This is a genomic window from Microcoleus harperi Pol14_C6 (genome assembly GCF_036701295.1).
In the GTDB taxonomy this organism is placed as follows: Bacteria; Cyanobacteriota; Cyanobacteriia; order Cyanobacteriales; family Microcoleaceae; genus Microcoleus.
This window is the reverse complement of the sequence record NZ_JAUBQN010000026.1, coordinates 1-57,671: the sequence shown is the minus strand read 5'-3', so window position 1 is coordinate 57,671 and position 57,671 is coordinate 1. Positions and strand designations below refer to the sequence as shown.

At 45.2% G+C, this 57,671-nt stretch carries 49 protein-coding genes (1 of these 49 running past the window's edge); 26 read left to right on the top strand and 23 right to left on the bottom strand.

Translation table 11 applies throughout. The annotated features are described in order from the left end of the window. The 4 genes from QUA27_RS17905 to QUA27_RS17890 all read right to left on the bottom strand — a co-directional run. Positions 1–118 carry the 5' portion of a hypothetical protein gene (locus QUA27_RS17905; RefSeq protein ID WP_333069440.1) on the bottom strand. It extends 59 nt beyond the left edge of the window, so 118 of the gene's 177 nt are visible here — the first part of the coding sequence; its start codon is at positions 116–118; its stop codon lies beyond the left edge, outside the window. A gap of 4 nt (positions 119–122) precedes the next feature. After that, positions 123–467, bottom strand: coding sequence for an endoribonuclease MazF (mazF, locus tag QUA27_RS17900; RefSeq protein ID WP_333069438.1), 345 nt, complete (start codon positions 465–467; stop codon positions 123–125). Beyond that, on the bottom strand, positions 464–706 hold the full coding sequence (locus tag QUA27_RS17895) for an AbrB/MazE/SpoVT family DNA-binding domain-containing protein (RefSeq protein ID WP_333069437.1): 243 nt from the start codon (positions 704–706) through the stop codon (positions 464–466). Before QUA27_RS17895 ends, mazF begins: the two co-directional genes overlap by 4 nt. Before the next feature lie 184 nt (positions 707–890). Further along, a complete protein-coding gene (locus QUA27_RS17890) occupies positions 891–2,135 on the bottom strand; it encodes a ferrochelatase (protein ID WP_333069436.1) in 1,245 nt (414 codons plus the stop codon). A 579-nt stretch (positions 2,136–2,714) separates the two neighbouring features. Here QUA27_RS17890 and QUA27_RS17885 point away from each other — a divergent pair. The 4 genes from QUA27_RS17885 (at position 2,715) to QUA27_RS17870 (ending at position 6,298) form a co-directional block, all read left to right on the top strand. Further along, on the top strand, positions 2,715–3,299 hold the full coding sequence (locus QUA27_RS17885; protein ID WP_333069435.1) for a hypothetical protein: 585 nt from the start codon (positions 2,715–2,717) through the stop codon (positions 3,297–3,299). Further along, positions 3,292–4,017, top strand: a complete 726-nt coding sequence (locus tag QUA27_RS17880; protein ID WP_190662774.1) for a DUF3120 domain-containing protein — start codon at positions 3,292–3,294, stop codon at positions 4,015–4,017. Before QUA27_RS17885 ends, QUA27_RS17880 begins: the two co-directional genes overlap by 8 nt. Before the next feature lie 196 nt (positions 4,018–4,213). Continuing rightward, on the top strand, positions 4,214–5,062 hold the full coding sequence (locus QUA27_RS17875; RefSeq protein WP_333069434.1) for an alpha/beta fold hydrolase: 849 nt from the start codon (positions 4,214–4,216) through the stop codon (positions 5,060–5,062). 108 nt (positions 5,063–5,170) lie between these two features. Continuing rightward, entirely contained in the window at positions 5,171–6,298 is a 1,128-nt protein-coding gene (locus tag QUA27_RS17870; protein ID WP_333069433.1) for a pentapeptide repeat-containing protein, read from the top strand. 533 nt (positions 6,299–6,831) lie between these two features. Here QUA27_RS17870 and QUA27_RS17865 read toward each other — a convergent pair. Next, the gene (locus QUA27_RS17865) at positions 6,832–7,713 is read right to left on the bottom strand and encodes a choice-of-anchor L family PEP-CTERM protein (protein WP_333069432.1); all 882 of its coding nucleotides are present in this window, start codon (positions 7,711–7,713) and stop codon (positions 6,832–6,834) included. A gap of 491 nt (positions 7,714–8,204) precedes the next feature. Then, a complete protein-coding gene (gene ggt, locus QUA27_RS17860; RefSeq protein ID WP_333069431.1) occupies positions 8,205–9,935 on the bottom strand; it encodes a gamma-glutamyltransferase in 1,731 nt (576 codons plus the stop codon). A gap of 1,086 nt (positions 9,936–11,021) precedes the next feature. Here ggt and QUA27_RS17855 point away from each other — a divergent pair. Beyond that, positions 11,022–12,113 (top strand): glycosyltransferase family 2 protein, encoded by a 1,092-nt coding sequence (locus QUA27_RS17855; protein ID WP_333069430.1) that lies wholly within the window; start codon positions 11,022–11,024, stop codon positions 12,111–12,113. 470 nt (positions 12,114–12,583) lie between these two features. Then, on the top strand, positions 12,584–13,351 hold the full coding sequence (locus tag QUA27_RS17850; RefSeq protein WP_333069429.1) for a DUF1350 family protein: 768 nt from the start codon (positions 12,584–12,586) through the stop codon (positions 13,349–13,351). A gap of 15 nt (positions 13,352–13,366) precedes the next feature. Here QUA27_RS17850 and QUA27_RS17845 read toward each other — a convergent pair whose 3' ends face one another. Beyond that, positions 13,367–13,885 carry an ATP-binding protein gene (locus tag QUA27_RS17845; RefSeq protein WP_333069428.1) on the bottom strand — a complete coding sequence of 173 codons (519 nt, stop codon included), beginning with the start codon at positions 13,883–13,885 and terminating at the stop codon, positions 13,367–13,369. Positions 13,886–14,316: 431 nt separating this feature from the next. Between QUA27_RS17845 and QUA27_RS17840 the strand changes: the two genes are divergently transcribed. Beyond that, positions 14,317–15,453: a PP2C family protein-serine/threonine phosphatase gene (locus tag QUA27_RS17840; protein ID WP_006632014.1), complete on the top strand. Its 1,137-nt coding sequence runs from the start codon at positions 14,317–14,319 to the stop codon at positions 15,451–15,453. A 56-nt stretch (positions 15,454–15,509) separates the two neighbouring features. On the opposite strand, the gene QUA27_RS17835 is transcribed toward QUA27_RS17840, so the two are convergent. From QUA27_RS17835 to QUA27_RS17820, 4 genes are all read right to left on the bottom strand, one after another. Beyond that, a complete protein-coding gene (locus tag QUA27_RS17835; RefSeq protein WP_041623653.1) occupies positions 15,510–15,836 on the bottom strand; it encodes an STAS domain-containing protein in 327 nt (108 codons plus the stop codon). A gap of 236 nt (positions 15,837–16,072) precedes the next feature. After that, complete coding sequence (locus QUA27_RS17830; RefSeq protein ID WP_333069427.1) at positions 16,073–16,777, bottom strand: helix-turn-helix domain-containing protein; 705 nt, start codon at positions 16,775–16,777, stop codon at positions 16,073–16,075. A 43-nt stretch (positions 16,778–16,820) separates the two neighbouring features. Next, on the bottom strand, positions 16,821–17,369 hold the full coding sequence (gene dps / locus QUA27_RS17825; protein WP_333069426.1) for a DNA starvation/stationary phase protection protein Dps: 549 nt from the start codon (positions 17,367–17,369) through the stop codon (positions 16,821–16,823). Positions 17,370–17,464: 95 nt separating this feature from the next. Further along, complete coding sequence (locus QUA27_RS17820; RefSeq protein ID WP_332985662.1) at positions 17,465–17,725, bottom strand: ParB N-terminal domain-containing protein; 261 nt, start codon at positions 17,723–17,725, stop codon at positions 17,465–17,467. Between the two features lie 146 nt (positions 17,726–17,871). On the opposite strand from QUA27_RS17820, the gene QUA27_RS17815 reads away from it, so the two are divergent. Continuing rightward, positions 17,872–18,105, top strand: coding sequence for a DUF433 domain-containing protein (locus QUA27_RS17815; protein WP_006632006.1), 234 nt, complete (start codon positions 17,872–17,874; stop codon positions 18,103–18,105). Beyond that, the gene (locus QUA27_RS17810; RefSeq protein WP_333069425.1) at positions 18,102–18,299 is read left to right on the top strand and encodes a DUF5615 family PIN-like protein; all 198 of its coding nucleotides are present in this window, start codon (positions 18,102–18,104) and stop codon (positions 18,297–18,299) included. Before QUA27_RS17815 ends, QUA27_RS17810 begins: the two co-directional genes overlap by 4 nt. Positions 18,300–18,612: 313 nt before the next feature. On the opposite strand, the gene QUA27_RS17805 is transcribed toward QUA27_RS17810, so the two are convergent. Both QUA27_RS17805 and QUA27_RS17800 read right to left on the bottom strand, forming a co-directional pair. After that, positions 18,613–20,961, bottom strand: coding sequence for a hypothetical protein (locus tag QUA27_RS17805; RefSeq protein WP_333069424.1), 2,349 nt, complete (start codon positions 20,959–20,961; stop codon positions 18,613–18,615). 162 nt (positions 20,962–21,123) lie between these two features. Next, on the bottom strand, positions 21,124–21,807 hold the full coding sequence (locus tag QUA27_RS17800; protein ID WP_333069423.1) for a DUF1345 domain-containing protein: 684 nt from the start codon (positions 21,805–21,807) through the stop codon (positions 21,124–21,126). A gap of 187 nt (positions 21,808–21,994) precedes the next feature. Between QUA27_RS17800 and QUA27_RS17795 the strand changes: the two genes are divergently transcribed. Continuing rightward, positions 21,995–22,249: a hypothetical protein gene (locus QUA27_RS17795; protein ID WP_333069422.1), complete on the top strand. Its 255-nt coding sequence runs from the start codon at positions 21,995–21,997 to the stop codon at positions 22,247–22,249. An 82-nt stretch (positions 22,250–22,331) separates the two neighbouring features. After that, complete coding sequence (locus QUA27_RS17790) at positions 22,332–23,390, top strand: Hpt domain-containing protein (protein ID WP_333069421.1); 1,059 nt, start codon at positions 22,332–22,334, stop codon at positions 23,388–23,390. Here the strand turns inward: QUA27_RS17790 and QUA27_RS17785 are convergent. Continuing rightward, a complete protein-coding gene (locus tag QUA27_RS17785) occupies positions 23,374–23,499 on the bottom strand; it encodes a hypothetical protein (RefSeq protein ID WP_333069419.1) in 126 nt (41 codons plus the stop codon). The genes QUA27_RS17790 and QUA27_RS17785 overlap by 17 nt on opposite strands. A gap of 120 nt (positions 23,500–23,619) precedes the next feature. Here QUA27_RS17785 and QUA27_RS17780 point away from each other — a divergent pair, with 120 nt between their 5' ends. From QUA27_RS17780 to QUA27_RS17750, 7 genes are all read left to right on the top strand, one after another. Next, entirely contained in the window at positions 23,620–24,084 is a 465-nt protein-coding gene (locus tag QUA27_RS17780) for a Fur family transcriptional regulator (protein WP_333069417.1), read from the top strand. 153 nt (positions 24,085–24,237) lie between these two features. Then, a complete protein-coding gene (locus tag QUA27_RS17775; RefSeq protein WP_333069416.1) occupies positions 24,238–24,363 on the top strand; it encodes a hypothetical protein in 126 nt (41 codons plus the stop codon). Positions 24,364–24,820: 457 nt separating this feature from the next. Next, complete coding sequence (locus QUA27_RS17770; RefSeq protein ID WP_333069415.1) at positions 24,821–27,037, top strand: hypothetical protein; 2,217 nt, start codon at positions 24,821–24,823, stop codon at positions 27,035–27,037. 47 nt (positions 27,038–27,084) lie between these two features. After that, a complete protein-coding gene (locus QUA27_RS17765) occupies positions 27,085–29,013 on the top strand; it encodes a DUF3685 domain-containing protein (protein WP_333069414.1) in 1,929 nt (642 codons plus the stop codon). 212 nt (positions 29,014–29,225) lie between these two features. Beyond that, positions 29,226–29,711, top strand: coding sequence for a CRR6 family NdhI maturation factor (locus QUA27_RS17760; protein WP_333069413.1), 486 nt, complete (start codon positions 29,226–29,228; stop codon positions 29,709–29,711). A gap of 304 nt (positions 29,712–30,015) precedes the next feature. Then, positions 30,016–31,548 carry a phytoene desaturase family protein gene (locus tag QUA27_RS17755; RefSeq protein WP_333069412.1) on the top strand — a complete coding sequence of 511 codons (1,533 nt, stop codon included), beginning with the start codon at positions 30,016–30,018 and terminating at the stop codon, positions 31,546–31,548. A 301-nt stretch (positions 31,549–31,849) separates the two neighbouring features. Next, on the top strand, positions 31,850–33,064 hold the full coding sequence (locus QUA27_RS17750) for an FAD-dependent oxidoreductase (RefSeq protein WP_333069410.1): 1,215 nt from the start codon (positions 31,850–31,852) through the stop codon (positions 33,062–33,064). A 146-nt stretch (positions 33,065–33,210) separates the two neighbouring features. Here the strand turns inward: QUA27_RS17750 and QUA27_RS17745 are convergent, their stop codons facing one another. Together QUA27_RS17745 and QUA27_RS17740 are read right to left on the bottom strand one after the other, a co-directional pair. Then, positions 33,211–34,083, bottom strand: a complete 873-nt coding sequence (locus QUA27_RS17745) for a pentapeptide repeat-containing protein (RefSeq protein WP_333069409.1) — start codon at positions 34,081–34,083, stop codon at positions 33,211–33,213. 341 nt (positions 34,084–34,424) lie between these two features. Beyond that, positions 34,425–34,622 carry a hypothetical protein gene (locus tag QUA27_RS17740; RefSeq protein ID WP_333069408.1) on the bottom strand — a complete coding sequence of 66 codons (198 nt, stop codon included), beginning with the start codon at positions 34,620–34,622 and terminating at the stop codon, positions 34,425–34,427. Positions 34,623–35,097: 475 nt separating this feature from the next. Here QUA27_RS17740 and QUA27_RS17735 point away from each other — a divergent pair, with 475 nt between their 5' ends. Both QUA27_RS17735 and QUA27_RS17730 read left to right on the top strand, forming a co-directional pair. Beyond that, a complete protein-coding gene (locus QUA27_RS17735) occupies positions 35,098–35,361 on the top strand; it encodes a helix-turn-helix domain-containing protein (RefSeq protein WP_333069407.1) in 264 nt (87 codons plus the stop codon). A gap of 182 nt (positions 35,362–35,543) precedes the next feature. Then, positions 35,544–35,942 (top strand): hypothetical protein, encoded by a 399-nt coding sequence (locus tag QUA27_RS17730; protein ID WP_333069406.1) that lies wholly within the window; start codon positions 35,544–35,546, stop codon positions 35,940–35,942. 325 nt (positions 35,943–36,267) lie between these two features. Here the strand turns inward: QUA27_RS17730 and QUA27_RS17725 are convergent, their stop codons facing one another. Continuing rightward, positions 36,268–37,332 (bottom strand): DNA methyltransferase, encoded by a 1,065-nt coding sequence (locus QUA27_RS17725; protein WP_333069405.1) that lies wholly within the window; start codon positions 37,330–37,332, stop codon positions 36,268–36,270. A gap of 430 nt (positions 37,333–37,762) precedes the next feature. Between QUA27_RS17725 and QUA27_RS17720 the strand changes: the two genes are divergently transcribed. Both QUA27_RS17720 and QUA27_RS17715 read left to right on the top strand, forming a co-directional pair. Beyond that, complete coding sequence (locus QUA27_RS17720; RefSeq protein ID WP_333069404.1) at positions 37,763–38,332, top strand: heme NO-binding domain-containing protein; 570 nt, start codon at positions 37,763–37,765, stop codon at positions 38,330–38,332. After that, positions 38,329–39,720 (top strand): ATP-binding protein, encoded by a 1,392-nt coding sequence (locus QUA27_RS17715; protein ID WP_333069403.1) that lies wholly within the window; start codon positions 38,329–38,331, stop codon positions 39,718–39,720. Before QUA27_RS17720 ends, QUA27_RS17715 begins: the two co-directional genes overlap by 4 nt. A gap of 152 nt (positions 39,721–39,872) precedes the next feature. Here QUA27_RS17715 and surE read toward each other — a convergent pair whose 3' ends face one another. Then, a complete protein-coding gene (surE, locus tag QUA27_RS17710; RefSeq protein WP_333069483.1) occupies positions 39,873–40,550 on the bottom strand; it encodes a 5'/3'-nucleotidase SurE in 678 nt (225 codons plus the stop codon). Between the two features lie 578 nt (positions 40,551–41,128). On the opposite strand from surE, the gene QUA27_RS17705 reads away from it, so the two are divergent. The 3 genes from QUA27_RS17705 (at position 41,129) to QUA27_RS17695 (ending at position 50,339) form a co-directional block, all read left to right on the top strand. Then, the gene (locus QUA27_RS17705; RefSeq protein ID WP_333069402.1) at positions 41,129–43,198 is read left to right on the top strand and encodes a carotenoid oxygenase family protein; all 2,070 of its coding nucleotides are present in this window, start codon (positions 41,129–41,131) and stop codon (positions 43,196–43,198) included. 102 nt (positions 43,199–43,300) lie between these two features. After that, positions 43,301–48,607 (top strand): AAA family ATPase, encoded by a 5,307-nt coding sequence (locus tag QUA27_RS17700; protein ID WP_333069401.1) that lies wholly within the window; start codon positions 43,301–43,303, stop codon positions 48,605–48,607. Positions 48,608–48,908: 301 nt separating this feature from the next. After that, positions 48,909–50,339, top strand: a complete 1,431-nt coding sequence (locus tag QUA27_RS17695; RefSeq protein WP_445251521.1) for a DUF3370 domain-containing protein — start codon at positions 48,909–48,911, stop codon at positions 50,337–50,339. Positions 50,340–50,630: 291 nt separating this feature from the next. Here QUA27_RS17695 and QUA27_RS17690 read toward each other — a convergent pair whose 3' ends face one another. The 4 genes from QUA27_RS17690 to QUA27_RS17675 all read right to left on the bottom strand — a co-directional run bounded on the left by QUA27_RS17690 (position 50,631) and on the right by QUA27_RS17675 (position 54,853). Next, positions 50,631–50,786 carry a hypothetical protein gene (locus QUA27_RS17690; protein ID WP_333069399.1) on the bottom strand — a complete coding sequence of 52 codons (156 nt, stop codon included), beginning with the start codon at positions 50,784–50,786 and terminating at the stop codon, positions 50,631–50,633. A gap of 56 nt (positions 50,787–50,842) precedes the next feature. Then, positions 50,843–52,138: a dihydrolipoamide acetyltransferase family protein gene (locus tag QUA27_RS17685; RefSeq protein ID WP_333069398.1), complete on the bottom strand. Its 1,296-nt coding sequence runs from the start codon at positions 52,136–52,138 to the stop codon at positions 50,843–50,845. Positions 52,139–52,311: 173 nt separating this feature from the next. Next, positions 52,312–52,752, bottom strand: coding sequence for a YlqD family protein (locus QUA27_RS17680; protein WP_015179467.1), 441 nt, complete (start codon positions 52,750–52,752; stop codon positions 52,312–52,314). A gap of 151 nt (positions 52,753–52,903) precedes the next feature. Further along, entirely contained in the window at positions 52,904–54,853 is a 1,950-nt protein-coding gene (locus QUA27_RS17675) for a long-chain fatty acid--CoA ligase (RefSeq protein WP_333069397.1), read from the bottom strand. A 134-nt stretch (positions 54,854–54,987) separates the two neighbouring features. Here QUA27_RS17675 and QUA27_RS17670 point away from each other — a divergent pair, with 134 nt between their 5' ends. Next, complete coding sequence (locus tag QUA27_RS17670) at positions 54,988–56,007, top strand: leucine-rich repeat domain-containing protein (protein ID WP_333069396.1); 1,020 nt, start codon at positions 54,988–54,990, stop codon at positions 56,005–56,007. Positions 56,008–56,219: 212 nt separating this feature from the next. On the opposite strand, the gene QUA27_RS17665 is transcribed toward QUA27_RS17670, so the two are convergent. Then, a complete protein-coding gene (locus QUA27_RS17665) occupies positions 56,220–57,182 on the bottom strand; it encodes a hypothetical protein (protein WP_333069395.1) in 963 nt (320 codons plus the stop codon). Positions 57,183–57,671 lie beyond the last annotated feature (489 nt).

Below are 57,671 nucleotides of genomic sequence, written 5' to 3'. Positions count from 1 at the left end.
TTTGCACGCGCAACCGAGTGCCGCGCAAAACGGGTACGAGTTCGCCGCTAGCGCCCCGCACATCGGTAATTTCAGGAAAAGCGCGATCGTCTGATTTATGCAGCCCCGTGAACTTCATGCTTTTACAATAACAACGGCTCTATTTTAGCTTGTATTTCTTCAATTACATCTTGAGATACCGACTCAACCAATCGAATACCGCGAGCTTTCCAGTCTAAACACTTAATTTGATCGGCAAGAATTACTCCCTGAACTTTTAATCCAGTGGGTAGGATAACTTCAAAAGGATACCCTTTTTGTTGTTTTGTAATCGGCATAAATAGGGCTAAGGAGCTTTTCTCGTTGTAGGAACGAGGCGACAGCACAAAAGCAGGTCTAAGTCCTTTTTGCTCGTGTCCTTTTGTTGGGTCAAAGTCTAAATAAACGAGATCGCCTCGACTCGGAACGTAGGGATTTGATTGTGTCACCAAACTTCGTTCCCTACAGCAACTCCAGTATCAATTTCAGTATGAACATTGTCTGGCGTCATTGCCTCGATCAGCTCCTCAAGCGAATACCGCCGACGAACGATAGGCTCGATCGTCAGTTTGCCATCTATCAAGACAAGCTTCACTTCGGAACCCTCAGCCAAGTTAATCTCTTTAGCTAAATTCTGTGGAATCCGAATAGCTAGACTGTTTCCCCATTTTGCGATCGTCGCAACCATAGCTTGAACCTCTAGTTAGTAATATCACTCTGAGGAATTTATCCTTTCTAAGAAAATGTATATACAGAGTATCTACAGTGTAGCGACTAAGCGGATGTTTGACAAGCACAGAAAATTTGATAAAAAGGCAAATCGCCCTTTCTCTAAAACAAGCAAAGGGCGATCAACTTTTTAACTCAACTAATTAATGACTGTGCCCATGCCCGTGAGAATGGCCGTGCCCGCCATGAGAATGACCGTGTTCACCATGAGAATGCCCGTGTCCGTGAGAATGCCCGTGATCTCCATGAGAATGGCCGTGTTCCCCATGAGAATGGCTGTGTTCGCGGTGCGCCGAAGCCAAACTCGGATTAACAGCAACCGCAGTTTCACTCAACAACGCTTCAATCTGCGGATTTGCCCACTCAGCCGCCATTTTCAGAAACTCTGGATGGTCGTTAACGCAAGGCAATTTGCGGTAAGTTACTCCTTGACGCTGTTTCTGCAAAGACTCAATAATGTGGTCAACATCTAACAATGTTTCGTGATTTTCTGTCGCAAATCCGATCGGCATAAACACGATCGCAGTTGCACCCAAATCAATCAAATTCTTCGCAGCCAACGTCGCATCCGGCTGTGTCCACTCAATCAGCGGCGTGTCGTGGTTCAGCCAGCCCACCGAAATCAAAGGATAGCGATACATCAAACGTTCCCGCACGCGATCGTACAAAGCTTGACTTTCCACAATTCCCGAAGTAAAGCCCTTCGCCTTGTGCGGACAACCGTGATTCATCAGCACAATCCCAATCTGAGAAGGCAAATGCGCTACAGCTAAATCGTTCTTAATTTCCTCTTCAACCAAATCCGCCATTAGCTGGATGTAAGCAGGTTCATCGTAAAAAGAAGGAATGTAGCGCTGTCCTTTTACCCAATGTTCCTTACCATCAAAGGTTTGTGCTAAAGCTTTATTCACCTGTTCGACTGCAATGCCGCTGGTGAAAACAGAATCAACAACCAACAGCGGATAAATCAGAATTTTGTCAAATCCTTCTGCTTGAATTTGCGGAATTACTTGTTCCGGCAAAAACGGCGCGCAAAAGTTAAAAGCTTTGAACACTTTTACTTTATCGCCCCATTTCTCCTGTAAATTCTTTTCAATCCCAGCGCGCTGCTGTTCAAAAATTGCATTGTGCGGCGAAACGAATTGACCGTGTTGGTGACTCCACTCGTGCAAGTCAAAGATTGCTAAAATCTTCGCCAGCGGCGGATAAATCCAAAGCGGTACTGGCGCAAACTTTGCCGTAAGCAAATTTAAAGCTTGTTCGTTGTAGTTGGCAAAATCGTCGTAGCTTTCGACTTCGCCGTAACCCATCAGCAATACAGCAACGCGATCGTTACTTGCGGGTGCTGCAGATGTTTTGAAATCGATTTTTTCTGGAGAAGCAACCACTTTGTATTCCTCAATTTTATTTATTCTAAGAGATCCAGGCAGGATGAAGGGTGAATCTGAGATTTTTCATTTTTTGCGATCGCACGACTGACGTGCGCGGGGCTGATTCCCGGTTTCTGCGCCCATACTTCCTGGTCAAACCTCTTATTTATCCTAGAAACCGGATTGATGAGCATCAGTCCTAAGTCGGTTTTTTGACCCTGACCCGAAATTCGTACGCCAGCTAAGCTGGCAGGCCTCTAATTTTCACAATCCTGTTTCTTTAAGCTTTTGTGGGGTCGGCTTCGACGCCGCCAGAAAAGTTAAATCTAAATACAGAACTGCTTAAAACTAGAATCAGGCTTTGCTAAGCTTGACAGGGAATGGGGCTGGGGGGGATAAGTTTTATGTTTTCTTAAGACTCCCTGACCTTCCCTCAGATTAATGCGGTTTGGAGCGTTCCCAGCTTTTTACTTGGGGGGATACTCTTCAAACTTGACTCTATTATAAGTTTAACACCCTATCCCCAGGGGTAGTATATGATATAGTAGGCATATGATAAAGTTATGTTGCGAACTATATTAACTTTCTTGACGAACTATGAGACTGGTAATTTGCCCCGGAGTCCACGAACCAAAGCTAACCGACTGTTTCCTGGCGGGACTTTCGGGGCTTTGGGGACTGGCAGCCGATCGCCAAAACCAGCAAATAGTCGATCGTGTCAAGATTTTTCCCGCTCATAAACATCCCCCTTTTTCAGCTCTTGACATATTGGACTTTTTGTGCAGCGAAGAGTTAGCAGGAGAAAGTCTAGTATTTGTCAGCTTTTCGGCAGGAGTAGCCGGGGCGATCGGGGCGGCTTGGATGTGGCAGCAACTCGGCGGCAAAGTCGGGGCTTTTTTTGCCTTAGACGGTTGGGGAGTACCCCTGGGGGGCAATTTTCCCATCCACCGCATCAGCCACGATCGCTTTACGCACTGGAGTTCGGCAATTCTCGGTGGCGGTGGAGAAAGCTTTTATGCAGATCCCGCGATCGAACATTTGGATTTATGGCGAACTCCCCAAACGGCAAAAGGCTGGCACGTCAGCCAAACCGCCGCCGGCATTGAGACTGTCGCACCCACAACCGCAGCAAAATTTTTAGTCCACCTATTGAAACAATACGGAGTCCAATCAGTTGTTTAATCTTAATTTAGTATCATCCGCGATCGCACCTATTGCCACCATCGCCCGCCTCGACAATTCTGTCACTTCAGGCACAACAAACACCATCAAACAGTGGTTAATATTTAGCGCCTCAGCCTTTTTAGTATCAATTCCAGTCTTCGTGCAAGCACCCTTAGTGCGCTTATATCCAACTATCAGTTTGCTGTCAACTATTCCCTGGTTCGTTCTGAGTTTAATTCTAATTTTCCGCCCCAAAACCCAACTTTGGGGAGATTTATTATTAGGATTTGCCGGATGTTGGCTGGCAGGTTCTATCTATTGGGGCTGGTTTAGATGGGAACCAATTTTACATCTACCTATAGAATCAATTGGCTTGCCTTTTGCTATTTGGTGCTTGGGCAAATCTTGGGGAAAAGTGGGCGGCTATTTTTATTTAGGTTCGCTCTTGGGCACTGCCATTACTGATTTATATTTTTATTTAACTGGGTTGATGCCCTACTGGCGGCAAGTGATGCACGCGGAACCGGAATTAGCAATGCCGATTTTTCAAAGTGCGATCGGTCAAATTGAAACTCCTTGGGGCATAGGTTGCGCTCTAGTTTTAATCGCTGTGCTGCTAACAGTCGGTTTGCTGAGTTTGCGCGATCGAGAACTGCACTGGCGCGCTTTCAGCGGCGCTGTGTTAAGCACGCTTTTGGTAGATGGTTTATTTTGGCTGGCTGCTTCTGCGGCTTAATATCTATGATTAGTTTTTATGTGGGTGATTTTTGACCGCAAATGTGGGCAGATTGACGCAGGTTAACGCAGAGTTTTTGGATGGATATAGTCTTGAGATTCCTGACTTTTTTTAAGAAGTCGGGAATTTGGGCATTTACTGAACAATTATGAGTTAAAATCTAAAATCTAAAATCTAAGAATCCCAAATCAATATCATGTCTTTCATTTCAATTCGCGGTGTAGAACATTATTACGAGTGGATAACGGCAGATAACACGGCCCAACCTAGCGGGAAACCAGTGATGGTATTTCTCCACGGCTGGGCGGGATCGGCGCGCTACTGGGAAAGCACGGCCCGGGCTATTGCTGATGATTTTGATTGTTTGCTCTACGATATGAGAGGTTTTGGTCGATCGCCTTTGCCAAAAGAGCCTCCTGAGTCCAGCTACGAACTCGAAACCTACGCCCGCGACTTAGCGGAATTATTAGAATCTCTGAATTTAAGCCGCGTCTTTCTCAATGCTCACTCCACAGGTGCCTCAATTGCTACTTTATTTCTCAACCTTTACCCCGAAAAAGTAGAAAAAGCAATTCTCACTTGCAGCGGGATTTTTGAATACGATGAGAAATCTTTTACAACTTTTCACAAATTCGGTGGCTATGTGGTAAAATTTAGACCCTCTTGGTTGGCATCGATCCCCTTTGCCGATCGGCTATTTATGGCCCGGTTTTTGCGCCGCTCCCTGCCCAGAGAGGTCAGTCTGGCGTTTCTCAAGGATTTTTTAATGGCAGACGAGCAAGCTGCTATGGGTACAATGGTGACGGCCGTCAGCAAAAGAGCCGCCGAGGAAATGCCCCAAGAATTTGCGCGGCTGAGTGTTCCCACACTGCTTGTTGCCGGAGAATTCGACCAAATTATCCCCGCCGTCATGGGAGAGCAAGCAGCCTCCCTCAGCAAAAAAGTAGAATTTGTTATAATTCCCAATACGGCTCACTTTCCGATGCTGGAGGATGCCGCAACATACTTGCAGCGAATTCGAGAATTTTTGCCAGCAGCGGCTTAGCTGAGTTATTGTTCATCTAATGTACGATCGGACAAGCAAGCTTTGAGAACGGCTTTTGCTCCGATCTTAATTTTTAATTTCTAATTTCTTAAAGCGAAAGGTGGTACAATGAACGACCTCGACCAATACTATAGAGTGCTGGGACTGTTGCCGGGAGCTTCCAGAGAAGAAATTAGCCAAGCCTACAAGGATTTAGCGTTCATTTGGCACCCCGATCGCATCCCCAAAGACAATCCCAGACTACTACAAAAAGCTGAAGAAAAGATTAAGGAAATTAATCAAGCTCGCGAACAATTGCGATCGATTCAACCAAGAGGTCAGAATCAGAACGTTCAGCAAAAACATACTCAGCACAGAAACACCCAGCAACAAAACGCTCAGTACAGAAATACTCAGCAACAAAACGCTCAGTACAGAAATACTCAGCAACAAACTACCCAGCAACAAAACGCTCAGTACAGAAACACTCAGCAACAAAACGCTCAGCAACAAAATACTCAGTACAGAAACACTCAGCAACAAAATACCCAGCAACAAACTACCCAGCAACAAAATACTCAGTACAGAAACACTCAGCAACAAAATACCCAGCAACAAACTACCCAGCAACCCAATACTCAGCAACCCAATACTCAGCAACCCAATACTCAGTACAGAAATACTCAGTATCCAAACACCCAGCACCAAAACACCCAGCCACCACCGGTCAACCCTAAAGAACCCCGCTACTCTTCTGAACCCTCTTCAGGAAAATATCCTGGAAATTATCCGGGAAACTATGGGGGAAACCCTGCAGGGCCGTATTCAGAGGCGTCCCGCTACCAATCGCAGCCGCCGCCATCTCAGTCTTACCGCCAAGCTGGGCCGCAAGCTCCCGATTTAAGCGGTTCCAACTTCAAAGGAGCTTCCTTAAAAGAAAAGGATTTTTCAGGAAGAAACTTGAGTAATGCAAACCTGAGTGAAGCCGACTTAAGTGATGCTTTTTTACACAACGTCAATCTCACAGGCGCGAATTTGCACCAAGCAAACTTGTTCAGGGCCAATTTGTTAGGAGCTTGTTTGATCAATGCCAACTTGAGAGAAAGCAACTTAATCGGAGCCGATTTGAGCGGTGCTGACTTGAGCGGTGCTGACTTAACAGGAGCGAAAATCGGTTACGGCGATCGAGTTATGGTCAAACTCACCCGGACTACATTAACAGGTACAATCTTACCCGACGGTACTGTTCATAGCTAAATTATTTAGTTTTTAGTCAGTTGTTGTAGAGGCGGTTTTTACCCGTAATATTTGCTGCAACTCCAAATACAAAAAAATCCGCCCTTTGCGAATTTGGGATAAAAACTTATATTCCGTCCGCTAGAACAACCGCAATAAAATTGGTTCGTAGTGAGGGCATTCGTCGTCATAGTTTTATGAGGACTTGCATTCCTCGCTGCGTACCCATAATGGTTAAATTACTTGACATGATATTACGCGATCGCGATCGCACAAACCGAGTTTTTTACCCGGTTCAATAACTGCAACGAGGTCTTTTCGTTCATCAAACCCCGTTTCTGTCTCCAACACGGCTAATCGAGATTCATATTACAGCAACCGCCAAAATGGTTCCTGTTCTGTTTTTTCCTTCTTCCTTCTTCCGATTTCCATCGGGCTGACATCCGTTACATCCCGTACATTGCTCGTTGCCGAACTTTCTTCTTACTTCTTCCTTTTATCCTTTACATCCGTTATATCCCGTACATTGCTCGTTGGCGAACTTCCTTCCGTTATTAATTACTTCCGCCACGGGAATTGCGTAACTTTCGTCCAGCAGCCAGCATAGCGCCTCCCGCCATCAAACCTCCCACAGTCATCGGTTCGGGAACCGGCTCAGGTTCAACCGTCCCCACAGAACCGCCTTTAATAAATACAGCAGAATCTAAATTGCCATCGCCCACATCTTTAATGCGGATACTGAGAACATTCGTCTGATTTTGCTTGAGCAAACCCTCAAAACCTAAAACTTTAGTAAAACCGTCGAGCTTAACGATGTTAGCAGCAATACCTGTCAAACTTGGGTTGTCAATATAGTCGGGGTGATCTTTAGAGCGATTATATGGATCGGGAACAAGATTATTAATCGTAACTGTTTTTCCGTCGCTCAATTTTGCCAAATTAGTGCCGTTCAGCAGCAGTTCAAAATCGTCATTATATTCTTCATAACCGCCGAACTCAGGAAACTCCTCAGAAGCAAATACATATTGAAAGACTAACTTTTCAACCGTGCTATTAGCAAAAAAGCTGAGGTTTAGCTGAGTCAAATCCCCCTCTTCACCCTTAGCCCCAAAGTCCGTGTTTAAATCGCTATCCTTTGTCGTGAAGTTATCTTTCCGATTCTTACCCCGTATATCGGCGACTTTACCAGTGCTCAGAACAACACCTGATGTCAAACCGAAGGGGTCATTAGTGAAAGTACCAAAAGCAGCCGGATTACCCGTAATTGAAACAGAGAAATTACTCAACCCGGCTGTATTAGCCCCCAATAAATTATTTTTTAAAGTCTCAGTGTTATTAGTTGCCCCTACCGAAAATGCCATTGCTGGCGCTGCCAACAAACTCAGAGTAGTAGTTAATGTAGCTGTTAAGGCAGCAATTTTGTGAGTAATTATCATAAATTTTTCCTGAAAGATACAAACCCGATCCTATCCACAACTTAATTTTTACATTATATAACTATTAATGTCTAGTGCCTTTACCATAACTTTACACGTAAGTGAATATACGCTTTTGGTGATTATTTGTTTTGGTAAATGTTGGCAGTTAGTCACCCAATAAACCTCAGCGCAAAAATAGGGATGCAAAAATAAACGTACATAGACGAATAATTTCAGGACTTACGCACTGGAGACAAAAGAAACCGGGTTTTAATACCGTTTGCGAGATCCCAAATGACTAATGACTAATGACTAATAGCTAATGACTCAGGAAAGATGACCTCGCCCAAAAAACGTATACAAGCCCCTGATTCCTGTCCTAGAGATATCAAAATTTTTGACCCTAGTTCAACATTTCAGATTCATCTTTGGAGTAAATCTCAAATCGTTGAGTCACCGAAGTCTCCCTCCCCTCTAAAATCTAAAATCTCTAATCGACTGACTGTTGACTAAAATCCCCTTGCTTCTCCTTCCCCGCGCCGATCGGCAGCCCCTTCCAACCAACCGTCTGCAGTCAGGACGATCGCATTGGCATTGCCCCAGTCGTCACGTTCGACAATCTGGTGTCCCCGCCGCCGCAACTCCGAAAGCGTCGCAGTCTCAAAACCTCCCCGTTCCACCATCAGGCGATCCGGTTGCCACTGGTGGTGTACGCGAGGTGCAGACACAGCATCGCCGACATTCATGTCGTAAACCAATACGTTCAGTACAATTTGCAGCACCGTGGTAATAATCGTGCTGCCTCCGGGAGCTCCCGCAGCGAGGCGAAATTTGCCATTTTCTGTCACGATGACCGGCGTCATGCTCGATAAAGGAGTTTTGCGCGGGGCGATCGAATTTGCCTCCCCGCCCACCAAACCAGACGACAAATTCGGTACTCCCGGCGCCGCTGCAAAATCATCCATCTCGTTGTTGAGCAAAATTCCCGTACCCGCGGCCACGGCTCCAGCCCCAAAACCCCCATTCACGGTAAACGTTAAGCTTACTACGTTGCGCTCTTTGTCAACTACCGTCAGGTGGGTAGTTTCGGGAGACTCCCACAGCAGACGGTTCAAAGTTTCAGCGTCAACAGCCTTTACCTCGCTAGAGGGTCTGGCTTTTGACATTTGGATTTGCGATCGTCTCAATTTGCCATAATTGCTGCTAGTCAAAGCTTTGACTGGTACACTCACAAAATCCGGGTCGCCCAAATACTGTGCCCTGTCAGCATAAGCAATCCTCATGCTCTCCGCCAGCAAGTGCAAAGTATCTGGACTTTGCCTCCCCAACCTCTTGAGATCCGTATCTCCCAGAATATTTAAGATTTGCAACAAATGAACGCCGCCGGAAGAAGGAGGCGACATCGCGCAAATTTCGTAAGTGCGAAAGTTGCCGCAAACCGGATTTCGCCAGATCGGCGTATAGTTTTTCAAATCTTCCAGAGTGATAAGGCCGCCGTTTTTAGCCATATCGGCGGCGATCGCCCGCGCAATGTCCCCGGTATAAAAACTTTGCGGATTTTCAGCAATCTGTCGCAATGTCCGCGCTAAATCGCGCTGCACCAAAAGCTCACCCGGCTGGTATAAAATGCCACCGCGAGTAAAAACCTCACGCGCCGCCCGGTTTTTTTTGAGCACATCCTGTCGTCGCTCGGTAGCCGTGGTAAACCGCGAACTTACCGGAAAGCCTTTTTCAGCCAGGGCGATCGCCGGGGCCACCACCTGGGCCCAAGGCAACTTACCATACTCGCGGTGCACCGTATAAAGTCCAGCAACAGTACCCGGAATACCCGCCGCCAAATGCCCGTCCCGACTTGCCCTTGGGCGCACCTTACCTTGCTTGTCGAGGTACATATCCCGCGCCGCCCGTTTCGGAGCTCGTTCCCGGAAATCCAGCGCTTGCACAGTCCCCGTTTCCGCCCGCCGCAGGAGCAAAAAACCCCCGCCACCGATACCCGCCGAAAAAGGCTCCACCACCGAAATCGCCAAAGCGGTAGCAGCCGCCGCATCCACTGCATTGCCTCCCTGTTGTAGCAGGGCCAGCCCTGCAGCGCTCGCCAGAGGGTGAGCTGAAACTGCCATGCCCTGTTTGCTGCGCTGCTGCAGCAAGGTTGGGTGTAGCTGTTGCTGGCAGCCGCCCAACACCAAGACTGTTAGGCAACAAGTATAAATTTGCACTTTGCTCAAGAACTTTGGCAACATTTTTTACAGATGAGGCGAGGATTTTTTATAGTATACTTTTAGAAGCATCTTCCCTAAAACCTAGCGGTACTGAGTTCAACCGCAAATAAATTACCTGTGATGGCAGATGGGGAAACCATTTGAGCCTGGGAACCTGTCGCGGTACAAGAGGAAGAGAAAAATCAGGGACAGCTTATTGCAATTTAATAATTAAACAAGTTAGAAAAAGCATCTTTTTTCAGAAAATACTGATTTCAAAAAAGCTGATGAACGCAGAAAAACGGCGTTGCTGATTTACTGTAGGAAAAACTCAAGATGCAAATCATATAAACATTATTCACAAAGGTTCGGAATTTTCAATTGATTTTTTTACCTAGCCTGATGAAGCAATGCCCAGCAAAACAATCAGTATTTTAGGTGATTGCTATGGCAATGGAACAAGTAGCAGACTTAGCATAGCGGTTTTTGGGCAGTTGTTCGACTGGTGAGTCAATCAATAAAACAGGATTTACCCAATCTTGCTCTCAAGTGGGATTTAATAATTATAATTAGGTTTGTAGTGAGAAATATAACGTCCTCACTCGCCCGCCCAGGGCGCACGAAAAACAAATTTATGATTAGCGATTAACCGGAATCGAACTGAGTCAATCGATTTTAGATTTTAGACTTCGGCGTGACCCTTCGACAGGCTCAGGGCCAAGACGCTCAGTCGAACGATTTTAGATTAAAGAATGGAAGCATTGACCCCACGGATAAATGCGGGGGCTTGTATTCTGGACGCTTTCGGTCAGAAACTCGTTTCTTTGTAGCTGTATAGTTATCAAAACAATCCTTCTGCATGAAGCCGGATTTTTCTTGGTAAGCCGTATTAAAGCAAAAAGATGCGATCGAATTTATGACAACTCCCGTCCCCGGAAAAAACCCTCAATCCTTCGCAGCAGTCGCCTTTGTGTCAGACAAATTGCCCGCCCAATAATAGTCTGCACTCCGGCTGCTAAGGGCTGTCCCCTCCTTATGGTAGATAACACTGACCTAGGTAAATCTGTTATACTGACAGTATGTAGGCAAGTTTCGGGAATACTGGTACTTACACGTAAAGGAGTCAGAGTGTCTGCTTCCACACTAGACTTCGGCGAACAACTACCACACCACACCTTAATGCAAGTTATGAACAGCCAAAAAGTCAGTGTAATCATTCCTGCATTCAATGCTGCCGATACTCTGGCCGAGACAGTTGCCTCCGTACTCAAGGGTACATACAAGAATGTAGAAATTTTAATTGTTGATGACTTTTCTACTGACGCTACTGACAAAGTTGCTGCTAAGCTGGTCGAGCAAGATTCGAGAATTCAATACTTCAGGAATCCCCAAAATTACGGGGTTTCTAAGTCTAGAAATTTAATGATATATCGCGCCACAGGGGAGTATGTAGCGTTTATCGACAGCGACGATACCTGGGAACCCAATAAGTTAGAAGTTTGTTTGAAGATGCTGGCAGACAATCCCGAAGTCAAAGCTGTGGCTCATGCTTTGCGATATTTAGACAAGCGCGGCAACAAGTTGAGTTACATTCCCACTTATCCTACAACTAAAGTAGAAATGCAGGCGATTAAGGAGACAGGCGAAAGTCCTTGGGTTTTCCCGTCTTCTGTTGTAGTCGATCGCTCCATTCTTCTCAAAGAAGGCGGGTTTGCAGAAGATTGGCAGGTAGGAGAAGATACAGAGTTATTTACCAAACTTGCTCAAAAGTATGGCTTGTTAGCGGCGACAGAACCTTTGGGAAATTATCGGATTAGAGGGAACTCTCTCACAGATAAGCACTGGCTGAAGAAGCGCATAGCTTCTGATTGTGTCAAGGAAAACCAATTGCGGCGCCTGCGGGGAGAAAAAGAGTTATCACTCCACGAGTACGAAGAGTTATGCTTTAAGAATTTGCCACTTTTGAAAAGGCTCAACAAATTCCGAGAAGTTTTGGCACTGCACTACATGAGAAAGCTGGGACAAAGTTTTTTAAATCGGGAGGTTTTGCCGGCTCTTATTTACGGCCTCGCTACCACAGTGCTCAACCCTCAAGCTACTGTGGACAAGTGGAAATGGATGAAGGCTAAGGAAAAGTTGAGTCATCAAACGGCAGAAGATATCAGTCATTCGCCACCATTAAACCCCCAGCGATCCTCTGAAATCGGGGGGCTGTCCTAAAGGATGTTATAGTTGTATCCGGGTTTAGTGAAGAAAATAGGTACTGCCAATAAAGCCGAAGCCGATCGCCCCGGGGCTGATTAATACGCGATATAGGGATTTTGAGCCGTATTTGACTGTTAATATCCTGTCGTCGGGTCAATTACCCGCAATAGCAGCTATAGCGGCTTGCAGGCGTGCGGTGGTAGACCATATAAAAATTTTTGAAAGTCGCTGATGTCAGTCTTGATTTATTCTGCCACTAGCTTCAAGCCTATAAAAGGCGCTAATAGCAGCTTTCCCGCGCCGTGCTATTTGCCCCCACAAGAGTTAGAATAAATAATGTATAAGTAAAAAGGAAAGTTTGTGGAATTAAAAAATGGGGAGCCAACCCCTTTTTGATACAGAAAATAAAAGCAAAAATTTATAAAACATTCTGCCTTTTACCTTCAGAGGAAGATAGCATTTTTATTTGGAATTAGATTGAATTTATGGACTGGCAAGAAATTTCGGGCAACTGGGTATTAATTCCTTCAAGACCGATCGCGATCGTACATTTTCTCGGCGGTGCATTTGTGGCGACAGCACCGCAACTCACCTATCGCTGGCTGTTAGAAGCTTTGGGGAAGCAAGGATATGTTGTAGTAGCAACGCCGTTTGTCAATACTTTGGATCATATTGCGATCGCCCGCGATGTCCTAAACAAATTTGAAAATGCCCTCGATCGCCTGCGCGGCACTAAATTGCTCAAATCTTCCTATCTCCCCATTTACGGCATGGGACACAGCATGGGATGCAAACTGCACTTGCTGATCGGTTCTGTATTTGACGTAGAAAGGGCAGGCAATATTCTGATTTCTTTCAACAATTATGCGGCATCCGAAGCAATCCCGATCGTCGAGCAAATTTCCCCCGTCTTTAACGTCGAGTTTACCCCTTCCCCGCAAGAGACTAATCGCCTCGTCCAAGATAGCTATCAAATCCGGCGCAATCTTTTAGTCAAATTTAACGGCGACAACATCGACCAAACCCTGCTGTTGACCAAACTGCTAAAAGCACGATTTCCCGACATGATTACAGTTCAGACTCTAGCGGGCAACCATCAAACGCCCTTGGGGCAGGATGTTAGCTGGCCTGTGGGTCAAATTTTTACACCTTTCGACGCGATCGGGCAATGGGTCAAACAAGAAGTGTATCGCGAATTAAATCAATTAAAACGAACAATTCTGCTGTGGCTGAATCCGATGTCCCGCGTTTAAAACCCGATGAATCCATTAATCAGAAATTTCCTCTACCACTTCCAAAATATCATCTTCATTGTTGGGCCTTGAGACAGGAGTATAATTTTTGACGATCGACAAACAATTTCGTCCATCAGCCTTTCTCTCGTAACTAATACTGTCTGCGATGTCTTTAATCAATTTTAGGCCCCGCCCGCCCGGAGAATGAATATCGACTTTTTCCGAAATATCTTTGATTTTTTTCTCTAAATCAAATGGATCGCCCGAGTCCCAAATTTTAATCTCTAAAGATTCAGCGAACACTGCCACCTGAATGTCAACAGGCAAATCCGCTGGTTTGCCCTTATGGGCGTGACGCACCGCATTCGTAAAGCCCTCAGCCAAAGCCAACTGACACCGTATCCACACACTTGTAGGAATTCGCGAGTCGTACAATTGTGCAAACCACGACAAAACCCAGCTTAATCCATTCAGACCTGTATTGACTTGAAGATCCGCTTTTTTTAGCATCGGCAACTTTTCGGAACCCTTTAATTCAATCACGCTCACCACACAAGTTCTTCATCGGCCGGTGGGCAAAATACAACGAGACAAAATACAACCAGATAAAATACCACGAGACAAAGTATAACGGCGGCAAAATTGAATGGTAGTTTGAGGATACTAGCTCTGGTGGGCCGTGGATCAATGTCTAATCGAATAATCGGTGAGTCACTTTACCATAAATAGCACTTCCATGTCAACCAGCGCCTGTAGCAAATAAAAGTCTATAAAAATTTATATTCTGAGTATAAACTGAGTGAAGTTCGATCGCGCCAAATTTCTATCCAATTTTAACGTAAATTGAACTCAACGACCCGCCGTCAAAAGCAATTACCTCAAAGCGATGTCAATAAACTATACTCAATCTCAGACAAGGGCGCTGACAGGATATATTTTAAATGACCCCCAGACCTTGAAAAACTTGTAGTACCTAAGTGCCCATGTTTCAAATTCTGGTTATTGACGATGATACGGCTGTTCAAGAACTGCTGAGAAGAACCCTGAAAAAACAGGGTTACGAAGTAACAGTAGCAAGCAATGGCGAAGACGGTGTAGCCCAGGCGCAAAAATTGCGTCCGGCCCTGATAATTTGCGATTGGATCATGCCCCGCTTGACCGGCATCGATGTCTGCCGTCGAGTTAAGGCAGATCCGGATCTGTCAACTACACAATTCTTTTTGTTGACTTCTTTGGGTTCGATCGCCGATCGAGTCAAAGGCCTCGACGCCGGTGCCGACGATTTTATCTCGAAGCCGATCGAACTGAACGAATTACAGGCGAGAGTACGCGCGGGATTGAGGCTGCACCAACTCAGCCGAGATTTGAAAATTGCCAAGCAAAGTCTGGAAGCAGAGTTAGCAGAGGCGGCCGAGTACGTGCAATCGCTGCTGCCAGATCCGATGACGGAACCTTTTAGCATCGAGGCAAAATTCATTCCCTCCCGGCAGTTGGGGGGAGATTGCTTTGACTACAACTGGCTAGATGCCGATTATTTGGCGATTTACTTGCTCGACGTAGCCGGTCACGGTTTGCGGGCGGCGCTGCCTTCTGTGGCCGTGCTGAATTTGCTGCGATCGCGCACGCTCCCCAACATAGACTACTACAAACCCAGCGACGTTTTGCGCGCTCTGAACACCACCTTCCAGATGAGCTACCAAAATGACAAGTATTTCACCATCTGGTATGGGGTTTACAACCGCATTTCTCGCCAGCTAGTTTATGCCAGCGCTGGTCATCCCCCGGCCGTCTTGATTTCCCAGTCGCCTGCGAGCACCGCTAAAATCCAGCGATTAAAAACCCCCGGAATGCCGGTTGGGATGTTTCCCGACGCCCCCTATGTCGATAATTGCTGCGATGTCGAGGATTTGAGCACTCTCTACATCTTTAGCGACGGGGTATACGAGATCCACCAACCTGACGGCAATATCTGGGGGCTTGACCCTTTCGTAGATTTGTTAGCAGCTTACAACGGTGCAAGTGCCGACCAGTTAGAGCTGGTTTTGAACTACATTCAAAAGTTGAACGCTAAAGCAGTTTTTGATGATGATTGGTCTTTACTCAAGGTAAACTTTGGCTAGCTGACTTCTTGCACTGCATCTGCGACCAAATAGCAAGAAGGCAGCAGTCCAAAGATTTAGTTAGTTGAGAGAATTTTGCTATTAAAAGCATCGCGGGTCTGAAATATCTCGAAAACTCGATCCATGCTGGTGAGTTCAAATAAGATGCGGATTTGCTCGTTGATAGAACAGACAACTAATTGACTCCCAGCGGCCCGGACTGTTTTGAGCGCTAAGACTAAAGCGCCCAAACCAGAACTATCCATAAATGTCACATCAGTGAAGTCTATCAATACCACATCGGCTCCCGCTTCCACTAGGTCGCTAATCTCTTGGCGGAATTGACTTGCCTTGGTGCCGTCTAAAATGCCAGAGGGCTGAATAATTTTAACTACAGGACTCATATTTTGCGGTGGGAATGTCAGAATTTCTAGCCAGACTAGGCTAGTATAGCTGCGAGATGGACTCCGATCCAAATAAGAGAGGAGGAAAGCCTCAAAGCCTAAGAGCAGGAGAATAGTTTTGAGTGCAAGAGATGGTACTCGTCGCGGATCGTAACGCCGATCAGAGTCGCAGCGCTTCGGGAGTTAATTTTGAGATAGGGAGAATCTTTGTTCTGCCGAATGCCTTCTGATATTAATCAAACTGGGCTAACTTTGGCGCGGTAGAGGAGTTTGTCGCCTTGTCTGTACCCTGTGTAGCGGACTTTGACGGGTTCTCCTGGTTCGGCTGTTCCTTCCATGAGCTGGTGCTGTTGGGGGTTGTAGGGAATCTGGGCTCCGACTGGGGCGATCGACTCCACCCCCCAATGCTCCAATAACTGCTCGACGGGCCGCAGCAAGGGCAGTAGTTTCTGAGCCCGCAAGTTGTGATTTTCCTGAGCTTTGCTTGCAGCAGTCGGCCACTGCAACATCCAAGATTCTAAAATTTGCACGCTAGATAGCTGGAATTCCTGCATCAAAGATTCTCGCTGCTGTTCGATCGAAGCTTGCAAGCGCTGATATTCTTGTTCTACGGCTGTCGGTGGTGCCTTTTCTAACTCTACATAGTTTGGCGCCAAGGTTGCGAGCAGTTCCGTTAAGGAAATTTGCAAAGCTTGACTGATTTTGAGCAGGATGTCGGCTCGGGTTTGCAAAGCTAAGCCGCGACGCAGGCGACTTAGCTGGATCTCGGAAACTCCTGCTTTTTGGCTGAGTTCTCGATCGCTCGAAAGCCCCGCCTGTTCTATCAGGCGTTGCAGTTGAGGAGCATAATCTGGAATATTGGCAGTCACGAAAAACTCATCCAAATTAATAAATGGACATATTCTCGATCGTAAACTGTCACGAGCCTTAAGGAAATACATCTGTGGGGCGGGCTCCCGCGCCCACCCCACAACTTTTTTTTGGCTATTTGACGGCAACTTTTTCGGCGGCGGCTGTTGCAGTTGTCGCAGAACCTTGCAAATGCGCTTCGAGGAACCACAAACGCTTGTCAATTGTCCGCGAAATTTCGGTGTACAGATCCGCTGTATCGGCATCGCCGAGTTCGCCAGTTTTGTCGATGGCGACTCGCAGGTGTTTGGCGTAGGGTGCGTAGCGATCGGCCAAAGCCGTCACATATTCTTTCCCGTCTAAAATGTCGAAAGGAAATTCTGGCAAAATCGAATCGGCGGCGGCTGTGCGGGCTGTTCCTACTGCCAAACCGCCCAAAGCTGTGACCCGTTCGGCAACCAAATCGATGTATTCTTCGAGTTCTGTTGCCATTTCGTCAAACAGCAGGTGCAACTGGTAGAAGTCCATGCCTTTAACGTTCCAGTGAGCTTGCTTGACTTGAGTTTTTAAGTCCAGAGTCGTTGCTAGTGTGGCGTTGAGCAGCCCGACTACTTGAGAGCGGGTGGCTGCTGACATATCGATGCGGGTGGGGTAAAGATGTTGTTTGTGGTTGTTGGTAGTCATAGGTTTTTAGCTTGTTATTAGTGATTGTCGATCGAACTTCTTAGAAAGGTTTGGGCGATCGCCTCTTTGACTGTTGTGAATTTCTGTTGAGAGGCTCAGGCTAGGTGCATCTGCAACACGGTACGAGGAGCTCGGCGTACATTACAGCGGATAGTTTCTAAACCGAGGCGCTGACAAGCTTCGTAGCGGTGGCAGCCCGAAAATCCGTAATACTGACCATCTACTTCTAGCACATCGATGGGTTCGTTTAAACCTACCTCGCGGATTGATTCCATGAGGGCGGCTACTTTGGTTTGGTCGTTGACTCGCGGCAGGGGGCGGCGAATCTGGTTGAGGGGTATTTCTTCGATCCTCATGGCGACTCTCTTTTTTGCTTCTCATTAAATCATACTCGTAATGACTTCGACTTGGCAAGAGAAATGAGGACTTACGCAAAAACCTGCTTTCGAGATGATTACTCAGTAAGATGGAGACGAACAAAGCAACTTACAGGCAACCCCTGATGAACTCAACGACTGGCTTGTTAACTCGCATTACCCAAACCCCCGGTCAGTGTGGTGGTCGTCCCTGCATTCGAGGAATGCGAATTCGAGTTACCGACATCTTAGAAATGCTGGCTGAGAACGTCAGCGTTACTGAGATTTTAGAAGATTTCCCTGACTTGGAGCTTGCAGATATTCAAGCTTGCTTACTGTTTGCTGCACGACGTACCGATTTCCCAAGACTGACGGCATGAAGATATGGATCGATGCTCAACGGCCACCAACTCTGGCAAATTGGCTTACAGATAACTTTAATTTAGAAGCGGTTGCGTTGCGAGATATTCAACTGCGAGATGCCCAAGATACCGAAATTTTTGAATCAGCACAAGCCGAAAAAGCTGTGATTATGACTAAAGACAGCGACTTCATCGATTTGGTATGTCGATGAGGAGCACCCCCTCAAATTTTGTGGTTGACCTGTGGCAATGTAACAAACCGTAACCTGCGACAATTGTTAACTGCCACTTTACCTGATGCAATAGAACGATTGCGTCAAGGAGAGGCGATGGTGGAAATCAGCAACAACCCTTGAAGCCAATATTGCTGATAACGGAATAATGATTGCGTTCAGCGACTACTAAACTCTGCATCCACACCGAAATCGCTCAACCGTTCGTTGCGACGGGATTCTTCGCTTGCGGTCTACACTTTTCAATTTTCGAGCTTTCAAACTATATTTTCCCTTGTCAATTGTCCATTTACTAAAAAGCATTCTCATCTTCACTGAGATGACAGGCAACTACACTGTATGGATAATCATTTTGCTCAACATCTACCCCAATAACCACCACTCGGCTGACAGGAGAAAGGCTCATAGCTTCACCCAGAGCATTTTTCATTGTTTGATTTCTTTTTTCTCTATCAATACGCTTATAGGCGAAGCCAGCGACTGCTCCGCGCTCTGGAACTGTTTCATTAATTAAAATACAAGTATTCTTGTGATTGGGTAGTTCCCAAAACTTATGGACAATTTTTTTAATTCGTTTGAACTGTTCTTCAAAGTTTGTTTGCTGATCATGAGTAAAATTGAGAAGTACACAACCAACTTCACTCCAACGCTCAGACTGCCGTGATTCAATATGCTGGATAATGCTTCTCCACCAACGTGTTAATTTACGCTTCGGTTTAGGAGTTTCACTTTTAGGTAATTCCTTCATAAAAAATGGATCAAAAATGTTGGACATACCAACTAAGCGAAGACGCTGTTGAGTAAACTCAGCATTCCCAATGTTAAACCCTGTATCAAGATAGAACGCAAGCAAATCAATCTCATCGCCATTATAATCAGCATTTTTCTCAAATTCTGCTCGCCGCACTAAATAGTGTAGTTTCTCACAACTTCCTTCCAAAATTTCAAATATAATTTCGAGATCGGCAAGAGACATAGTTGGAGACATTTCAATATCAGATGCAATTAAACCCGCTTGTTTCAGATCGGTTGAGCGACAAAAAAGAGTACCCAATGACTCTAAAGTAATACTCAAGCGAACCACCTCACGTACTTTTGAACAGTCAACTTCATTTAATTCGCCTTTGCGATTCTTAAACTGATGCAAACCTAAATTGTTTTTTAGGTAATCTGAAAATCTCTTGGATTGAATTGATGGTTCCACCAGTAATTTTTTGACAATCTTCTTTAGGCTCTCAAATGCCCCACGCTTTGTCGCTTCAGTCACTCTACCTGATTTAGCCTCCACAACTAGCAAATAGGAGTCGAGTAAAACCAGAAGGTCATTTTCAAAAGTCTTCTTGGTTGTAGGATCGAACCATTCGCTACCTTGATAGAGCTTGGCAGATGGAAAAGCTTTCTGGAAAAGCTGATAAATCTCTTGCTCCAAAAATTTTCCCCTACGCTCTTCATATTTTTTATAAATTTCAGCATGAGGTTTAATAATAGCTTCCATAATATCTATGAAATAATTTAAGAATAGTGTTATGACTGGGCAGAAATAAGTTCCAACCTCAAGCTTGATGAGAGGTTTCTGCCAAACAGGATTGCCAAGAAATAAATGTTCTGGATTCCAGTCTGATAAATCTCCGAAAGATAGCGACCAGGCATCCAGCACATTTTTTAATGCTTCTGGATTAACAGCTTTTGGGTAAGCATCTACAAACGTATCGAGTGTTAATGTGTAAATATGTTTTAGTCGTAAATCACTGTGACTGAAAATAATAGCTCTTAAGCCGTCAAGAGTTAAACCTTCCTCCTGAACATAGGCTGAGAGGTCTTCTAGAGATGAAGTAAGAGCGGGAAAAGCTTGATAATATTCTTTGATAGCTGTTTCGATGTTTTTGGCTCGCAGCGCAGGCATAACCAAATTCCAATGCTGATTGATTCTGCTTTCAACAACATCAAGTATTTTGAACCACATTTCAACTAAACAAACAACTCGAACTCCAATTCTTTGCTCAATCGTATCATCCAGACTAGAAAATAAATCCGAAACAATCCGCTTAACTTGTTGTGGATATCCCCAGTTACGTACAGCTTGAGTATCTATCCTGATCGTTTCTACTGTGATAAACTTCTGACGCTGCTCTATAGTTGTAGATGGATCGGCTATGGATAAAGGCTTCATTTGAAATCCACGTGTGACATCCTGAACCAGTTGGCGAAACTCAACAAAGTCTTGTGGTAGAGCTGGTCGGCAATCAAATGAATTTTGTGAATGCTGAAGAAGAAGACCTTGTATAAATTCTACATGATGTTGAAGGAGTGGATTTTTTTCAGTCCACTCACGATTTATGCCGGGTGAAGTAGTTAAACCGTAGTAGGCAAAAAGCGATAGTAAAGAACAAGGCTCAACCTGAAAAATTTGTTGGTCCAATGTTTCAAAAGAGGTATCAAATTGTTGACCGAATTTTTCACCTAATTTCTTAATCATTTCAAATACTTCGTCTTCACTCATTCCCTCAAACGGTGATGACATCTTGTGATAAGTGAATCCAGTAAATTCTTTTTCGACGCGACGAGTACCAAAACCTCTCGACTGGTTTTTATTATTTGCTTGGGCAGATGTTTTCTCTTTCTTCCGTTTCTTCTTGGTCACTGTAAAACTCACCTAAACGATGATACTTCGTTCTCGATCCCAATGATAGCAGGACTTTATTAAAATACTCAACTCGGATAGATAACTTTGATATACCGCCCGATATAACCTAAGCAGTCGAACTATTATTAGGCTGAAACTTTCCACTGGGACAGAATAATGTCAACTCAATCCCGCAATAATATTGACACTCATAGCCAGAATAGCGGTGTTAAAAAAGAACGACAGCACGCTGTGAAAAAGCACGAGATACCTCATGGAACGAGAAGTGATCTGCACGTCTGCAACTTGGCAAGTCATGCCAATACCAAAGGAGAAATATAAAAAATCTTTGTAGTCAGGTTCCTCGTCGCCCGGAAAATCCAAACCCCCCGCCTGCGAGTAGCTGCCGTGCTGTTTGCTGTGGTTTCCGTAGTAGCTGCGGGCATAGTGCATCGTGAAGATAGTGTGTACCTGCATCCAAGAGCCAACAATTGTCAGGACAGAAAGCCCCAAGTGCAGAAATAGCAAATCGGGGGGCAGGCCTTTGGTATCGCGCAGCAGGAAGAAGATGGCTAAAAAGCTAGCAAAAGCCGCTGCCGTAATCGTACTTAAGATTGTTAAGCGACCAGCGTCCAACTGCTGAGCGTGGTGGCGCATTATTTCGGGAGTGCCTTGCAGCATCAGCATCCAAGTCAAAAGCAGGAAACTCACAGCGCCCGCGTTCCAAATGCACAGCGTCCGAGTCAGCAGGAAATAGTGAGGCGGCAGGAAAACAGCGACTGCTATAGCAAACAGAACAGACACAAGCAGGCGGTGCCGGACGCTCCAGACCCAGTGCATTTGAGATTTGGAAACATTTCTCACAGTAATTTAGCCTAAGTTAGGCACAGTAAGGGTTAGAAAATCTTAACTCCTATCTTTTCAGGAAATGCCCAAAGATAATGAATTGGTAACGCGCAGCACAGGCAGAATTTTTCATGCCTTTCGATAGATCGATCGACCTCAACCTTCTAGGTACAGTGGGAGAAAAGATAAATTGTGGCTTGAAATTATGGCATCCTCCCAACCCCTCAAAGGCATTGAATTGATCGACTGCGCCAAAGCTAACGCCCAACAAGGAATCGCCACAGCCGCGAAGCTTTGCGGCTACGGAGGCGACCTCAACACCTTCGAGCGGGAACTGAAACAGGCTTGCCAAGACATCGGCGTCGAAGTCAAGGAGTTAAACGACTTGATTACGAATCAGCAGATGATGAAACAAGGAATGGGCATTGAAATCGCTCCAGATACTCCCTCAGAACTTTAGGCTCAATCTCCACCGCACCAGTTTTAGAGCTAAGATTGCCCTGACACCAGTATTTTGAGTCTGCTAGCTGAGGCAGGCTAGAATGTTTTGCATGGGAGCTTCCGACTCTGGGCAGGAGTCGCGTTTTATCCCGCGAACAGGGTGCTTTCTGGAGGGTGCTGAGATTGTTAGGAGGACTGTCGTGTCAGATCAGCAAGACCGAATTATGCGTTTGTTTATAGAGGAGGCTAAGGAGCACCTCGATACTCTAGAAAATGGTTTAGTGGATTTAAAGTCCACGATGAAAGACCCCGAAAGCGTCCAAGAGATGTTTCGAGCCGCCCATTCCGTGAAAGGAGGGGCGGCTATGCTGGGCTTAGATAGTATTAAAACAACCGCTCACCGCTTGGAAGATTGTTTTAAGGTGCTCAAGGACGGGCCCGTCAAGCAGGTTGACCAAACGGCAGAATCCCTATTTTTAAAGGGAGTTGATACGCTTAAGGACTTGCTGGGGCGACTGGAGGGGCCTTTCGGCTTGAGGAATGAGGAGGGAGAAAAACTTGTGCAGCAGGTGATGCCTGTTTTTGCTCAACTGGAAACTCACCTCGATAAATTGGCGTCGGGCAAAGTGCAGGCTGCTGGGTCTGGTACGCCCGCCGCTCCAACAGCGGGCGCTGTGCCGGCGAATTTTGCTGTTGAAGTGATGACTTTACTCAAAGAAATGTTGCAGGTGTTCAAGCAGAAAGAATCGGCTGCTAGTCGCTCTGAGTTGACGGCTGTGTGCGTTCGCCTCTATAAGTTGGGAGGTAAAATAGAGACTTGGCAAAATTTAGTAAAAACCGCTAGAGCAGCGATCGTTAATCCCAAAAACTCTTATAAAGTCTTAGCTCCGCTGATTATCAAAGAACTCAAGGAAGCTGGCGATTTAGTACAAGTGGGGAAAGTCAAGACGATCGTTCCGAGTAAAAATTTGCTACTTTTGGCAGCAAGCCCAAAACCAGCAGAGGCAAGCGCCCCAGCAGCCCCAGCCGCAGCGTCGAAGCAAGTAGCACTTCCAGCCGAACCGAAGGCGGTAGTCAAGCTTTTGCTCAAAACTTTCAACAAAAAGCAACTCTCGGAAATTGCCAAGTTCCTGGTTAACGCCATCAAATCCTCGAACTAGGAGGTGTTGCAGTAGAAGATAGAGTCAAAGCAATATTTGTGAGGCGGATAATTTTCTGGTGGGTGCTGACAGCCGCTCGTTGAGCAGCAACTCGAAAAAATTCACTCATTCGAGATTTTTGCGCTCTACCTTCTACTGTTGGGCAACCCTGCGTTAGAATTAGTGGATATGTAGGCGTGCAATACTGTACCAGAATTAAAAATCGAGCAGGCTTTATAAGGCGGTAGCTGTGAAACCAATTCGTTCATTAGAAGATGCTTTAAACCGCTGTCAGGCGATGGGAATGCGCTTGAGCCGCCAGCGTCGATTTATTCTAGAACTTTTGTGGGAGGCAAAAGAACACCTCTCCGCTCGCGAAATTTACGATCGCCTCAACCAAAAAGCGCATTCGATCGGTCATACTTCGGTTTATCAAAATCTAGAAGCTTTGTCGAGAGAAGGGATTATTGAGTGCATAGAACGCTCGGAGGGACGCTTGTACGGCAATGTGAGCGACTCTCACTCTCACGTCAATTGTATTGATACGGCTCAGATTCTGGACGTTCATGTGGAATTGCCGCTCGACTTGATCGAGCAAATCCAACAGCAAACTGGTGTCAGAATTGTAGACTACCGGATAGATTTCTACGGGTATCGATCGGCAGAGTCCGCCACGCAGGCATCGAGTGTCAGCGATACGCCAAAGGCTTCGTAACGGATAAAGCCGCAGCTGTTGGAAGCAAAACCGATCTTTGTGCTGGGGCGGTCGGTCGTATAAAATGATTTAAGTATTTTGCTGGGTGCGATCGTTTTTTTGGCCGTCGCCAGCCGGAATTCGGCACAATAGAAAAAAAAGGAAAACAAAAAAATGAAACTCGATCGGCAAGTTTGGCGATCGGGAATTAAATTTACGATTAAACCGAAAAATTTAGTTCTAGCCGCTACACCTCAAAGTGTAGAGCAAATCCGGCTTTACTGCCCCCTTTATTTTTAAATCCGCTTGGAGTGGAGGAGAGTTTGTGTGGGATTGGTTTCAACCGCTGAGTCTGATAAAGGGATTTCTGATCCGGATTTAATATTAGACCTTAGTTTAATCCCTCCCCTACTTCATCTGCAGAGTGAAATCTAAAATCTAAAATCTAAAATCTAAAATCTAAAATTGAGGGACTGACGGGGCTTTACACTGTTTTTTCTGCTAAACGGCCCCGGGATCTGTCAATAACTGTGTGATAACTGGTATGATTTACGTGCTTCGAGAGCCTAAAATACTCGGAAGCAACCAGTGGGGCTGGACACGAACCTCACTATAAAACGCCGTAGAGGGAAAGATGGCCAGTACCTTGAAGGAAGTTCTCGATCTCCTTAACAGGAGTCAGAAGCCGACATCATAATCTATAGATTTGATGTGGGAGTGTCGCATTCTAGTGCGCATTACAGGACAGGCTGAAGTAATGGCGAGACGACAATCTGACCAATTCCACACACCACCCCAATACAACCCATCACCTAAACCGACAGCACATTTCAGTGCAGAGGCGACAGGCGATGCGAGTTCCTCAGTAACGGCGCTGCCGACGGAGGGAAAAAGAACTTTTTGGCAGTGGCAGCTTATCTGGCTTAGTCTCCTGGTGGGATTTGGAGTAACGGGTGCTGCTGCATTTCTGTGGTTGCTGACGATGCCGCCACCGCCGAATTGCCAGCAACTGTCGCCGCTGGCGGCGGACGGAGAGCGACTTTACTGCGCTCAACAAGCTGCTAAGTCGGGCAAGCTAGAACAGCTAGAATCGGCAATGGCATTGGTGCAGGCTTGGCCGAAAGAACATCCGCTATACTCGCAGGGTCAACATTTGATAGGGGAATGGTCGAAAGCTATTCTGGGATTTGCCAGGGCAAAAATTGAGAGGGGCGATTTGAAGGGTGCTCTGGAGATTGTGGCGAAAATTCCGAAAACCAGTCCGTCTTACCCAGAGGTACAGGAGGCGGTTGCTGCTTGGGAAAAAAATTGGCAGGAGGGCCAAAAACTCTACGATACAGCCCTAGCAGCTTTGAAAAGTGAAGATTTAAGGAAAGCCTGGGATTATGCTCAAGCTCTATTTAAGCTGGAAAATATTTTCTGGAGTCAGAAGCGTTACAACGAGCTGATCCAGCAGATTTCTTTGGAAAGAAACGGCTGGCAGCGCTTGCAAGAGGCTAGAGATTTGGCGAAGGACGGAACTCCGCAAAAGTTCGCTGAGGCGATCGTCCTAGCTCGAAAAATAGACTCGCAGCTTTTTGCCCGCGCTAAAGCTGAGAAGGAAATTGAGGGCTGGAGCCGGACTTTGCTGGCAATGGCTACTAAGCGGTTGGGGGCGAAAGACCTGCCGGGGGCGATCGAGGCTGCTTCTGTGGTGCCGCAGGATTCGCCACTGTTTGCGGAAGCTCAAGATTTGATGCAGTTGGGTAGGGCTCAGGCAGTGACCTGGAACCAGTCGATATCAACTCCGCTGCCGCAACACATTTTTAGCTTGCTGGAAGGGCAGGGGGCTGCTAGCCAAATTGCTCCGGGTCGCCCTCTTTACAAGCAAGCTCAAGTTCAAATTGAAAATTTGCAGGTGCAGTTTCAAGATTTGCTGCGTCTGCAAGTGGCGAGCACGATCGCTAGTTTTGGTCAGATAGGGACGTTTGGACTCGCGATCGAGCAAGCGCAAACGATCGGAATTAAGCAGCCACGGCGGGTTCACGCTCAAACTTTGGTGGCTGCTTGGCGTCGGGAAATTCAGCGGATCGAAGACCAATCTTTTCTGACTCTGGCGAAGCAGTTGGCAGAACCGCAAACGGTTGAAGGACTCAAGGGCGGCATGGCTCAGCTACTCCTGATCGCTCAAAACCGCCCTCGCAGGATAGAGGCGCAAACTCTCTTGGCTCAGTGGACGAAACGCATAGAAGTTATTCAAGATCAGCCTTTTTTGGATGAAGCAATCGCCCTGGCGAAGCAAGGAAAACTTAGCGCTGCTATTGAAAAAGCTTCGGCAATTAAGAGCGGTAGGACTTTGTATGCGAAAGCTCAGGATAATGTCTATCAGTGGGTGAGCGAACTGCAAGTTGCTCAAGACAGACCGATTCTGGATCGAGCTGCGGAATTGGCATCTCAAGGCAGTCTAGGAGCGGCGATCGATACGGCTTCCCAAATTGGTTACGGTAGGGCGCTGTATTCAGAGGCTGCAGGTGCGATCGGGCGCTGGAGTGCTGAACTCAGAGCCAACAGTGCACCGCCGCCGGAACCCGCTCGCGATTACGCCCCGGCTCCGCAACAGGAGTACGCGCCGGCTCCGCAACAGGAGGAGTACGCGCCTCCTCCCCGACAAGAGGAATACGCGCCTCCTCCCGAGCAGGCTCCGGCTCCCGAACCTTACTATCCCCCCGCGAGCCAAGAGGCCCCGGCTCCCGAACCGGAACCTTACAATCCCCCCGCAAGGGAACCGGAACCTTACTATCCGCCTGCAAGGGAACCGGAACCGGAACCTTACAATCCGCCCGCGAGAGAGCCGGAACCTTACAATCCGCCCGCGAGAGAAGAGGCTCCGGCTCCGGCTCCGGAACCTGCTCCTCCGGCTCCGGCTCCGGAACCCGCGCCGCCCTCGATTCCTGAATCGGCTGGGCCTCCTGATGCTAATTTGATCCCCGAATAATTGGGTTTTCGCGCGATCGAGCTCTAAAATCTCCAATCTAAAATCAAGTGAGTAATTTCCAAGTGCTGACGATCGATGGCGACCCCATTTTCCGGCTGGGGCTGCGAGTCGCTTGCGAGCAGTATTCAGACTTGCAAGTTGTCGCAGAGGTTTCAACGGAAACCGAGGCTTTGCGGGTTCTAGAAGCTCGCTCCATCAGCTCTGGAGCAGCCAAGAAGCCCGCAGATTTGGTAATTTTGGCTGTTGAGATCCTAAGTTCGCGATCGGGTCAAATAGAGGCGCTGGCATTTTGTCGCGAACTCAAAAGTTTGTATCCCAATCTGCCCCTGTTGCTGCTAGGCTGGCCGCTGACAGCCGAGCTGTTGGCGGAGTTACAGACGACGGGCGCGAATGGCTATTGTCCTAAAGGTAGAGATATTTCTCTGACCATCGAAGCTATTCGCGCTGTGGCATCTGGTCGCACTTATTGGGCGATGGATGCGGCCGCTAACTCGGAAATAGAACTAAATGCAGGGGTGGTTCAAACAGTAGAAAACTCCGCAGCAATTGCCGATAAAAATGCAGATAATTCGACAATTAATACGCCAGTACACAAAAAAATGCTGGCTTATTTTTGTCATTCTGGACTACGGGAAATAGATGCAACTTTGGCGGTTGTCCAAGCTGATTTGCAAGATATCAGAGCTGCCGATCCGACAGATTTGCCCTCTATTTTAGATGGGGTTATACTCAGCGGACGCCGCCGAGAATTGCTCGCAGCTCGTTGGATTGTCAGTCAGTTATTATTTGAAGGAAAAGGGGAGAGGGAAGAAGGCAGAAGGCAGATGGGGGAAGGCAGAGGGGAGAAAGAAAAAATTAGAGTCGAGAATTTGTTAAATAATTCTCAAGCGCAATTAGCGAATTCCCAAGTTTCGGCTGCATCTTTGGTGGTTGCAACTAATTGGCAAGGTAGCTTGTTTGACTCGGTGGCAGCTAAATTGCAGTTTGATTTAGTGAATTTGACTGGTTTGCCTTTGGAAATAGATATTTTGCGATCGCCAAAAAAACATGAATTGATGAGTTCTATCCTGCGGAAGTTAAAGGATTTGCTGGAAGAATTGCGCTTTTCGCAAGTGCAGCAAACTCAATTGTTGCCAAAAATGCCTGCTATTTTACGGAATTTGTGGGAGGCGACAATCATAGATTTTTTTGGCAGATACTATACACTACAAACGAAAGAAAATCTGGTTTTTGATGGCAGTCAAGCAAGCTTCAAACTCGAAGAAAGCCAAGAGGGAAGTGCTGCTTATCTCTTGGCAAGCAGCGGCATAGAAGTTGTGCCGATGCTGCTGGCAGATGCTGATGTAGTTGCAGCAGAAATCCTTGACAAAATACCGATGACAGTTGATTTTTTTGCACATTTGCTATTTGAAGTTCCTCTAAAAGTTGACAATATTTCTTGTGTTGCTGGCAGCCCGCCAGCGATGCAGCGAGCTGAAGCTTTGTTAGAAAATTTGGCAATACAAGTTGCTAGCGGTGTGGTACAGCCTCTACTAAATAATTTGGCAAATCTTGAAGAAATTAAGCAAATTTTTTACGATGGTAAGTTGATTTCGACGCGAGAAATTGAGAGATTTCGGAATGATTTGTCGTGGAGATATAGCTGGGATAGATATTTTGTGGAACCGAAAGCTATTTTTGAAAGCAGGTTTTGGCTGTTTGTTTTGGGCGATTCTGGAATTAAGAGAATTTCTATTTATGCTCCTCGAAATCTAGAGTTAGCACAGCTTTCTGGGTGGCAGTTAGCCTTGACTTTGCTGCTGGAAACCCGGGATGCGATCGCACCTAGAGTTCGCGCGGTTATTTCGCTTTTGGGTGCTGGCGTTGTTTATGTTTTGACTCAGGTTATAGGGCGGGGAATTGGTTTGATAGGGCGGGGAATTATCCAGGGGATTGGTAATTCTTTGCAAGATAGCAAGTTTGGGAAAAATGGGTGATGCTTGGGCAACGAGTAGTAGAAAATCTTGCATAAATCTTTGAGGCAAGGCGGAAACCGCAGATTAACCGGGATTGACGCCGAAGCTTTTCAAAATATTTTGCGAATGCGTGCAATAGTTCTGGTGTAGGGAAGTTAACGGATTTGATATAATTGGTGATTGGTGATTGGTGGTATTATAGAGAAAACTTAATGCTATAAGGTTGAAATTTTATGAGTATTATGATACCGATAGATGCCGATCGCATAAACAGTTTAGATTTGTCTCCGGTACGGACTGTGATTGAAAAGTGGCTGACCGAAGGAGCGATCGCCCAAAACGAACAACAGCTACAATTTGAAATTGAGTATCCGCGCGAAGAGTTAGATCCGCGAGAAATTTCAGAAATTCCCGAAGTGCGACTGTGGTTTATTCGCTTGGATGCTTGTTACCCTTGGCTGCCATTTTTGCTGGATTGGAAAGCGGGAGAATTGGCACGCTATGCCGCGATGTTGGTGCCGCACCAGTTCCACCGCACCCAAGGTATTCAGTACAATCCTGAAGCTTTGGAAATGTTTTTGATGAACAAAATTTTTGTGTTGACTGATTGGTTGAATCAGCAGAGAATTCCCAGTAAATCAAAGTTGATGGCGATGTCGCAGATGTTTGGTTATGATTTGGATGATGCTTTTTTTGATGTGATCGTGCCGCATCAATAAGCGATCGCACTCTAGTTAACATACTCCTTATTAGGTAGGCTACTCTATACCTTAAGAGTTACCAAGGAAGGTATAAACCCGTTTACTTCCCTTGTGGGGCGGGCTTTTGGGTCCGCCTCCGAAGCTATAAGTTCCATCCGCAACAGCTTAATTAAGCTTAACAGCAACCGCAATCAGACTTTAATACAGTCATTAAACCAGCACGCATCAAAAAGTTTTTGCTGGACTTCAGAATTTTCTCAGAATTGATAGTTAGTTTAAATAGACAACGATCGCCCCATTCAATCGATCGAGGAAATTTACCATGACAACAGATTACCTCATCGTCGGCAGTGGTTTATCAGCACTGGTTTTCGGAGCTTTGATGGCAAACTCCGGCAAAACCGTACACATCCTCGAAGCTCACGAGCATCCCGGAGGTTTTGGTCACACCTTTACGATGGCCAACAAATACACCTTTAATGCCCAATTCCACTACGTTTGGGACTGCGGCGAAGGACATACAGTCAATCGAGTTCTCAAAAAACTCGGTCTCGATCGAGATGTCACCTTTGAACGTTACGATCCGAATGGCTACGACCACATGAGAATGCCTGGGTATGCGCTGGATATTCCCTCGGAACCAGAGGAACTGATCCGCAGATTGTCCGCGCTGTTTCCCGAAGCGGGCGAGAGAATTCGCCAATTCGTCAACGAAGTCGAGAAAACCGGCAACGGACTCAGAAAACTCGCTCCTCCCGTCAAACCAATTGAATTGCTCAAAAATTTCGGTGAGGTATTCTGTGCCGTCCAACACCTCAACAGTACACTTCAGGACGTTTTCGACAAGTTCCAACTCCCGCAAGCCGCCCAAACCCTATTAGCCCTGCAATGGCCGGATTTTTTGCTGCCTCCAAATCAGCTTTCTTTCTATGCTTGGATTGCCTTGTTTAGAGGCTATCAAGAAGGTGCATTTTACCCGACGCAGCATTTTGAAGATGTCATCAATTCTTTAGTTAAAGTCATTGAATCCAATGGGGGGAAGGTTCTACTCAACCATGAAGTCACGAATTTTAGGGTGACAAACAGAACAGTAACGGGAGTGGAAGCGATGGATTTGACCACCCATCAAACCCATGAATTCACGGGCGACACGGTGATTTGCAACCTCGATCCCAAAAGAGCGGCCAAGATGATTGGAGAGGAACAGTTCTCTAAAACAGTGCGGCGGAAACTTAACTATGAGTATTCTGCATCTAACTACATGGTGTACTGCGTTGTCAAAGATATCGATCTCCGAGACTATGGATTTGGCAAGTGGAATACGTTTCATTCGGAACACTTGGATCTAAATGAAGCTTTTGCTCAAATGTACGAGCAAAATGATTTTTCTCGTCCGAGCTTTGCAATTACAACGCCCACTTTACTGACGGAAGCGCGGCGGGATTGTCCAGAAGATTGTCAAATTGTCGAATTTCTGACTGTTGCTAATTACAGCTATTTTAAACAGCTTTGGGAAACCGATCGCAAAGCTTACAGACAGAAGAAACAAGAGATTCTGGACTCGATTTTAGATGTAGTAGAAAAACACTATGTTCCCAATTTCCGCAAACACATGGTCTTTCATATTACCGGAAGTCCGACGACTAACGAGCGCTTCTGTTGGTGTCCTAACGGTAATTCCTACGGTTCCAGCCTGACGCCGCGCAACATGGGAGTCGATCGACTAAATCATGAAACATCCCTCAACAATTTCTATTTCTGCAACGCCTCTTCGGGCTATCCAGGCTTTGCACCGACATTTTGGACGGGGGCGCTGCTTTATCAACGTTTATCCGGCGATGCGATTTTAGGCTAAGGAAAATTAGCAATTGGTTATTTTCCTGTTTCTCTCGTTCCTTGGCTTTGCCAAGGAATAAATTTCACTCTTGCTCTGTCTGCTCTTAAAAATCTCTCGTTTCTGCTCTCATTATCTCGTTCATTGGCTCTGCCAATGAATGAATTTCTGGAGGCTCTGCCTCCTCTTAAAAATGACGAGGCACAGCAACACTGAAATGGGTTTCCCGGTTCTACCTGGAAGCTAAAATTTTTTCCATCTTCCATCTTCCATCTTCCATCTTCCATCTTCCATCTTCCTTCTATCAATCTAGGAGTGAACTATGAGAATTGCAATTGTTGGGGGCGGAGCGAGCGGTATGGCAGCAGCATACTGGCTCGATAAACAGGGACATCACGTCACTTTATTGGAAAAGCAGCCGATTTTAGGCGGACACATTCGGACGCTGAACAAAAATGTTGCACCTAATAAATCGGAGTGCAATGAAATATTAGAAAATGGGGTACTGGAATTTCCGACTGTATTTTACAATTTCGTAGCTTTTATGCAGGAGCTAGGCGTTGAATTAGAACCTGTGCAGATTGGTTCAGCGCTGTTTTTTAAAGATGGCACCCACTTTTTATCGGCGGTCTCTATCCGAAAGAATTTCACCGGAATCCAACGCCTGATCGAGTATTTGCGACTTGATAGTCTCTACGCTCGTTCCGCTGGATTTATTTTAAAAATGCGGTTTGCTAAACAGCACGATTTCTACGATGTGCCGCTTGCGGAATCTTTGAAAAGGTCGTGCGTCCGCAATTATTGGCTGAAGTTGCTGACAATGTACAGCTACTCGATACCGTTTGAATTGCTCGACAATTTTCCGGCGGAATTAGCGATGCCTGTTCTACGCGAATATGCCTCGGTCAACTGGGTGAGGATTAAAGGCGGTGTGTATTCTTACATTGAAAAGATTTTGGAGCGATTTAAGGGCGATATACTGCTAAATGTGGAGATTGCCAATATTTTTAGAAGTGCTGATGGTGTAAAAATTGTGCTTTCTGATGGGGAAATCCAGGAATTTGATAAGGTGGTTTTTGCGATGCCACCAGATCGAGTTATGAGGCTGTTGTCTGATCCGACGGAGGCGGAAACGAAGCGGTTTTCGGCGTGGAAAGCCAATTATGCAACCACTGTACTGCATTCTGATACATCAATGTACGATCGCTACGGTATCCGCAAGTTATCAGAATTTGATTTTTTCGAGACGGACAAAGGGTGGGGCTATAATGCGAGCTTGAATCAGCTTTGCGGCATCTCCTCGCCACGAGAGTACAGTTTAGCTTTTCAAATGCAGGAGTCGATCGCCCAAAAGCACATTATTCACATTCAGAAACATCACACGCCGCTGTACACTGTCGAGTCTTTTCGATATCGAGATGAAGTTATCGAGACTAATGGCGAGAACAACACTTATCATGCGGGAGCTTATTTGGGCGATGGTTTGCACGAAGGAGCCATTACCTCTGCTTTGCGAGTCGCGAAATTAATCGGGTGAGCTCAATTGTGAAGCTACCAACTCTCGCAAATATCAGTAAATTTCTTGCCGGTGCAACACTCTCACAAAAGTAATAATGTCTGCATCAAAAGTTAAACTAATGCGAGAGTCGTCCACTCGGATGAGAAATTAATTTTTGGCGTTGCCTAAGCTGCGACACCACGTGCTGCAGTTAAGTAGACATCATTGCTCAAAGATGGGGGCATTGTTGATCCGGCTAACTGAGTACCCTCAAAGTTGGTTCCCGTGAACGTTGCTCCGCTCAAGTCTGCTTCGCTCAAGTCTGCATAGCACAGCCTAGCCCAATCGAGGTTTGCCTGCACCAAAGAAACTCCCACCAGATTTGCCCTAGTTAAATCTGCTCCCATCAACTGGACGCCCCGCAACTGAGCCCCGCTGAGATTGGCTGCTAACAAGTTCGAGCCTTCCAAGTTTACCCCGTTGAGTTTGGCTTCGCTCAGGTTGACGCCATTGAGATCCGTCCTGCTCAGGTCGATGCCATTAATGTAAGCTTTGCTGAGATAAATGCCTGTTAGTTGAGCGCCAAAAAGCTTTGCACCGCTGAGTTTTGCCCCTCCGCAGTTAGCCCAGTTGAGGTTGGCTCCCGTGAGGTTGGCTCCCCGCAGATTGATGAATTGCAGGTCGGCTGTACACAAATTGGCGTTCCAGAGGATGGCGCTCCGCAGGTTGCTACCGATGAGTTGGGCGCCACTCAACTTTGCCCTGGGCAGTTTTGCTTTGACGAGGAAAGCTCCGCTGAGATTGGCTTTGGTAAGCTCTGCGTCCGCTAGTCTGGCTTGGCCCATTTTGGCAAAACTCAGATTTGCCCTGTAAAGGTTTGCCTCGTTGAGTTCTGCTTTGGTCAGATGCGCCCGACTCAGGTTAGCTCCCGACAGGTTAGCCCTCGAAAGGTTTACCCCTACCAACATAGCTCCGCTGAGGTTTGCTCCGCTTAGGTTTACGTCAGCAAAGTCTCTGTTTCCATTTTCGTACTCTTTGAGCAGCTCGGTTACTTCCATACGGGTCACATTCCTAATAGCGGAAATTTATCTAGAAATAAACACTCTTTATAAGTATTTTATCTCAAAGAGAGCGGACGCGATCGCACTTTCAAGAAAGCTGACAATTAACTTTATATTTATACATATACTTTGTACTTTTTCCAGAGTCCCGACCGTTTTGAGGTCATAGTCTGAAACCCTTGATTTATCGTGGGTCTCTAGTGTGCTTTGGCAAGCGTTGCGATCGTACTGAGATCCGTGAAACCGTTATTCTCAGTAGGTAAGGCATCAAACACTGTCCGAAGTGTTAATCAACAGTAAAATAATATTCTTTTTGTCCACTGTGACTAACAGCTTTTTTAAACGGAGACTGCAAATTTGTTAGTTGTGTTTGCTTCAGGTGTCGCGAAGGCTGGCATGGTCATATCTCCATATTTTGATCTACTGTCATTTTTCAGGAAAATTAGATGTAAAACAACAGCTTTATCAGCGAGAATTTTTTTCGGTTGTCTCGCAGCAGTTATACGATCGTGCTTTTCAATATTTCCTTTAGTCATCGGGGTGAAAAGTAATTTCAGACATTGTACTTATGAGGAATTTATCGATATGCCTAACGGTAGAGGGGATTCGTTCAAAATCTAGCAGATAATATACTGCAGATGGTACCAAACTAACAGGGAGTAAGATATTTATAAAATCACCCCCTCTACTGGCAGTTAGGCAAATATGTCAATCTATGTTATGCTGAGTCAAAATTGAGGAAATATCATGTCAAAAGAAAGAAAAAGCAACAAAGAAGTCAAAAAGCCAAAGAAACAACCTGATGGTGTTGCTAAGCCGAAGGATGACAAAAAAAATTATGGTAGCACCGAGGGTCGCAAGTAGAGATAGCTGCCACTCTTGGAATTGCGATTAATTTTGTTCAATTGTCATTACTATCGATTTTTAACAAATTCAAATATCCTATTTTGGGATTATCCGAAAACAGGTTTATTATATCTAGGGAATATGCAGTGCTAAACCCAAAGAATAATGAAATCTGTTTTTAGCGATGAATATGAAACCTTCCGTTGCTGGATGATTGCTGCTCGTAAAGAAGCGCAGCTAACTCAGGAGTCTGTTGCTAAATCTCTTAAAAAGCCCCAGTCTTTCGTAGCCAAATATGAAAACGGTGAACGACGGTTAGATGTAATTGAGTTTCTGTTAGTTGCTCATGTAATTGGTGTAGATCCTTGCGATATTATTAGGAAAATTTCACAAAAAATATCTGAAGCATCTTGTGAGAGCGAGCTCTGAATACCCAAGATGTAATCAGACTTGCCTCCCAATATCTATATCGCTTATAGGGTAACACTTTCGACGTTTTAGATGTTATATCTAAACGTGTTACCGTAGATGCAGCGGTGAACCTGTCTAAATTTATCTCAAAGCTTTCGCCCTTAGTCGGAAATTTAATCGAATGTAACACCGTTGAATTCTTGAATCAACAAAATGAGTTCGCTGAATTTGGAAAGTGGCATAGGCAAGATCCGGGCTTTCCAGATACTATTTTCCTCGGCATAGTTCAACCAACGCCAGGATTAGAAATTAAAGCGTGGTTCCCACTAGGAACAGAGATAACAGCACGTTTCAAAAATAGTCATAATCACTTTAGGTTCGATCAGACCTACGTTGCTATCCTGGCATGGCTACCCGATAAAATCATCTATGGCAAGCCTCGGATTCTTGATGTGTGCGTGGTCTCTGGTTTATCGGTAGCTGTAGCGAGAGATACCCACTATCACAATCCGCCGGATTATCTTGTTTTAGAGCCGGAAGATACAACTCAAAAAACAGCAAATTTGCAACAAACAAACACCAGTGGATATAAATTCTAAGGCTCTGCTGAGGAGTTTTTAGAAGCTAAGAAAATAGTTGATTCATGGGTTACTCAAGGAAAAGTCTACAAACCCACTAGAGAGTATCAGCACCTTCTGCGGGAGCTACGGATACGCTATGAATATAGACTAGATACAAATTTTGCAAAAATGGACAGAATTGTACATCCAGGCATTGAGGAATTTAAGCGACGTGTCTACAATACTGAAGTTTCCGCTATGACCGTTGGTCGGTGGAATAAGCTTTTATCAAGTCGCCTAGAAGACAGCATCAAGAAATCCCTACAAGATTATCTACAGATTAGAGAAGAGAGTATTGATGAAATTATTGATTAAATCTCTGTAAACCATAGTAGAAATAGTCGGGGTCTATCTCGCAAGAAAAGGCTTTTCTTTTGAGTGTACGTGCTGACAAAGCTGCACTGAAGAGTCCACCAAAAGGTTCCCATATAACATCGTTTTCATCGCTCGATGCCTCAACAATAAGGTTCATCAGATCCAGAGGTTTTTGGTTGAGATGTAATGCTTTTCCAGAGATAGTCTTAACTCTCTCATCGCCCCGTAAAGCTTGACGCTCCCAAACGTTTGTAAAACCGTGAGGGCATCTAAATTTAGATCGCATCTTGCTCCATTCTTGTCCCGTTAAAGACTGATTACCATCCAGAGAAAAATAGGGTTTTCCTTGAGGATTACCATACTCATTTGCATAGTTGACTAACTTTTCAAACATCTCGGTCGGAGGAAAATACCACAAATGCCCTTGATCGAAGTATTTCCTGGTTGCTGCATCCACTACCCCGCAAGCATCGTTTGCCCGTCGTAACGGCAATCCTGAGCGTTTCCATTCTCGTAATAACCATGCTTTTAAGGTAAGTTCATTAACTGTTACTTCTCTGACGTATTGAACGCAGACTTCTGTAACGACGGGGAACCTGCAAATTTTTTGTATGTTAACATTCCCTGCGATCTGACCTTTTCCCTTGTTCAAAATATTGGAATTAACATAGCGCCAACCATACTTTTCGAGAAGTGGATGCACAACAGCCCAACCAATCTCTGAATTCCCAAACCAGAGTCTTGTGCATGGCATGGCTGCTTTTGACCATGCTTCGATATGATGTTGATACCAATTAGGTAAATCAATGCGATCGCACGTGTCTCCTTCAAACCCAAGAATACCGTAAGCTCCATCTGAAACGATGACAGTAGGTCGCTCCGAATTGTCGTAGTGATGGAGACTATCGCCCAGATATAAAGCAACGTATTCGTCACTCCATGCAGAAAAATTCAAGTTGGTATTGAGATTAGCTTTTTTTCCACGACCAACAGTGCTAGTCGCCTTGCTTTTTAAGATGGTGGGAAAATTCGCTTCAGGGTTACATCGACTCATTTGTTGATTTACGTGGTTCTAAAAATTCAGTAACTAATACCTTATCCTATTTTGGGATATCTGGTTGGCAAGACCCGTACAGTGTCGAACCCTGAGAGACGACAGCCTCAGTGTTTCAATCCCTAATAGGGATTTATTTTGATTGTGGTAAAAAAGAGGTAAGAGCTCGCTCAACCCAACAAATCTTCAAAGGTAACTCTGGCCACTCTACCCAGCCTACAAAAATTTTATATTTAAGTGCAAATACTTAACTTTACTAAATATGTAGGTAAAAGCACAAAATGATGACTAACTATCTATCGCACAGAAAATTGTGATATGATACACGAAATTTCGATCGGTGTAAATTCTACAGTCAAGAAACTGACTCGATATCAATTTTTTTATGATTGATAAAAGTAAATTACCAGTATAACTGGAGGCCGTTGAAATGTATGGTTTAGTTAATCGTGGGATTCAAGACATGGTATGCGATCGTTTTGATGAAGCTACTTGGGAAAAAATTAAGCAGAAAGCGCAAGTCCTAGAGGAGCAATTTCTCATTTTAGAAGCTTATCCTGATGATTTGACTCATCGTCTAGTTAAATCGGCCAGTGAAGTGCTTGGCTTGTCGGGTGCAGAAATTATGCAGGCATTTGGCGAATACTGGGTTAAATTTACTGGGACTGCGGGTTATCAAGAAATACTAGATATGGCTGGAGATACATTACCCGAATTTCTAGAAAATCTCGATGATTTACATATTCGGATAGGGGTACAATTCCCTAAGTTGCGACCACCATCTTTTGAATGTACAGAAGTTGCCAGAGATGCGATCGAGCTGCATTATCGCTCTACACGGGAAGGTTTCGCACCAATGGTAGTCGGGTTAGTTAAAGGTTTGGGCGATCGCTTCGAGACAGCAGTTGAGATCGCACACACTCAATCCCGTGAAGCAGGATTCGATCATGACATATTTCGGATTGAGTACAGATCGGAAGAGATTGTAAATGATTCATGACTAAGCCGCTATATACACTGAATCCCCAGATGTTTTGCGATATATTTCCATTTCATATAGGATTTAATCAAAATCTGGAGATTGTCCAAGTTGGCGAAGTATTGCAACGGACTCATCAAATACCATTATTAGGTGAACAGATAGATCGACATTTTCAAATTCATCAGCCAGCGATCGCATTTAACTTTTTGACTATTCAGCAAAAACTCAAATCATTATTTATTCTGGAATCCCGACATAACTCTCTACGATTAAAGGGGCAAATGGTCGCTCTGAAAGAGGATGGGGTGATCCTCTTTATCTGCTCTGTGTGGACTCCCGACTCAAGCCTACTCTCGAAATTAGCGGTTAAGTTGAAAGACTTTGCAATCCACGATCTGACTCCAGATTTTTTGTTTTTGCAACAAACTAGCCAAACAGCAATTCGGGAAGTTCAAAGCCTTACAGAAGAATTAACTAAGCAGAAAAATCAGCTTCAAGCATCACTAGAGGTTCAGAAAGAACTGACTTCTTTATCCCAAATTCAAGCACAACATTTAAAGCAGGCATTGAGTGAACTTCAACAAACGCAATCACACCTAATTCAAGCAGAGAAAATGTCTAGTTTAGGCCAGTTAGTTGCAGGAATTGCTCATGAAATTAATAATCCGGTCAACTTTATTCATGGTAACTTGAAATATCTGCAAGAGGATGTCCAAAACCTAATAAGTTTATTACACCTTTATCAGAAATACTATCCGCAGCCACCATCTGAAATTGAAGAAGAAGCTGCCATAATCGATCTCATTTTTTTAGAACACGATCTTCCTAAAATTCTTAATTCTATCAAAATTGGCAGTGAACGCATTCGCAAAATAGTTAATTCTCTCAGAAACTTCTCCCGCCACGATGAAGCGGCAATCAAACCTGTAGATATTCATTCTGGAATTGAGAGCACTTTGTTGATTTTGCAGCATCGGCTAAAATCTAATGGGGAAGCTCTAGAGATTCAAGTGATTAAACAATATGGTGAATTGCCTTTAGTCCAGTGCTACGCATCAGCAATTAATCAGGTATTTATGAATATTATCAGTAATGGCATAGATGCTTTGCGAGATGCACAGAAAAATTGTGCTGACTGGAACAAAGAACCCACCATTATTATTCGGACTTTAGTTAATGATTCTCAGAATTTGGTAGTCAGCATTGCTGACAATGGTCTGGGTATGGAACAGTCGGTAATCAATAAGATATTCGATCCATTTTTTACGACGAAGCCGGTGGGAAGTGGTACGGGTTTGGGATTGTCAATTAGTTATTCGATTGTGGTGGAAAAGCACGGGGGTAAGTTAAGCTGTATTTCTGCACCGGGAGAAGGAGCAGAATTTGCGATCGAGATTCCGCTCTAAATTCAAACCTGTAAGTTGAAACTAAAGCCGGCTGAAGCCGCTGAGATTCTTAAGAAATTGCTTCCTATCCTAAGTTTTGATGAGCCGATCCCTTGACGCTTTTTTGGGCAAACAATGCAAAAAATATAGTTTGATCCCATCGCCCAAATCTATCACAACGATATCTCAGTAACTGCAATATTACCCTCAAAACACACGTCAACATCAGTCCCCGCCGCCCGATCGCGCGAGCCATACTCTCCGGCATAATAAAAGTATTCTCCCTCCATCCGGTAAACCACCGGCAGTGGCTGCGTCGAAGGCTGGCAAAACACAATTTCCGGTTCCCCACTTCCCGGCGCTAAATGCGGCAAATTCACATTCCAGAAACACCCAGACTTTAGTTCCCGGTTCAGCAAATCCGCCAACACCCGCGATGTCCAGCGAGTAGCGACATCCCAGTCTATTTCGAGCGGCCTTTTAATCCGGTGGGAAATTGCGATTCCCGGAATACCGTGCATGGCTGCTTCCCGCACAGCCGCAACCGTACCCGAAATATACACGTCCACTCCCAAATTGCCACCCGCGTTAATACCCGAAAGCACCAAATCCGGCTTCGCACAAACGTGATGAAGAGCAATACGCACGCAATCGGCCGGTGTTCCCCCTACAGCATACTCAAATTCCGATCGCCGATCGACATGAATCGGACTGTGAGTCGTCACTTGATGCCCGCAGCCCGACAATTGCCCTTGCGGAGCCACCATAATTGTTTTGCCTTCTACAGCCTGCAAAAGTGCCTGAATCCCTGGAGCGTCGATGCCGTCGTCGTTGGTTAAAATTATCGTCATTAAAAATGTGTCGGTTTTATAGAACCGATTTGAGAGCGCAGAGGCTGGCAACCTTCTGATAGTTCTAGCCCAAATTGGTTGTTGGTTGGTGGCGATCGTCAGTATGAGCATTGCCACACATTTATATCATGACATTAATTGAACAGTTGCCGTAGAAATGTGGCGCGCCACATTTTAGCCCAGTAGTACCTTGATATGACAGCTAAAGCGACTTGTTACGCTTGCCCCAGTGCAGCATTCATGACATTAGTGTCGATGCAAACATCTAATCACATAATTTTTTCCTCGGCTCTCCCCGATGCTTGGTGTAAAGGTAGCCGATGATACTAAGTATCTGACGACTGAACGTTCAAACCCTCGATCGTGCTAAATTATTAGCTTGCATTATCACCATAAGTACGAGAGAGCCGATAATAAGTTAATGTCGATTCCAATTGGGCTTTGAGGCAGGGGATGGGAGAATAGATATCAAATCTTTATCAAAGATAGTATCTAAGTTACACTCCTCATTTCCCATTCATAAATCAAATACTTATCTACACTGTTACCATTATTACATTTTAACTCAGGAGAGCTACATGAATGAACCCACTAAAAGCAATACCAAAGCAGGCTGTCCCCCAGTTCCCGAATCGCTTGTCAAAGCTAAACGGGATGAACTCACCGACATCAAACTAAATATTACCAAGATGGGTGAGAAAGACTTACCAGATGACTTACAGGGTCATGTCTTTATCATTGCACCAGTCGGAACCATTGAATCAGGAGGTCTTCCCTTTACAAATGGAGACTCATTCTTAAGCGGCGACGGTATGATTTACCGATTCGACTTCCAGCAAAAAGGTGAAGTTTTATTAACTACACGGATTATCAGGCCACCAGATTACTATGCCGATGAAGCAAGCCAACCTGGTGAAAAATATGCCAAGTATCAATTCCGCAATCATGGCATCATCAGGTTTTCTTGGTGTCTTGGTTCTCGCAACGATTTAAGTATTGCCTTCCTGCCAATGAAATTTGCTGGGGACTCCCAAGAACGCCTGCTAGTTGCCTATGATGCGGGTCGTCATTACGAAATTGATACAGAAACTCTTAAAGTGGCAACTCCTGTAGGCTGGAACAAAGAGTGGCGAGGAGAAATTGAGCTGAATTTTCCCTTGCAGTGCCTGAATTTTCCCTTTTCACCCGTGCTTAGCACTGCTCACCCCGTATTTGACGTTCGCAAAAGCGAAATGTTCACGGTCAATTATGGTATGTCATTAAAAACTTTTCTCGGCATCGTAACTAATACGGCAAATAAACTAGCGAAACAAGTAAAGAAAGTTTTTCCAGCAGCTAAAAATTATGTAGAAAAATTCAAGCTTCCAGAAGATTTCATCTATCTAATTAGCTGGGATGGTAAAGGAGAACTAGAGCGATGGCAGCTAGTCTTTCCTGATGGTTCGCCAGTAAAAATTAAGCAAAGCATTCACCAAATAGGATTTTCTAAAGATTACGTGGTAGTTGTAGATACCTCTTTCAGGACAGGGATAGAGCAGATCGTTAACAACCCTTTTCCGAAAAACAAATGGTTAGAAAAATGCTTGCGAAAAAAACTGGATGTCATGGAGTTAGCAACAACTCCTGTCTATCTCGTACCTCGCGTTCGCTTGACAAAAGGCCAAAAATCTGGAGTTAGCGATCGCAAGGAGGACGTACCGACGGTGACTGTCCAAAAAGTAGAAATTCCTCTAGAGATTACCCACTTTCTCGTAGATTACGACAATCCCGAACAACTAATTACCCTTCATGCAGCACATACTTGTGCCTGGGATGTGTCTGAATGGATACGTGCCTATGATGATTCTCCTTATTGCGATTCTAAGTTACCTAGCCCATACGGGATGGAACAGAGCGAGATGGACATCAGTCGCGTCGGACGCTACGTTATTAACGGAGAAACTGGAGAAATCGTTGAACAGAAGGTTATTCCAGAGAAATTTATCCCTGAAGCAGAAGAGTGCAAGTGTACTTGGGGAGTAGCACTTTATGCTTATCTTGACCGACTTCCTTCGGCTCTCTATCCCACCATGCCACCAGGGAAGCTTGATAATATCTACTGGATCTCCTTGGGACTCTGGAAGGATCTAGTCAGTAAGTTCATGGTTGATTTCTTCAAAGACTATCCATCCAGAAAAGTGCCACTAGAGGAATTGCTCACAATTGCCAAAACAGAAGGCAGACCCAGTAGCTTGTTCCGGATGGATACGTCTTCAACTGAATCGATGAAGATTGCCGACTCCTATGAATTTCCTCCTGGTTATATCGGTCTTTCGCCCCAGTTTGTACCGCGCGGTGATGGTAACAGTTCAACGGATGGTTACATTACCTGCACTGTTTGGTTGAACAATACCTACGAGATCTGGATTTTCGAGGCTTGGGATCTCAAGCAGGGGCCGCAGTGGAAACTGAGTCATCCCTCTCTCAACTTTGGGTTAACTTTGCACACGACGTGGTTGCCAACTATAGGACGCCGCCAAGCTAGCTACAACGTGCCAGTGAGAGAGGATTATCAGGAATTAGTCGCTCAGAAGCGGTCTCAGGAGATTCAGGATCTGTTCGATGAAAAGGTGTACCCTCACTTTGAGAAAGAATTAAAATCGATCTGATAGTCAGAGTGATATCTTTAGTAAGCTTAGAGGTCAAAGCTAGTTGTAACTAGATCGCTCTGACCTCTAGTCGCTTTATAGTTAAACAAGAAAGGTAAAAAAATGATAATTCTATCTGGTTATACAATTACAGAAACAATTTATGAAGGAAACCAAACAGTTGTTTATCGAGGAATCAGAGAGCGCGATCGCCAGCCCGTTATTCTCAAGATAATTAAAAATGAATATCCGCACATTGATGAGATTACTCGCCTAAGACAAGAATACACCATTCCCCAAAAATTAGACGTTCCAGGAATTGTTAAGCCCTACAATCTGGTCACCTATGAGAATAGCTTTGCTTTAATCTTAGAAGACTTTGGTGGTCAATCTGTTAGCAAATTATTGAAAATAAAAAAGATCCAATTACCAGAGTTTTTAACCCTGGCGATTTATTTAGTAGAAACGCTCAGTCAAGTCCATAAAGTAGGGATTATACATAAAGATATTAAACCTAGCAATATCATCATCAACCCCGAAACGAGGGAAGTCAAAATAACTGACTTTAGCATCGCGATCGCCTTACCCAAAGAACAGCAAAGTATTGTCAATCCCAATTTGCTCGAAGGGACGCTCGCCTATATGTCACCCGAACAAACGGGAAGGATGAATCGAGCAATTGACTATCGCACCGACTTCTATTCTTTAGGAGTGACTTTCTATGAAATGCTGACCAACCAGTTGCCATTTAATACCACCGATCCAATGGAGTTGGTTTACTGTCATATTGCCAAACAACCCGTCCCACCTAAAGAGGTAGCAGAAATTCCCCAAGCTGTTTCAGATATTGTGATGAAACTGTTAGCAAAAAATGCTGAAGACCGATATCAAAGTGCTGCCGGATTAAAATTTGACCTGGAAACTTGTTTGCAGCAATTGCAGACAAATGGCCAGATTGAAAACTTTCCCATCGGTCAACGCGATCGCCGCAACCAATTACTCATTCCCCAGAAGCTTTATGGCAGAGAAAACGAAGTCCAAATTCTTCTAGATGCCTTTGGGCGAGTCAGCCTCGGTGCCACCGAGATGATGTTGGTTTCCGGTTATTCCGGGATTGGTAAAACTTCAATCGTCAATGAAGTTCATAAACCAATTCTAGCAGCGAGGGGGTATTTTATTGCGGGTAAATTTGACCAATTTAAGCGCAATATTCCCTATGCAGCTTTAATCCAAGCATTTCAAGAATTAGTTCGTCAGCTCTTAACCGAAAGTTCCGAACTGATTGCGGTTTGGAAAGAAAATTTATTAAAAGCGCTAGATAATAACGGTCAAGTTATTATTGATGTTATCCCCGAAGTCGAACTAATTATCGGTAAACAGCCGGAAGTTCCTCAACTGGGATCTTCGGAATCGCAAAACAGATTTAATCGGGTATTTCAACAATTTATTCGCGTTTTTTGTCAACCCGAACACCCGCTAGTCATATTCTTAGACGATTTACAGTGGGCAGATTCGGCATCTCTAAAGTTAATCCAACTCTTAGTCACTGACCCAGATAGCAAATATTTATTAACGATTGGAGCTTATCGAGATAACGAAGTCAGTCCCGTTCATCCTTTAATTCAGACAATAGAAAAAATTCAAGAAAATGAAACGGTGGTGAATAATATCACCATTCAAGCGCTGGCTTTGGATAGCGTCAACCAATTAATCGCCGACACTCTCGATGCCAGCGTAAACTCAGACAAAATTAAAGTTTTTTCTGAATTACTTTTTAATAAAACCCAAGGCAATCCCTTTTTCTTAACGCAGCTACTCAAAACCCTGTACTCGGAAAATCTGCTGGTTTATCAGGTGAATGCAGACCGCTGGGAATGGGAAATTCAACAAATTCAGGCGATTGGTATCGCAGATTTTAACATTGTTGAACTGGTCGCCAGAAATCTTCGCAAACTCCCAGAAACAACCCAGAAAGCATTAAAACTAGCGGCTTGTATCGGCAACCAATTTAACTTAGAAGTTTTATCAATTGTCAACGAAGAATCAAACTTAGCGACGGCTTCTCATTTGTGGGAGGCAATGCAAGCTGGTTTGATTCTGCCGCTATCTGAAAATTACAAAATTCCTCTAGTCTTTGCCCAAGAAGAGTTGGCATCTGTACGGGATATCAAAGTTGAATACAAATTTTTGCACGATAGAGTGCAGCAAGCAGCTTATTCTTTGATTCCAGAGTCAGAGAAAAAAGCCACTCACCTGAAAATTGGTCAACTGTTGCTGAATAATACAACAGAGCAAGAGCGAAAAGATAATATTTTTGCTCTGGTTAACCAACTGAATTTTGGCACAGATTTGCTAACTAATCAGTCAGAAAAAGATGAGTTGGCTGAATTAAACCTGATCGCCGGACAGAAAGCAAAAGCAGCGACGGCGTATGAAGCTGCTGTTAATTATTTGAATATAGGTCTAGAACTGTTGAGTCAAGATAGCTGGGAAAGTAGATACCATCTGACATTTAATTTTTATCTAGAAGCGGCGGAAGCCGAATATCTCAATGCCAATTTAGAACGAGCGGGGATATTGTGCGATCACACTCTCCAACAAGCCAAAACAATCCTCGAACAAGTCAACTTATATGTGCTGAAAATTAGGCTTAACCTCGCTAAAAACCAGATTCAATCTGCGTTAGATAATGGGCTGAAAGTTCTAGAAATGCTGGGAGTGACCCTATCCCAATCACCCCCCCAAGTGTTAAATATCGAGGAGTTAGCGAACTTGCCAGAAATGAGCGATCGCTACAAGCTGGCAGCTATGCAGATTTTGCTTCTCATATTCTCACCTGCTTGTTTTGGAGATGCCAAGCTATCTCTACCAATTCTGTATACTATGATCGAGCTTTCCAGTCAGTACGGAAATTCTAGCCCATCTATTTATGCCTACTGTAACTATGGTGGAATCGTAACTTGGCAAATTCCAGACATAGATTTTGCCTATCAACTCGGTCAACTAGCTTTGAATGTATTAGATAAGCTGAATGCCAAAGAGTATCGTTGTAAAGCAGTGCTTACATTTTGCATTACTATCCAACATTGGAAGCAACATACTAGGAATACTATAGAACCCTTGCGTCAGGCAATTCAAGACGGTTTAGAAGTTGGCGATATAGAATTTGCTTGTCATACGGCTGACTTTTACTGTGCTCACTTGTTTTTTGTTGGCGAACATCTTGAATTTGTGGCTGAGAGGTTGGAGCAATATATTGATTTTGTCAACAAATTTAAGCACGTGTACCAGTTGAATTTGTTGAAAATATTTGGTCAAGCTGTATCGAATATTAGAGGAGATTCTGAAAATAAATGCAAATTAATTGGTAAAAATTTTAATGAAGTAGAAAAAATTCCGCAATTTATTGAAGAACAAAATGTAATTTGTTTGTTCTACTTGTATTTTTTTAAGTCCCGTTTGTGTTATTTATTCAAAGATTACTATGGGTGTTTAGAAAATGCTGAATTAGCTGCCCAATATTCGCATTTTGTTCGCAATATAGTTCTTTTTGTTGAATATATTTTTTACTATTCACTTGCTTTAATTGCTCAGTATGCAAATAGTAGTTTTTCTGATGAAAACGAGAATAGCGAACAACAATATCTGACACAAGTAGAAGAAAATCAGCAAAAGATGAAATATTGGGCGCAACATTGCCCAATGAATTACCAGCATAAGTATGACTTAGTAGAAGCAGAAAAAGCCCGCGTATTGGGTGAATCTTTCTCAGCAATGGAATATTACGACCGGGCGATTGATGGAGCCAAGGAAAATGGATATGTGCAGGATGAAGCCCTCGCCAATGAACTAACAGCAGAATTTTATTTAACTTTAGGTCGTCAGAAAGTAGCGCGTACCTACATGATAGACGCTTACTATGCTTATATTCGCTGGGGCGCGCAGGCAAAAGTTAAAGATTTAGAAGAGCGCCATGCTAAATTACTCGCACCTATCGTCGGTAGGAAAAACAGCCTTGCGAGTGGAGGAGAGGAAACGATTGTTCAGAGCAGAACTACTATCACTTCTACCAGTTCAGGTGCTGGACAAGCTCTGGATTTATCAACAATTATCAAAGCCTCCCAAGCGCTCTCAGGGAAAGTTAATCTCGATGAATTGCTCTCGAATTTGATGCAAGTCTTGCTGGAAAACGCGGGAGCGGAAAAATTTTATTTCCTCATACCTGACCCAGCAGGTAAGTGGAAGATTGAAGCTCAATGTACGGGTGAACGATGTCAATTAATCTCCAAGTCAGCGACTGAAAGTCAAGAGATTCCTATCTCGCTGGTTAATTATGTAGAACGCACGCAAGAAACTCTTGCGATCGATGATGCAACCACTGAAACCAGGTTTGCATCTGACCCGTATATTATTCAGCAGCGACCTAAATCTATCTTGTGTAGCCCCCTGATCAATCAAGGTAAATTGGTAGGCATCCTATACCTAGAAAATAATTTAACAGCGGGGGCTTTTACGCGCGATCGCCTAGAAGTCCTCAACATCATTTCCGCCCAAGCTGCGATCTCCATCGAAAATGCCCGCCTCTATCAAACTTTAGAAGAAAAGGTGCAACAGCGCACCGCCCAACTCGCCGAAGCCAACCAGGAAATTAGCGCCCTCAACAACAAACTTAAAGCCGAAAACATCCGCCTCAGTGCTGAGTTAGAAGTCACGAAACGACTGCAACAAATGATCTTGCCCAAACAATCAGAACTCGATCAAATTAAAGGATTAGAAATAGCTGGATATATGCAACCTGCCGATGAAGTTGGTGGCGACTACTACGACGTGCTAACCCAAAATGATAAGGTAAAAATTAGCATCGGCGATGTTACGGGACATGGTTTAGAAAGTGGTGTATTAATGATTATGGCGCAAACCGCCGTCCGCACTCTCCAACAAATGAAAGAAACCGATCCGGTGAAGTTTCTTGATGTGTTAAACCGCACGCTTTATGCCAATATCGAGCGCATCGACTCGTCTAAAAACATGACCTTGGCTTTGTTAGACTATCAAGATAGTAACTTCAGCCTCAGCGGTCAACATGAAGAAGTTATCGTAGTCCGTACTGATGGTAACATCGAACTGATCGATACACTGGAACTCGGTTTTCCCCTGGGATTAGAGGAAGATATTTCGGGTTTTGTTTCCCAAATTCAAGTGCATCTTAATCCAGGGGATGTAGTAGTGCTTTACACAGATGGAATTACCGAAGCTGTAAATATAAATCGAGTGTATTACGGCATAGAAAGATTGTGCCAAGTGGCGAAAGAAAATCGCCACAAAACGGCTGAAGAAATTCGACAAGCAGTAATCGATAATCTGTGGCAACATATTGACAAATATAAAGTTTTTGACGACATTACGTTGGTAGTCCTAAAACAGAAATAACGCAAGTTGGGAATTGGGAATTGGGAATTGGGAATTGGTAATTGGTAATTGGTCATATCAAGTCCGGTTGCACCGGACTTGTATAGTGGGGGTGTAGTCGATCGAGACGAAGAGGCTCGCTCCATTGCCTTCCTTGGACGCGACTTCTCCAAAGTCCTAAATTGGGCGCCCAATTTACCGCAAACATTCACCTAAAATCCAAAAACCCCCAAAAACATCAACCAACTTGTGATAAAGTTTTGTGTCGATTGCTTTGCGTCAAGGCAATCTTTTGCAAGTTCAGTTAAACGCGCTCTCAGCAATGTTTTTGCCAATTTTCCCCCTAGCTCAAACAATCCCCGCACTTCCCGCCCAACAACAACTGATCATCGACCCAGAAGTCCCCATACCCGAAAACGAACTGGATTTGCCGCCACAGCGAAGCAGCAGCCTGCTGAAAACCCTGACGGTACCTCAGCAAGTGCGCGTTTTGCCGGGACAACTCGACAGCATCCCGGTTTTCAACAGCAACAGCCCGGAAGTTGTGCAAACCGAAGGCATTTTGCTCTCCACATTTCCCCCGGAAGGAAAACAAGTACCTTCTGCACACTTAAACTTTCCTTTCAAAGGTCGATTTGACATCTTCGCCCACCACATCGCCAAAGCTAAAAATCGCGCCGAAACTCGCACCTTATTTCAAGGCATAATTGTCCACAATCCCAACTCGGAACCTGTTACTTTAAAAGTATTGCAAGGAGCGACTTATTTAACTCGACCGGATGCCTTGTTTGTCGATTTGCCGTCGTATTTAGAGAATCGATTCGGCACTGTGTTTGCGGGGCCTGGAAGCCGCATCACGAGCGATGTGCTGCGGGGATACAGACAAGCCATTTTGCCGGCTGCGATCGAGATTCCCGCGAATGAGAGCCGAATGCTGATGAATTTGCCGATACCTGTGGGGAATGTCACCCCTTCTTCCAACGGTCGATCGACCTTGATGCGAATGTCGAGCAGCAATTCGGTTTATGTAGCATCATTAGCAATGTTTGCTCCTAAAAGTCAAGGAGGAGTCGAGCAATATCCCACATTAGAACAGTGGGAAAATATTTTAAATACCCAAGGTTTAGCGGGGCCGAGAGATTTAGCACCAACTCCGAGAGGCGAAAATCCGGTGCAAAAAATTTACGGCCGCGTGGCAGGAGTAGCTGAAGGTTCCCAGTGGCAAGCTAAAATTACGGACAATTCGAGAACGGATTATTTAACTATTCCCAAGCGCGGCGAGTCATTTTCCTATGCTTTGAGCACTACTGATACGGGTACTTTTGGAACTGGTCAAGTTCAAAGCGCTAAAATGTTAGCTCGCTATCCCGATACTGCTTATTTTGCTCACGGTAATTACGGGATTCAATACAACTTAACTTTTCCCCTTTACAACAAATCTCGTGAATCCCAATCTGTTAGCATTAAAATGCAAACACCAATTAAAGCAAATACAGAATTGGGGGGATTGATGTTTTACGATCCTCCCGAAAATCGGATATTTTTCCGAGGTACGGTGCGGGTAATGTTTAATGATGATACGGGCAAGACTTTGACGCGCTACATTCACATTGTGCAGCGCAGGGGACAGCAGGGGGAACCTTTGGTGAATGTGAATATGAAGCCGGGGGAACGCCGTTTGGTGCAGGTGGATTTCTTGTATCCGCCGGATGCGACGCCGCCGCAAGTTTTGACAGTGCGATCGAGTAATTAGTTATTGGTTGACGGTTGACGGTTGGCTGTTAAGGGTTGACTGTTAACCTTTGGATTTTTTTGTTAATGAGTTAAGATAGGCATTAAGTTTTGGTGAAAGTTCATTTAATAACGGATGCAGTCGATCGCTCTGTTCTTGAGTCAAAAGATTGCGAGTTCCGTTAAGTCTCAACCAATGTCTTGGTTCGTTTAATGAACCCAAGAGCAAATTTCCCAAAACGCTGATTATCTTGATAGCTATAGCGTCCATGTCATTCTGCAATATTAGCACCAACAATATCAGCCGATCGCACTATTTGTTTTGTTTGCCCATCGTATCCTTGGCAAAGTCGTCCCACTTTTTAACAATCAACCATATTTGGTTTGATATTTTTTCAGCTAAGCGATCGACTCTTAGCTGTTGGAAGCTTTCTCGATGAGATCCTTTGAATAGTTGATTGCCAAACATTGACAGTCAACTGTCAACTGTCAACTGTCAACAGTCAACAGTCAACAGTTAACTAATTAAAGCGTTAAAGACTGAGGATTTGTCTCAATCAATTTCGCTAAATCTTGCAAGAAAGACGCCGCATCAGCACCGTAAATAATCCGGTGATCGCAAGTAATATTCACCTGCATTTGGCGCTTAACTCCCATCAAACCTTCCTCGTTTGCTACTACTTGCGGCCGCGAAGAGCCGATCGCCAAAATCGAGCCTTGATTCGGCGGCAAAATCGCGTCAAACTTGTCTACTCCAAACATTCCCAAATTGGAAAGAGTAAAAGTTCCCGTGCTGTATTCATCCGGCTTCAACTGCTTGGTGCGGGCGCGATCGACTAAATCCTTCCAAGTGCGCGAGAGCGAATAAATATCGAGGCGATCGGCATTTTGCAGCACCGGCGTAATCAAACCGCCGCCGTCCATCGCCACCGCTACCGCCACATTAATATCAGCGCGGTATTGAATTCCCGACTCCACATAAGAAGCATTCAGCAGAGGATGTTTTTGTAAAGTTACTGCTACAGCCTTCGCCAGCATAGCCGTCATCGTGACGCCCTTCGACTTAATTTGTTTGTAGAGTTTGTCGAGATTATCAGTAGTAATTGTGTAACCGACGCGGAAAGACGGCACGCTCAAACTTGCTTCCATATTCCGCACCACCGCATTTTGCAGCGCGTTCATCGGTACTGTTTGACCAGAAAGTGCCACCGCCGGGACTGGTGCGGGGGCGGGTTTGGCTGGTGCGGGGGCGGGTTTGGCTGCTGCGGGTGCGGGTGCTGCGGGGACTGTTACCTGTTGCTGAACCGGAGCGGGTTCGGCTTTGCCGGCTGCTGCTTCCACATCCTCTGCGACAATGCGACCGTTGGGCCCGCTGCCTTTGATAGAATTCAAATCTACTTTAAACTCTTTGGCTAATTTGCGAGCGCGGGGAGAAACGACGCTGCGGCCGTTTTGGCGGCTGACATTTTGCTGCAAACCTGCTGACGATGTAGCTGCGCTCACAGGAGCGGGGCTGGGAGCCGGGGCTGCTGCTGCGCTTGGGGCGACGGCTCCTTGCTGCTGAGCTACGGCGATTTCGGCTTCCGTTTCTGCTACCAGGGCGATTGCCGCTCCCACCGGAGCAACTTCGCCCGCAGGTACGATAATTATTGCTAAATAGCCTTCGTAGAAAGACTCCACGTCCATGTCGGCTTTGTCGGATTCCACGACTACCACCGTTTCGCCTTTTTCTACTTTGTCTCCAGCGGATTTGACCCAGGAAACAATTTTGCCCTCTGTCATTGTCGAACTCAGGGCTGGCATGAAAACTTCGCGAATCATCTGTAAAAAGTCCTTTTGTGTTGGTAATAGGTAATCGGTATTTGGCAATTGATCGTTGGCGATCGGCCACCGGCAATACTTATTATTATGCCAGTGTCTCGCATTCTTGATGTGTGACTGTTGACTCAAAATCAATTGCCAATTACCGATCGCCAATTACCACTTACCAATTTCTAAATATCACCTCGAATTTCTTCGACTATGCCGTCGCGGAGGAGAATTTCTACTTGCATTTTTTGAATCAAGTTTTCTCCGAGCCCGACAGTGAAAGTGCCGTCAATTTGACCTTGACTCACTTCTTGTTCCAGGTCTAGCACCTGCACTTGCTGAAGCTGTTGCAGGTTTTGGTTTTTCTGTTCAAGCAGTTCGCTTTTTCTTTGATTCACCTGCACTTGAATGTTTTCTATTTGCTGCATTACTTGCGGGCCTGGTGGCTGCAGATTTTGCTTTTGGATTTCTGAAATCATCCGCTGCCCTTGCATTTCTAACTGTTGTAGCTGAGAATCTATTTGGTTGATTTGGGCTTGGAGTTGCTGTTGAGCTTCTTCTTTCCAGCGGGGAGTAACGACGACTTTAACGTTAATCGATCGTTTCAAGAGTAATTGTGGTTCCATAAAGTTGTTGCTTGTCAATTAGGAATTAGGCATTAGTCATGAGTCATTAGTTGGTAAACATGAACTAATGGCCCAGGACTGAGGACTCGGACTCGGGACTGGGGTGTTGGGATAATTTTTTCTTTTCCATTCCCCAAGTCCTGCGAAGATTTCAAAACATCCCGTCAATCATATCGCGGTAGTGTTCCGTCACAACCGGGCGCTTAATTTTAAGGGTCTGGGTCAACATTCCATTTTCGATCGAAAATGGCTCCTGAATCAACCGGAACGGGCCGATGCGATCGTCCGCGCGGTATCCGGGGCGATTTTGCACCTCTCGGTTCAATTCTTTGCGGAATAAATCTTGAATTGTCTTGCTATTCCAGTCAATTTCATGTATAGGGGGATTCTGAGTTTCTGCCCATTTCTGTACGGCTTCTGCATTGGGGACAATTAAGGCACCGATGGATTTCTGGTCTTGACCTACTAGCATAATTTGGTCGATGTAGGGGCTGCGGACGCAGGCGTCTTCTATGGGCTGGGGTTCGATGTTTTCACCGTTGCTGAGGACGATCGTATCTTTAGCCCGCCCGGTTAAGATTAAGTCGTTTCCCGGTGTCAGCCAGCCCAAATCACCGGTGTCGAACCAGCCTTCGGGGTCTATGGCTTTGGCAGTCGCTTGCGGATTGAGATAATAACCTGCCATGATTTGCGGTCCCCGCGCCAATACTAAACCGCGCTGGCCTGTTGGCAGTTGCTGTCTGGTTTCTGGGTCTACTATTTTAATTTCCGTATGGGCTAGAGGCTGCCCCGCGGAACCTTTAAGATTGTGCCAAGGGCGGCGGACGGTTAAAACCGGGGACGTTTCGGTTAAACCATATCCCACTAACAAACCGATATTCGTTATTTCAAAGAAATTGTCTATATGCGCGGCCAAAGAACCGCCGCCGCTAATCGCCCATTTTAAGCGTCCCCCTGTAGCTTGCCTGACTTTTTGGTAAACCAGTTTTTCGGCGAGGGCGTGTACGGGCGACAACACAATGCTTTTGGTGCGGGCGATTAGTTTTTCAGTAGCAGAAGCAGGTTTTAAATTGAGAGTTAATCCTTGAAAAATGCGGCGGGCCTCGATGTATTGCTGGCTGGCAGATAACAGGAAATCCACCAATTTTTGTTTGTTAGGTGGCTGTTCCCGAAATTGCTTTTGTACGGCCTCGTAAATCGATTCCCAGATGCGCGGAACGCTGACCATGTACTGGGGTTTGTAAGTTTTAAAGTCTTGTTTGAAATAGCGAATATTGGTGTAAATTTGCGTGCATCCTTGGGAAAGCAGGAAGTATTCGACGCTGCGTTCGTAGGCGTGCCAACTGGGCAGAATGCTGAGGGCAGATTCGCCGGCTTCGGGCTGGAGAACTGTGCCCAAGGTGTTGAGTTGGTGCAGCAGGTTCCCGTGAGTCAGCATGACGCCTTTGGGTTTGCCGGTGGTGCCGCTGGTGTAGAGGAGGGTGGCGAGGGTTTGAGGCTTGTGGTTGGTGGGTTTGAGGGGGCGGTTTGCCCCTGTAGTCATGACTTGGGAAAATTTGACTGTGCTTAGGGTTGGGCTGGTTTCCGGTTCTTCGTCGGAGAGGAGGACGACGAGTTGGATGGGCAAATCCGGGAGACGGTGTTGCAGTTTTTTGAGTAATGCCCGGTTTTCGACTACCAAGGCGGTGCTGCCGCTGTCTTGGATGATGTACAAAAGTTCTTCGGGGTCGGCGGTGGCGCCTCGAACGGCGTTGGCTGCCCCAGCCATCATGATACCTTGGTCGGCTATCAGCCAGCGGGGGCTGTTGTCGGCGAAGAGGGCGACGCGCGGAGGGACGGCTTCTTCTGGATTGGCTTCGATGCCGAGGGCTTGGAGGCCGGCGGCGAATTGCTGGATTTGTTGGTAGAGGTCGGTGTAGGTGAGTTTGATTTCGGGCTGGCTGTGGGGGTCGTGGAGGGCGACGGTTTGACCGAATTGTTGTTTGACGATCGGCCAAAATTCGGGTATCGATTGAATGGAAGTGTAATCGATTAGCTTGCTGAGGTTAGCGCGATCGCGATCGGTCATTTGAGATGATGTGTAAGATGCTGGGCCGTTCATAGGGTATTTTCCGGGGTTTTGGGAGATAAAGTTATTGGTACAAGTTTAATATCAGAGCTATTTTAGAACTTTATGGCAGTCTCGTGACAGTTTGACAACCTGCCATTGCCTATTCAGAAAATTAGAGATGCAAGATGATGAAAATTATAGTTGCACAGAAACAGATGAATTTATCAAGGTTGATAGTAGTTGCTTTTAGTGCGATCGTAGCATTATCTGGAAATGCGCTTTACTCCGAAATTGCGAGGGCGCAACCGGGAAACAACAGGCGAACATTTGCCGATTGGTGCCGCCAAAAAGATGATTTGAGTCCTGAAACCAAACATACTGTTGAGGTGCTATTGGAGAAAGCTGAAACTACTGAGTGCGATGCGGCCGATCGGAAACTTTCGAGTCTCACGGAACTAAACCTCTACAAAAATCAAATCAGCGACATCAAGCCGCTAGCATCCTTGACTAACCTGACTTCGCTCAGCCTCATCAACAATCAAATCAGCGACATCAAACCGCTAGCATCCTTGACTAACCTGACTTTGCTCTGGCTCGAAGGAAATCAAATCAGCGACATCAAACCACTAGCATCCTTGACTCACCTGACTTTGCTCTGGCTCCAAGGAAATCAAATCAGCGACATCAAACTGCTAGCATCCTTGACTCACCTGACTTCGCTCAGCCTCATTAACAATCAAATTAGCGACATCAAACCGCTAACATCCTTGACTCACCTGACTTCGCTCTGGCTCATCAACAATCAAATCAGCGACATCAAACCACTAGCATCCTTGACTAACCTGACTTCGCTCTGGCTCGAAGGAAATCAAATCAGCGACATCAAACTGCTAGCATCCTTGAGTAACCTGACTCAGCTCATCCTCGTCAACAATCAAATCAGCGACATCAAACCGCTAGCATCCTTGACTAACCTGACTTCGCTCTGGCTCATCAACAATCAAATCAGCGACATCAAACCACTAGCATCCTTGACTAACCTGACTTCGCTCTGGCTCATCAACAATCAAATCAGCGACATCAAACCGCTAGAATCCTTGACTAAACTGACTTCGCTCTACCTCAGTGGAAATCCGATCGCACCCAAGACTTGTCCTCTCAAGCCAGAGTCTATCTGTAAGTGGGAACCACAAGCTAAACCATAAAACTTGAAAATGACGCCGGATCGCACTTCAATATTTCAGTCACGAGCGACGTGTTGCTGATAAAGTACGATCGCCAATTCTATCCTCACATCGGCTTCAGTCAGGGGGAGATTGTCGGGAAGGTCGATCGTAATTTGCATGATTTATCTATAATTTAACTCTTGTGGAACAGGCATCTTGCCTGTTCATGAAACTCGTGCAATATCTCAGATTTAAGCGACCTTGCGCGGTGCATCAACCATCGGCGCTGTGCCAAACAAATGTCTGAGATAACTGCGACTGAGCTCGCGGTTCCAGCGCCGCAGCCGCACCATCACTCGCGTGAATGTAAAAGTCAATTCCAACACCAAAGAAATCTGTTTGAGACTGAGTGAAGTATTAAACACATCATTGCCGTGCGTGCGTTCAATCTGATGGTGTTTCAGCAAAGCAATCAGGTTTTTGGTAGAGCCTTTCAGTTGATTGAAGTAACTCTGGGAGAATGCCCAGCGGCTGAAACCCCAAAACTTAGCCAAATGATTGATTTCATCCTGTAAAGGCTGCGAAATTGCCTGTTGCAACGCTCCAGTTGAGTGTACCATCAACCATAAATAAACAGAAGTAGCTCCCCACTCGGTACTCAGGCGACTAATCACGTGTTTGTAGGTATCTTGCCAAGCGTCACCTGTGGATTGACAGCCATTGACAGAGTTCGGTTTAACTTGCAGTTTTTCTGCTGTAAGTTGCTGGTAAATTTTCCTAAATGTCGGGCAATGTTGGCGTTCTTCTTTTTCCCAGACACCTATCTCTAGAATGTTGTCATTGGCATCAAAATTTCCTCCCATAAACCGCGCCATTTGCGGGTAAATATGCTGTAAGTAGCACCAGCTTTCTCTACCGTAGCTGCGGATGGGAGCTTCAATTTCTGCAGCAATTGCCAAAATTTGTAAAAATATTTCTGGCTTGACACCAATAATTTGGTCGCGATTGATTCCTTGCCAATCGATGGGTTCCCAAGGGCGGGGATGCGGGGCGGAAAATTGCTGGGGTAGATCGGAAAGTCGATCGCTCAAAACTTCCAATGACATATAATGGTCGATGAGGGAGTTAATCCTGGCCCGACTTTGCAAGTAGCGAGGGCTTTGATACTGATTTCCAGCCAAATCAATTGTATATACCTTACCAGTAGCTTTCATTGTTTCTGCATGTTTGTAACTTTTACAGCTATTGTGCAAAAGGCATTGGGGAAGTCGCAATGAGTAACGTGCAGGCTGTTCAATTACTACGAGTTGGTTGGAGTTAGCCGAACTCAGGTGAAATGGCATGAAGTAGGGTGAACTAAACAACAGATGATACGGCTAAGATGTGCCGCAGAGTAGCCTTTCTTCCATCAATCGTCTATACTTCAGTCTTGACCAATTCCATAAGTAGAAAGTTTGTGGTACTGGGATTGCCAAAATTTTTTATTTTGGCTCTTTCGTACCTACTGTGCTAAAATTTTATTTTAGGAAAATGCCCGCTAATCACAGATATAATTTCAAAATAGTTAAACTTTCTAAATCCAAATCCACAACCCTTTAACAATTTTAATTTGTTATTAATTTCTTCTATAGCAATCCTAAATGATTCGTAAAAACTTATAATTTATAATAGTTAAACCGTGTGTTAATATTTAGATTGGGAAT

Coding starts and splice junctions, on each gene's coding strand:
- QUA27_RS17895 (WP_333069437.1), bottom strand. CDS start 706: ATGGTTGCGACGATCGCAAAATGGGGAAACAGTCTAGCTATTCGGATT.
- QUA27_RS17885 (WP_333069435.1), top strand. CDS start 2,715: ATGAGACTGGTAATTTGCCCCGGAGTCCACGAACCAAAGCTAACCGAC.
- QUA27_RS17875 (WP_333069434.1), top strand. CDS start 4,214: ATGTCTTTCATTTCAATTCGCGGTGTAGAACATTATTACGAGTGGATA.
- QUA27_RS17870 (WP_333069433.1), top strand. CDS start 5,171: ATGAACGACCTCGACCAATACTATAGAGTGCTGGGACTGTTGCCGGGA.
- QUA27_RS17865 (WP_333069432.1), bottom strand. CDS start 7,713: ATGATAATTACTCACAAAATTGCTGCCTTAACAGCTACATTAACTACT.
- ggt (WP_333069431.1), bottom strand. CDS start 9,935: ATGTTGCCAAAGTTCTTGAGCAAAGTGCAAATTTATACTTGTTGCCTA.
- QUA27_RS17850 (WP_333069429.1), top strand. CDS start 12,584: ATGGACTGGCAAGAAATTTCGGGCAACTGGGTATTAATTCCTTCAAGA.
- QUA27_RS17840 (WP_006632014.1), top strand. CDS start 14,317: ATGTTTCAAATTCTGGTTATTGACGATGATACGGCTGTTCAAGAACTG.
- QUA27_RS17835 (WP_041623653.1), bottom strand. CDS start 15,836: ATGAGTCCTGTAGTTAAAATTATTCAGCCCTCTGGCATTTTAGACGGC.
- QUA27_RS17830 (WP_333069427.1), bottom strand. CDS start 16,777: ATGTATTTCCTTAAGGCTCGTGACAGTTTACGATCGAGAATATGTCCA.
- dps (WP_333069426.1), bottom strand. CDS start 17,369: ATGACTACCAACAACCACAAACAACATCTTTACCCCACCCGCATCGAT.
- QUA27_RS17820 (WP_332985662.1), bottom strand. CDS start 17,725: ATGAGGATCGAAGAAATACCCCTCAACCAGATTCGCCGCCCCCTGCCG.
- QUA27_RS17815 (WP_006632006.1), top strand. CDS start 17,872: ATGAACTCAACGACTGGCTTGTTAACTCGCATTACCCAAACCCCCGGT.
- QUA27_RS17810 (WP_333069425.1), top strand. CDS start 18,102: ATGAAGATATGGATCGATGCTCAACGGCCACCAACTCTGGCAAATTGG.
- QUA27_RS17795 (WP_333069422.1), top strand. CDS start 21,995: ATGGCATCCTCCCAACCCCTCAAAGGCATTGAATTGATCGACTGCGCC.
- QUA27_RS17790 (WP_333069421.1), top strand. CDS start 22,332: ATGTTTTGCATGGGAGCTTCCGACTCTGGGCAGGAGTCGCGTTTTATC.
- QUA27_RS17785 (WP_333069419.1), bottom strand. CDS start 23,499: ATGAGTGAATTTTTTCGAGTTGCTGCTCAACGAGCGGCTGTCAGCACC.
- QUA27_RS17775 (WP_333069416.1), top strand. CDS start 24,238: ATGAAACTCGATCGGCAAGTTTGGCGATCGGGAATTAAATTTACGATT.
- QUA27_RS17770 (WP_333069415.1), top strand. CDS start 24,821: ATGGCGAGACGACAATCTGACCAATTCCACACACCACCCCAATACAAC.
- QUA27_RS17760 (WP_333069413.1), top strand. CDS start 29,226: ATGAGTATTATGATACCGATAGATGCCGATCGCATAAACAGTTTAGAT.
- QUA27_RS17755 (WP_333069412.1), top strand. CDS start 30,016: ATGACAACAGATTACCTCATCGTCGGCAGTGGTTTATCAGCACTGGTT.
- QUA27_RS17750 (WP_333069410.1), top strand. CDS start 31,850: ATGAGAATTGCAATTGTTGGGGGCGGAGCGAGCGGTATGGCAGCAGCA.
- QUA27_RS17745 (WP_333069409.1), bottom strand. CDS start 34,083: ATGGAAGTAACCGAGCTGCTCAAAGAGTACGAAAATGGAAACAGAGAC.
- QUA27_RS17740 (WP_333069408.1), bottom strand. CDS start 34,622: ATGACTAAAGGAAATATTGAAAAGCACGATCGTATAACTGCTGCGAGA.
- QUA27_RS17735 (WP_333069407.1), top strand. CDS start 35,098: ATGAAATCTGTTTTTAGCGATGAATATGAAACCTTCCGTTGCTGGATG.
- QUA27_RS17725 (WP_333069405.1), bottom strand. CDS start 37,332: ATGAGTCGATGTAACCCTGAAGCGAATTTTCCCACCATCTTAAAAAGC.
- QUA27_RS17720 (WP_333069404.1), top strand. CDS start 37,763: ATGTATGGTTTAGTTAATCGTGGGATTCAAGACATGGTATGCGATCGT.
- QUA27_RS17715 (WP_333069403.1), top strand. CDS start 38,329: ATGACTAAGCCGCTATATACACTGAATCCCCAGATGTTTTGCGATATA.
- surE (WP_333069483.1), bottom strand. CDS start 40,550: ATGACGATAATTTTAACCAACGACGACGGCATCGACGCTCCAGGGATT.
- QUA27_RS17705 (WP_333069402.1), top strand. CDS start 41,129: ATGAATGAACCCACTAAAAGCAATACCAAAGCAGGCTGTCCCCCAGTT.
- QUA27_RS17700 (WP_333069401.1), top strand. CDS start 43,301: ATGATAATTCTATCTGGTTATACAATTACAGAAACAATTTATGAAGGA.
- QUA27_RS17695 (WP_445251521.1), top strand. CDS start 48,909: ATGTTTTTGCCAATTTTCCCCCTAGCTCAAACAATCCCCGCACTTCCC.
- QUA27_RS17690 (WP_333069399.1), bottom strand. CDS start 50,786: ATGTTTGGCAATCAACTATTCAAAGGATCTCATCGAGAAAGCTTCCAA.
- QUA27_RS17685 (WP_333069398.1), bottom strand. CDS start 52,138: ATGATTCGCGAAGTTTTCATGCCAGCCCTGAGTTCGACAATGACAGAG.
- QUA27_RS17680 (WP_015179467.1), bottom strand. CDS start 52,752: ATGGAACCACAATTACTCTTGAAACGATCGATTAACGTTAAAGTCGTC.
- QUA27_RS17675 (WP_333069397.1), bottom strand. CDS start 54,853: ATGAACGGCCCAGCATCTTACACATCATCTCAAATGACCGATCGCGAT.
- QUA27_RS17670 (WP_333069396.1), top strand. CDS start 54,988: ATGATGAAAATTATAGTTGCACAGAAACAGATGAATTTATCAAGGTTG.
- QUA27_RS17665 (WP_333069395.1), bottom strand. CDS start 57,182: ATGAAAGCTACTGGTAAGGTATATACAATTGATTTGGCTGGAAATCAG.